At 65.1% G+C, this 53804-nt stretch carries 58 protein-coding genes, 1 tRNA gene and 1 pseudogene; 26 read left to right on the top strand and 34 right to left on the bottom strand.

The features are described from left to right. Positions 1-2 precede the first annotated feature (2 nt). From ACIBW7_RS36980 to ACIBW7_RS36965, 4 genes are all read left to right on the top strand, one after another. Complete coding sequence (locus ACIBW7_RS36980) at positions 3-1301, top strand: serine hydrolase domain-containing protein (protein WP_397054717.1); 1299 nt, start codon at positions 3-5, stop codon at positions 1299-1301. A 17-nt stretch (positions 1302-1318) separates the two neighbouring features. Next, complete coding sequence (locus ACIBW7_RS36975; protein WP_397054715.1) at positions 1319-2599, top strand: FAD-dependent monooxygenase; 1281 nt, start codon at positions 1319-1321, stop codon at positions 2597-2599. Positions 2600-2823: 224 nt separating this feature from the next. Beyond that, on the top strand, positions 2824-3180 hold the full coding sequence (locus tag ACIBW7_RS36970; RefSeq protein WP_397054713.1) for a hypothetical protein: 357 nt from the start codon (positions 2824-2826) through the stop codon (positions 3178-3180). A gap of 651 nt (positions 3181-3831) precedes the next feature. Continuing rightward, complete coding sequence (locus tag ACIBW7_RS36965) at positions 3832-4728, top strand: phosphotransferase family protein (RefSeq protein WP_397054711.1); 897 nt, start codon at positions 3832-3834, stop codon at positions 4726-4728. Positions 4729-4852: 124 nt separating this feature from the next. Here the strand turns inward: ACIBW7_RS36965 and ACIBW7_RS36960 are convergent, their stop codons facing one another. Further along, on the bottom strand, positions 4853-7897 hold the full coding sequence (locus ACIBW7_RS36960) for a BTAD domain-containing putative transcriptional regulator (RefSeq protein ID WP_397054709.1): 3045 nt from the start codon (positions 7895-7897) through the stop codon (positions 4853-4855). 51 nt (positions 7898-7948) lie between these two features. Next, a complete protein-coding gene (locus tag ACIBW7_RS36955; protein WP_084508582.1) occupies positions 7949-8146 on the bottom strand; it encodes a hypothetical protein in 198 nt (65 codons plus the stop codon). 111 nt (positions 8147-8257) lie between these two features. Here ACIBW7_RS36955 and ACIBW7_RS36950 point away from each other — a divergent pair, with 111 nt between their 5' ends. The 3 genes from ACIBW7_RS36950 to ACIBW7_RS36940 all read left to right on the top strand — a co-directional run bounded on the left by ACIBW7_RS36950 (position 8258) and on the right by ACIBW7_RS36940 (position 10978). Next, positions 8258-8653, top strand: a complete 396-nt coding sequence (locus ACIBW7_RS36950; protein ID WP_397054706.1) for an ankyrin repeat domain-containing protein — start codon at positions 8258-8260, stop codon at positions 8651-8653. A gap of 107 nt (positions 8654-8760) precedes the next feature. Further along, complete coding sequence (locus tag ACIBW7_RS36945) at positions 8761-10029, top strand: glycosyltransferase 87 family protein (protein WP_397054704.1); 1269 nt, start codon at positions 8761-8763, stop codon at positions 10027-10029. A gap of 40 nt (positions 10030-10069) precedes the next feature. After that, positions 10070-10978, top strand: coding sequence for an EamA family transporter (locus ACIBW7_RS36940; protein ID WP_397054702.1), 909 nt, complete (start codon positions 10070-10072; stop codon positions 10976-10978). Here ACIBW7_RS36940 and ACIBW7_RS36935 read toward each other — a convergent pair whose 3' ends face one another. Beyond that, entirely contained in the window at positions 10979-11890 is a 912-nt protein-coding gene (locus ACIBW7_RS36935; RefSeq protein ID WP_397054700.1) for a Rieske 2Fe-2S domain-containing protein, read from the bottom strand. A 251-nt stretch (positions 11891-12141) separates the two neighbouring features. Here ACIBW7_RS36935 and ACIBW7_RS36930 point away from each other — a divergent pair, with 251 nt between their 5' ends. From ACIBW7_RS36930 to ACIBW7_RS36920, 3 genes are all read left to right on the top strand, one after another. Continuing rightward, positions 12142-13050 carry an NADP-dependent oxidoreductase gene (locus tag ACIBW7_RS36930; RefSeq protein WP_397054698.1) on the top strand — a complete coding sequence of 303 codons (909 nt, stop codon included), beginning with the start codon at positions 12142-12144 and terminating at the stop codon, positions 13048-13050. Positions 13051-13147: 97 nt separating this feature from the next. After that, positions 13148-13861: a helix-turn-helix domain-containing protein gene (locus tag ACIBW7_RS36925; RefSeq protein ID WP_397054696.1), complete on the top strand. Its 714-nt coding sequence runs from the start codon at positions 13148-13150 to the stop codon at positions 13859-13861. 95 nt (positions 13862-13956) lie between these two features. Beyond that, entirely contained in the window at positions 13957-14322 is a 366-nt protein-coding gene (locus ACIBW7_RS36920) for a hypothetical protein (RefSeq protein ID WP_397054694.1), read from the top strand. 3 nt (positions 14323-14325) lie between these two features. On the opposite strand, the gene ACIBW7_RS36915 is transcribed toward ACIBW7_RS36920, so the two are convergent. Beyond that, positions 14326-14928 carry a TetR/AcrR family transcriptional regulator gene (locus tag ACIBW7_RS36915; RefSeq protein ID WP_397054692.1) on the bottom strand — a complete coding sequence of 201 codons (603 nt, stop codon included), beginning with the start codon at positions 14926-14928 and terminating at the stop codon, positions 14326-14328. Positions 14929-14955: 27 nt separating this feature from the next. Next, positions 14956-15399 (bottom strand): MarR family winged helix-turn-helix transcriptional regulator, encoded by a 444-nt coding sequence (locus ACIBW7_RS36910; RefSeq protein WP_397054690.1) that lies wholly within the window; start codon positions 15397-15399, stop codon positions 14956-14958. Positions 15400-15479: 80 nt separating this feature from the next. Between ACIBW7_RS36910 and ACIBW7_RS36905 the strand changes: the two genes are divergently transcribed. Together ACIBW7_RS36905 and ACIBW7_RS36900 are read left to right on the top strand one after the other, a co-directional pair. Beyond that, a complete protein-coding gene (locus ACIBW7_RS36905; protein ID WP_397054688.1) occupies positions 15480-16640 on the top strand; it encodes an MFS transporter in 1161 nt (386 codons plus the stop codon). 113 nt (positions 16641-16753) lie between these two features. After that, positions 16754-17044 (top strand): hypothetical protein, encoded by a 291-nt coding sequence (locus ACIBW7_RS36900; protein ID WP_174415132.1) that lies wholly within the window; start codon positions 16754-16756, stop codon positions 17042-17044. On the opposite strand, the gene ACIBW7_RS36895 is transcribed toward ACIBW7_RS36900, so the two are convergent. From ACIBW7_RS36895 to ACIBW7_RS36885, 3 genes are read right to left on the bottom strand one after another with little or no spacing between them, the layout of a single operon-like run. Further along, the gene (locus ACIBW7_RS36895) at positions 17041-17583 is read right to left on the bottom strand and encodes a thioredoxin family protein (protein WP_397054686.1); all 543 of its coding nucleotides are present in this window, start codon (positions 17581-17583) and stop codon (positions 17041-17043) included. The genes ACIBW7_RS36900 and ACIBW7_RS36895 overlap by 4 nt on opposite strands. 40 nt (positions 17584-17623) lie before the next feature. Continuing rightward, entirely contained in the window at positions 17624-18565 is a 942-nt protein-coding gene (locus ACIBW7_RS36890) for a threonine/serine dehydratase (RefSeq protein ID WP_397054684.1), read from the bottom strand. A gap of 46 nt (positions 18566-18611) precedes the next feature. Continuing rightward, complete coding sequence (locus ACIBW7_RS36885; protein WP_397054682.1) at positions 18612-19382, bottom strand: dienelactone hydrolase family protein; 771 nt, start codon at positions 19380-19382, stop codon at positions 18612-18614. 133 nt (positions 19383-19515) lie between these two features. On the opposite strand from ACIBW7_RS36885, the gene ACIBW7_RS36880 reads away from it, so the two are divergent. Then, positions 19516-19998, top strand: coding sequence for a hypothetical protein (locus tag ACIBW7_RS36880; RefSeq protein ID WP_397054680.1), 483 nt, complete (start codon positions 19516-19518; stop codon positions 19996-19998). Here ACIBW7_RS36880 and ACIBW7_RS36875 read toward each other — a convergent pair. Together ACIBW7_RS36875 and ACIBW7_RS36870 are read right to left on the bottom strand one after the other, a co-directional pair. Then, positions 19985-20578, bottom strand: a complete 594-nt coding sequence (locus ACIBW7_RS36875) for a dihydrofolate reductase family protein (protein WP_397054678.1) — start codon at positions 20576-20578, stop codon at positions 19985-19987. The genes ACIBW7_RS36880 and ACIBW7_RS36875 overlap by 14 nt on opposite strands. Positions 20579-20641: 63 nt before the next feature. Beyond that, positions 20642-21292, bottom strand: a complete 651-nt coding sequence (locus ACIBW7_RS36870) for a winged helix-turn-helix transcriptional regulator (protein ID WP_397054676.1) — start codon at positions 21290-21292, stop codon at positions 20642-20644. 70 nt (positions 21293-21362) lie between these two features. Between ACIBW7_RS36870 and ACIBW7_RS36865 the strand changes: the two are divergent. Both ACIBW7_RS36865 and ACIBW7_RS36860 read left to right on the top strand, forming a co-directional pair. Continuing rightward, positions 21363-22262: pseudogene (locus ACIBW7_RS36865) on the top strand (alpha/beta fold hydrolase); the annotation flags it as partial. A gap of 31 nt (positions 22263-22293) precedes the next feature. Beyond that, on the top strand, positions 22294-23007 hold the full coding sequence (locus tag ACIBW7_RS36860; RefSeq protein ID WP_397054674.1) for a helix-turn-helix domain-containing protein: 714 nt from the start codon (positions 22294-22296) through the stop codon (positions 23005-23007). A gap of 4 nt (positions 23008-23011) precedes the next feature. Here ACIBW7_RS36860 and ACIBW7_RS36855 read toward each other — a convergent pair whose 3' ends face one another. From ACIBW7_RS36855 to ACIBW7_RS36845, 3 genes are all read right to left on the bottom strand, one after another. Then, entirely contained in the window at positions 23012-23401 is a 390-nt protein-coding gene (locus ACIBW7_RS36855; RefSeq protein ID WP_397054672.1) for a VOC family protein, read from the bottom strand. A 48-nt stretch (positions 23402-23449) separates the two neighbouring features. Further along, positions 23450-23863 carry an arsenate reductase ArsC gene (locus ACIBW7_RS36850; RefSeq protein ID WP_397054670.1) on the bottom strand — a complete coding sequence of 138 codons (414 nt, stop codon included), beginning with the start codon at positions 23861-23863 and terminating at the stop codon, positions 23450-23452. A 320-nt stretch (positions 23864-24183) separates the two neighbouring features. Further along, positions 24184-25089 carry an oxygenase MpaB family protein gene (locus ACIBW7_RS36845; protein WP_397054668.1) on the bottom strand — a complete coding sequence of 302 codons (906 nt, stop codon included), beginning with the start codon at positions 25087-25089 and terminating at the stop codon, positions 24184-24186. Positions 25090-25212: 123 nt separating this feature from the next. On the opposite strand from ACIBW7_RS36845, the gene ACIBW7_RS36840 reads away from it, so the two are divergent. Next, positions 25213-25959: an SIR2 family NAD-dependent protein deacylase gene (locus tag ACIBW7_RS36840; protein ID WP_397054666.1), complete on the top strand. Its 747-nt coding sequence runs from the start codon at positions 25213-25215 to the stop codon at positions 25957-25959. 68 nt (positions 25960-26027) lie between these two features. Here the strand turns inward: ACIBW7_RS36840 and ACIBW7_RS36835 are convergent, their stop codons facing one another. Beyond that, positions 26028-27323 carry a D-arabinono-1,4-lactone oxidase gene (locus ACIBW7_RS36835; protein ID WP_397054664.1) on the bottom strand — a complete coding sequence of 432 codons (1296 nt, stop codon included), beginning with the start codon at positions 27321-27323 and terminating at the stop codon, positions 26028-26030. Positions 27324-27379: 56 nt separating this feature from the next. Next, positions 27380-28054 carry a TetR/AcrR family transcriptional regulator gene (locus ACIBW7_RS36830; protein WP_397054662.1) on the bottom strand — a complete coding sequence of 225 codons (675 nt, stop codon included), beginning with the start codon at positions 28052-28054 and terminating at the stop codon, positions 27380-27382. A gap of 118 nt (positions 28055-28172) precedes the next feature. Between ACIBW7_RS36830 and ACIBW7_RS36825 the strand changes: the two genes are divergently transcribed. Next, positions 28173-29672 carry an MFS transporter gene (locus ACIBW7_RS36825; protein WP_397054660.1) on the top strand — a complete coding sequence of 500 codons (1500 nt, stop codon included), beginning with the start codon at positions 28173-28175 and terminating at the stop codon, positions 29670-29672. Positions 29673-29896: 224 nt separating this feature from the next. Here ACIBW7_RS36825 and ACIBW7_RS36820 read toward each other — a convergent pair whose 3' ends face one another. Further along, positions 29897-31015 carry a lipase family protein gene (locus ACIBW7_RS36820; protein ID WP_397054866.1) on the bottom strand — a complete coding sequence of 373 codons (1119 nt, stop codon included), beginning with the start codon at positions 31013-31015 and terminating at the stop codon, positions 29897-29899. A 361-nt stretch (positions 31016-31376) separates the two neighbouring features. On the opposite strand from ACIBW7_RS36820, the gene crcB (ACIBW7_RS36815) reads away from it, so the two are divergent. The 6 genes from crcB (ACIBW7_RS36815) (at position 31377) to ACIBW7_RS36790 (ending at position 36904) form a co-directional block, all read left to right on the top strand. Beyond that, positions 31377-31805 carry a fluoride efflux transporter CrcB gene (crcB, locus tag ACIBW7_RS36815; protein WP_397054658.1) on the top strand — a complete coding sequence of 143 codons (429 nt, stop codon included), beginning with the start codon at positions 31377-31379 and terminating at the stop codon, positions 31803-31805. Positions 31806-31838: 33 nt separating this feature from the next. Beyond that, positions 31839-32213: a DUF190 domain-containing protein gene (locus ACIBW7_RS36810; protein WP_397054656.1), complete on the top strand. Its 375-nt coding sequence runs from the start codon at positions 31839-31841 to the stop codon at positions 32211-32213. Then, positions 32210-32572, top strand: coding sequence for a fluoride efflux transporter CrcB (gene crcB, locus ACIBW7_RS36805; protein ID WP_397054654.1), 363 nt, complete (start codon positions 32210-32212; stop codon positions 32570-32572). The genes ACIBW7_RS36810 and crcB (ACIBW7_RS36805) overlap by 4 nt, the downstream gene beginning before the upstream one ends. A gap of 47 nt (positions 32573-32619) precedes the next feature. Then, positions 32620-34260: a phosphoglucomutase (alpha-D-glucose-1,6-bisphosphate-dependent) gene (gene pgm, locus ACIBW7_RS36800; RefSeq protein WP_397054652.1), complete on the top strand. Its 1641-nt coding sequence runs from the start codon at positions 32620-32622 to the stop codon at positions 34258-34260. 460 nt (positions 34261-34720) lie between these two features. Beyond that, on the top strand, positions 34721-36046 hold the full coding sequence (locus ACIBW7_RS36795; RefSeq protein ID WP_397054864.1) for an MFS transporter: 1326 nt from the start codon (positions 34721-34723) through the stop codon (positions 36044-36046). A 120-nt stretch (positions 36047-36166) separates the two neighbouring features. Next, complete coding sequence (locus ACIBW7_RS36790; RefSeq protein WP_397054650.1) at positions 36167-36904, top strand: DsbA family protein; 738 nt, start codon at positions 36167-36169, stop codon at positions 36902-36904. 36 nt (positions 36905-36940) lie between these two features. On the opposite strand, the gene ACIBW7_RS36785 is transcribed toward ACIBW7_RS36790, so the two are convergent. The 3 genes from ACIBW7_RS36785 to ACIBW7_RS36775 all read right to left on the bottom strand — a co-directional run bounded on the left by ACIBW7_RS36785 (position 36941) and on the right by ACIBW7_RS36775 (position 42304). Next, the gene (locus ACIBW7_RS36785) at positions 36941-38899 is read right to left on the bottom strand and encodes a nitrate/nitrite transporter (protein ID WP_397054648.1); all 1959 of its coding nucleotides are present in this window, start codon (positions 38897-38899) and stop codon (positions 36941-36943) included. Positions 38900-39305: 406 nt separating this feature from the next. Next, positions 39306-39638, bottom strand: a complete 333-nt coding sequence (locus tag ACIBW7_RS36780) for a transglycosylase family protein (RefSeq protein WP_063046924.1) — start codon at positions 39636-39638, stop codon at positions 39306-39308. 1157 nt (positions 39639-40795) lie between these two features. Further along, entirely contained in the window at positions 40796-42304 is a 1509-nt protein-coding gene (locus tag ACIBW7_RS36775; RefSeq protein ID WP_397054646.1) for a DUF222 domain-containing protein, read from the bottom strand. Positions 42305-42426: 122 nt separating this feature from the next. On the opposite strand from ACIBW7_RS36775, the gene ACIBW7_RS36770 reads away from it, so the two are divergent. Next, positions 42427-42499: transfer RNA gene (locus tag ACIBW7_RS36770), tRNA-Ala, on the top strand. A 96-nt stretch (positions 42500-42595) separates the two neighbouring features. On the opposite strand, the gene ACIBW7_RS36765 is transcribed toward ACIBW7_RS36770, so the two are convergent. From ACIBW7_RS36765 to ACIBW7_RS36705, 13 genes are read right to left on the bottom strand one after another with little or no spacing between them, the layout of a single operon-like run. Next, a complete protein-coding gene (locus ACIBW7_RS36765; RefSeq protein ID WP_397054644.1) occupies positions 42596-43873 on the bottom strand; it encodes a tyrosine-type recombinase/integrase in 1278 nt (425 codons plus the stop codon). A 3-nt stretch (positions 43874-43876) separates the two neighbouring features. Further along, positions 43877-44056, bottom strand: coding sequence for a helix-turn-helix domain-containing protein (locus ACIBW7_RS36760; RefSeq protein WP_397054642.1), 180 nt, complete (start codon positions 44054-44056; stop codon positions 43877-43879). A gap of 12 nt (positions 44057-44068) precedes the next feature. Further along, on the bottom strand, positions 44069-45754 hold the full coding sequence (locus ACIBW7_RS36755; RefSeq protein ID WP_397054640.1) for a replication initiator: 1686 nt from the start codon (positions 45752-45754) through the stop codon (positions 44069-44071). After that, positions 45754-46383: a hypothetical protein gene (locus ACIBW7_RS36750; protein ID WP_397054638.1), complete on the bottom strand. Its 630-nt coding sequence runs from the start codon at positions 46381-46383 to the stop codon at positions 45754-45756. The genes ACIBW7_RS36755 and ACIBW7_RS36750 overlap by 1 nt, the downstream gene beginning before the upstream one ends. Then, on the bottom strand, positions 46383-46634 hold the full coding sequence (locus tag ACIBW7_RS36745; protein ID WP_397054636.1) for a hypothetical protein: 252 nt from the start codon (positions 46632-46634) through the stop codon (positions 46383-46385). The genes ACIBW7_RS36750 and ACIBW7_RS36745 overlap by 1 nt, the downstream gene beginning before the upstream one ends. Next, positions 46631-47308, bottom strand: coding sequence for a DNA methylase (locus tag ACIBW7_RS36740; RefSeq protein ID WP_397054634.1), 678 nt, complete (start codon positions 47306-47308; stop codon positions 46631-46633). Before ACIBW7_RS36740 ends, ACIBW7_RS36745 begins: the two co-directional genes overlap by 4 nt. Next, positions 47305-47526: a hypothetical protein gene (locus ACIBW7_RS36735; protein WP_397054632.1), complete on the bottom strand. Its 222-nt coding sequence runs from the start codon at positions 47524-47526 to the stop codon at positions 47305-47307. Before ACIBW7_RS36735 ends, ACIBW7_RS36740 begins: the two co-directional genes overlap by 4 nt. Beyond that, positions 47523-47849, bottom strand: coding sequence for a hypothetical protein (locus ACIBW7_RS36730; RefSeq protein WP_397054630.1), 327 nt, complete (start codon positions 47847-47849; stop codon positions 47523-47525). Before ACIBW7_RS36730 ends, ACIBW7_RS36735 begins: the two co-directional genes overlap by 4 nt. Then, positions 47846-49153: an FtsK/SpoIIIE domain-containing protein gene (locus ACIBW7_RS36725; RefSeq protein WP_397054628.1), complete on the bottom strand. Its 1308-nt coding sequence runs from the start codon at positions 49151-49153 to the stop codon at positions 47846-47848. Before ACIBW7_RS36725 ends, ACIBW7_RS36730 begins: the two co-directional genes overlap by 4 nt. Then, on the bottom strand, positions 49153-49389 hold the full coding sequence (locus tag ACIBW7_RS36720; RefSeq protein WP_397054626.1) for a hypothetical protein: 237 nt from the start codon (positions 49387-49389) through the stop codon (positions 49153-49155). Before ACIBW7_RS36720 ends, ACIBW7_RS36725 begins: the two co-directional genes overlap by 1 nt. Beyond that, a complete protein-coding gene (locus ACIBW7_RS36715; protein ID WP_397054624.1) occupies positions 49389-49649 on the bottom strand; it encodes a hypothetical protein in 261 nt (86 codons plus the stop codon). The genes ACIBW7_RS36720 and ACIBW7_RS36715 overlap by 1 nt, the downstream gene beginning before the upstream one ends. Then, a complete protein-coding gene (locus ACIBW7_RS36710) occupies positions 49649-50431 on the bottom strand; it encodes a DUF2637 domain-containing protein (protein ID WP_397054622.1) in 783 nt (260 codons plus the stop codon). The genes ACIBW7_RS36715 and ACIBW7_RS36710 overlap by 1 nt, the downstream gene beginning before the upstream one ends. After that, a complete protein-coding gene (locus ACIBW7_RS36705; protein ID WP_397054620.1) occupies positions 50431-50886 on the bottom strand; it encodes a hypothetical protein in 456 nt (151 codons plus the stop codon). Before ACIBW7_RS36705 ends, ACIBW7_RS36710 begins: the two co-directional genes overlap by 1 nt. Positions 50887-51042: 156 nt before the next feature. Here ACIBW7_RS36705 and ACIBW7_RS36700 point away from each other — a divergent pair, with 156 nt between their 5' ends. Together ACIBW7_RS36700 and ACIBW7_RS36695 are read left to right on the top strand one after the other, a co-directional pair. Then, positions 51043-51801, top strand: a complete 759-nt coding sequence (locus ACIBW7_RS36700) for a DUF5919 domain-containing protein (protein WP_397054618.1) — start codon at positions 51043-51045, stop codon at positions 51799-51801. Continuing rightward, positions 51798-52265, top strand: coding sequence for an NUDIX hydrolase (locus tag ACIBW7_RS36695; RefSeq protein ID WP_397054616.1), 468 nt, complete (start codon positions 51798-51800; stop codon positions 52263-52265). Before ACIBW7_RS36700 ends, ACIBW7_RS36695 begins: the two co-directional genes overlap by 4 nt. On the opposite strand, the gene ACIBW7_RS36690 is transcribed toward ACIBW7_RS36695, so the two are convergent. After that, positions 52253-52792 (bottom strand): HD domain-containing protein, encoded by a 540-nt coding sequence (locus tag ACIBW7_RS36690; RefSeq protein WP_397054614.1) that lies wholly within the window; start codon positions 52790-52792, stop codon positions 52253-52255. The genes ACIBW7_RS36695 and ACIBW7_RS36690 overlap by 13 nt on opposite strands. Before the next feature lie 186 nt (positions 52793-52978). Then, on the bottom strand, positions 52979-53804 hold an 826-nt coding region (locus ACIBW7_RS36685), incomplete at its 5' end, for a hypothetical protein (protein ID WP_397054612.1).

The raw sequence follows: 53804 nt of genomic DNA, 5'->3' as shown, positions 1-53804 counted from the left end.
TTATGGGACACAGGACAGGCATCGCCGCGTGTGTTGCGGCTGGGCTGTTGATCGTCACGGGTTGCGGAACGCCGACCGACACCACCGGAACTTCCGCGCAATCGACCGCGTCGGGCGCCGAGCCCGCATACGCCGCCGCTATCCGGCCGGTGATAACCACGCTGATGAAGGACAATGCGATTCCGGGCGCTGTGGTGGTCGTGAAATCACCGAAGCAAGGCGATTGGGCAGCGGCATTCGGTACCCGAGCCATCGACACCCGCGAGCCGATCGAAGTCGACGATTACTTTCGCGTCGGCAGTAATACCAAGACGATGACGTCGACGGTCATCCTGCAGTTGGCGCAGGATGGCAAGCTCTCGCTCGACGACCCCATCGACAAGTATTGGCCCGGCGTGCCGAACGGTGATCGAATCACGATTGCTCAGCTGAACGAAATGCGAAGCGGGCTATACAGTTACACCTTCGACCCGCAGTTCAATGCCGCGCTCGACAACGAGCCGCAGAAGGTATGGACGCCGGAGGAATTGCTGGCCATCGCGTTCGCGCACCCGGTGAACTTCCAACCCGGGGAAAAGTTCGAATACAGCAATACCAACTTCATCCTGCTCGGTCTGGTCATCGAGAAGCTCACGAAAACGACTGCCGCCGAGAGTTTTCAGAAGCGCATCTTCGAACCGCTGAGCCTTACGCACACATCACTGCCCGCGCCCATCGACTCCTCGATTCCGGATCCGCATCCCCAGGGCTATGCCTTCGGCACCAACGTTTCCACCATCGATACGTACGCACTTCCTCCCGCGGAACAGGCCGAGGCCGTCGCGGGCACCCTGAAACCGGGCAACCAGACAAATATCAATGTGTCTTGGGCGTGGACCGCCGGTGGTGCGATCTCGACGGCCGCCGATATGGCGACGTATGTGAAGGCGCTCGTCGGCGGTGGCCTGCTCGATGCGAAGATGCAGCAGACTCGGTTGGACAGCATTCAGCCGATCGATCCCGCCAATCCGGAGCAAGCCGGATACGGCCTCGGCATCGTGCGATTCGGTACCCACCTCATCGGACACGACGGTCAGCTCCCGGGTTTCATGACCTTCATGGGCCATGACCCGGCATCGGATCTCACGATCGTGGTCGCCACGAACCTTGCGACGGTTCCGTCGGGTGAGGGGTCCGCCCTGGTGCTGGTCAAAGGCATGCTGCCGACCTTCTACGGTGCTGATGCCCTGCCGGGGAAGGATGTGGCGACCACCGGCGCGAGTCCGACCAGCACCGCCGCGACAACGACCCCCGGTCGATGACATGAAGGTGATGTCGGATGGATGAGACCGGCGTACTCATCGCGGGCGCAGGCCCGATCGGCCTGACCACGGCGATCGAGCTGCGCCGCAGGGGAGTTTCGTGCCGGATCATCGACCCACTGCTGGAACCACCCCAGTATGCGAAAGCCGTTGGTATCCAACCCCGCACGCTCGAAGTGTTCGAGGGTATGGGCGTACTGCGTCAGGTGCTGGACGCGGCGATCCGATTGCGCGGCCAGATCCTTTACATCAATGGTGCCGAGGTCGCACGGATGGATCTGTCGCTGCCGCCGGAGGTGCCGTTCACCGACGGTGTGCTGGTGTGTATCCCGTTGCCTGGCAGGTCCCGGTACCGCATCTCGATGCTCGTCCCCGACGAACTCGCGAGCGCTCCGGCGGCCGACGGCGACAATATCGCGCACGGGTTCGAATCCGGGCGCATCCCCGAACTGTCGCATCTGCAGGCGGTGCTGGACCGGCTTGGACCCGAGCCGGCCAAAGCGTCCGAACTGCGATGGTCGTCGGTATTCCGGATCAGCCACCGGATCGTCGATTCCTACAGTCGCGGAAGGGCTTTCGTTGCGGGCGATGCCGCGCACATTCATCCGCCGACCGGCGCGCAGGGCATGAACACCGGTATCCAGGACGCGCACAATCTCGCGTGGAAGCTCGCGCTCGCCGTCGAAGGCGATGCGGCCACGGATCTGCTGGCCAGCTACGACGCCGAGCGCAGACCGGTCGGCGAAGAGGTGGTCGGCCGGACGGTTCGCAGTGCCCGCGAGGGCATCGGCGCGGATTCGACCGATCCGGATTATGTGATGCAGCGCGAAGCCCAGTTGTTGATCGAGTACGGCGACAGCCCGATCGTGGATGAGAGCTTCGACGAGGCGACGCCGAGGCCGGGCAGCCGCGCACCCGATGTCGCTGGTCTCACCCGTGACGCCGTGAGCTTCGATGTCCGGCTGTTCTCATTGTTCGGCCGGATCGAGCACACGATCCTGATCTACGCAGACGAAACCGCCACCGCGCCAGACCTTCGCGAGTTCGAGCAACTGGCCGCCGCCGCAAACGTTACAGCGCACGGTCATCTCGATGCCTATCTCATCGCTGCCCCGAAAGCCGATGTCGCCGAGACGATCCTGCCGCTGATCCGCGATACCGGTGGAAAATTCGCGCACAGCTACCGTGCGCGGCACCGCTCGGTTTTTGTCGTCCGTCCGGACGGCTATCTCGGGTTCGCGCGGCGTCCTGCGAGTAGTGCCGAGGTCACCGACTACCTGAAATCGACATTCCGCTGAACACTTCAGATGCGTGGCGGACGGTCGGGCACGAGAAGTTCGCCCAGCTCCAGCAGTACACCGAGTACGACCAAATCACTGTGGGCGTAGGAAAGCTGGAACCCGGTGCGAATAGCGGCGGGCGCGCGGGGAGCCGCCGAGTGCGGCCCGAGGTGCCGAAAGTTACGCGCCGCCGACCCGGCCCGGAAGATAATGCGACGTAGCAGGCATACGAGGAGGAAGCCGTGCGGTACCACGCCGGGCTGGAGGGCGAGGCGACATTGCGAGTCGCCGTCGAGTTCACCGATGCCGCGCGCCGATCGCTCGGCATCACGTGGTCGGTCGCCAACGCATCGGCTGCCCGCAAGAAGCTCGAGTACGCACGGATATTCCTGGTCGCACCAGGCGACGATCCGCAGCGGAGGTACCTGGACCTCGTGGACCGACGGCCGTCGGCGTCGGTGCAGCTACCAGCTGATCTGGCCGACGGCGAGTACGCCATCGAGGTCGACGCCTACGGCAGTGCGAGCTGGGGCGATGGCAGGTTGGACGCCCGCGGACGCAGCGTTTCGTTCACGATCGGCCCGGGCGAGTCAGGCTAGAAGGGCCGTGGGTCGGGTAGCCCGCTGTCGGCGCAGGACGGCGAGGTGATCGGACCGGCCGCCCGTTTTCGCCGCGATCAGGGTTCTGTTTCCACCTCGATCGGCGTAGCCTCGGTGCTGTGCTGTGCTGCGCTGCCAGCGAATGCACCAGATCGATCAGATTGCCTACGGTTACCAGACTGTGCACCTGATCATTTCGCAGTGGGTCGGCCAGTGAATCGCAGCGGAATTGCGGGAGTACTCGCTCGAGATGGGCCAACCCCGCCTCGCTGACCACCTCGCTTCCGAGTTCGTCGTCCGGAATATCAACCGCAACAGCGCGGCGACATCGGCGCCGGAGATCTCCACACCGGAGTCCCGGTGGATGCGGAAACCACATATCCAACAGATCGATCGACTCAGCGCCGAGTTCGTCGATCAGCGACGACTCCGGGCTGATCCGGGTTTCTTCCAGGCCGATCGCGTCCGCGACGGACGTGATGACCACGGCCGTAAGATCTTCGGCTCTCATGCGAAGACTCCGGCCCGTGCACCCAGGCGTGGACCTCGAGCAGACCTCGAGCCCATCCGAACGACCTGGTTGCCGGGCATGCAAGTCAGATTGGTTGTGAATCAATGCAATTCGTCGGATCGAACCGTTACCATGAGGAAATGACCGCGATGCGGCTTGGTAACGGGACGTCGATGCTGCGGGTCGCCTGCGCGGGCGTGGGCATCAATGCCACAGGGGCCCAACTACTTCGAGTGACCGACGAGATCGACTACCGGCTGCCCGGCGGTGTGGTGGCGCGGATCGGGGCACCCGGACAAGAGGGTGCCGCCAAGCGCGCGGTCGATGTCGCTCGATGGCTGGAGTCCGCCGGAATTCCTGTGGCGCAGGCGGTTTCCGATCTTCCGCAGCCGGTGGTGGTGGACGGTCGCGCGGTGACCTTCTGGCACGAGTTGCCGCAGCACCGCGCCGGCACACCCGGCGAAGTGGCCGCGGCGCTGACGAGATTGCACGGGCTGGCGCCCCCGACGGATTTGGAAATCGGACAGGTGGCGCCCTTCGTCGGACTCGATGAACGCATCGAAGCCGCGCACAGCATGAGCGCGGACGACAGATCCTGGCTGCGTAGGCATTTGGCGGAACTGCGGGGTCGCTGGGCTGCGCTGCCGACCGGACGGCCGTGGTCGGTCATCCACGGCGCCGCGTGGAGCGGCAATGTGGTCGTCGCGGAGGACGACAGCGTGATCCTGCTCGATACCGGACTGGTGTCGATCGGACCGCCGGAATGGGATCTGGTGCATGCGGCGATCGAATGCGCGTCGTTCGGCTGGATCACCGATGCGCAGTATGCCGAGTACTGCCAGGCCTACGGCTGCGATGTGATGCGCTGGGACGGCTTCTACCTGCTGCGAGATATCCGGGAGTTCCGGATGGCCACAATGGCCGCGCAGGCGGCCGCCGCGAATTCGGAGTATCAGGAGCAGGCGGATCTCCGCCTGGCCTGTGTGCGCGGCGATATCGGCCCACGGGTGTGGGACAGATGGACGGCGCTGTCATAACGCGCTTGTGACGGAGCGGGCGGACGTCCGGAAGATCGTCCGCCCTATCGGGTTCAGCCCTGTTGGGTCGGTACGACGATGGGCTTGGCCACCTGTGCCCGGCACATGACAAGACAATCGGCGTTCATGTCGCCTGTGACAGCAGGAATTCGATTGCGGCAGTGGGGTGCAAGCCCGCTGTGCTCTCATAAGCAGTGGTGAAGGCTTCAGCACCGAGTGCTTCGCGGGCTCGGTCTGCTGGTGCGACGAGATTGTCGTACCCGCGCCGATCCTCGGTGCCGAGCATGGCGGCCGCCGCACCGAGTAGGTGGGCCGCGGCGGTTGCGTTGGCGTCGCGCATTGCCAATGCGGCATACAGATGCGCGAACATTGCCAAATCGTCCGGTTGTGCCCCGCTCGCAGTGGTCATCGATCCGTTCCGACCGATGATCAGCCCCTTGGTCGCCGTATCGAGCACCCGCCGAGCCCGCACCGGATCGTCGTCGAGAATCGCGATGAGCGCTCGAAAACCAGCACTCCGAGCCCGAATTCGAGTACCGAAGGCGGTGGTGGCGAGACCGGTTTCGGCCCGCTCGAGTTCACGCAGTGCCGCTTTCCGATCCCCGCGACGCAGCAGATACTCCGCACGCGCAAGCCGCACATAAGTCGCGGTGCCTGGCTCTGCGGCCGCCTCGACATGTTGTCCGGCCCGGGCCAGCGCAGCTTCGGCACGGTCGAGTTCGCCGAGTCGGGCCAGCGCGGTGGCCGATTCGGCACAGACGGCCGCGGCATCACCCGCACTGCCGAGCTCTTCGAAGGCCGCGGCGGCACGGGTGAGCGATGTGATCGCCGCGGGCAGATCACCATGGCGCAGCTGGTCGTCCGCGATCGACTGAAGTGTCGTCGACAAACCGAAGCGTTCGCCCACGGACTCGAATTCCTTTTTCGCACTGACCAATTGGTCGATGCTCGTACCGCCGAGCAAGAGCGCAATACCACGCTCCCATCCGACGGGCCCCGGCCATGAAGCCGAAAGGCGCTGCCCCTCGAGGAATGCGGGTGCTACCAGCAGCACCGTGCGAGCAGGCCCGTTGGGCAAACCTGAGCTCCTTGCGATTTCGAGACCGGCCGCCACCGTCCGCATCCCGTCCTCGATCGCCCCGCTCTCATACCGCGACAACCCATCGAGCACACCGCGCAATGCCCGCAGCTCGTCCGGCACCTCGCCCCGAAGCTCCAGCACCGCCCGCATCCAATGCAGCCGTTCGCTGTGGATCCCGCGCAACGTCCAATACCAGAACATCGCCGCGATCAGCCGAATGCCCAACTCGACAGCACCGGTGTCAACCGCGAATCGCAATGCGGCGGCGATATTGTCGCGCTCGGCATCGAGCCGAGCGAGCGCATCGAGCTGCCCGGCGGACCGCAGTTCGGCCTCCGCCGATTCGGCGAGCCGCAGCAAGTACTGCGCCTGCCTGCCTCGAACCGCATCCTCCCGGCCGGACTCCGTCAATCGTTCCAACGCATACGACCGAATGGTCTCGAGCATTCGATACCGCTCGCCGCCGCGTTCGACCAACGACTTGTCCACCAACCCGGTGAGCAACTCGAGATCGCCGACGGTATCGAGGTTCGCACCGGCCGGAAAGACCGCCAGCCACATGACAAGTGCACGTTCGGACTCCGACAGCGGCGCCCAACTCCACTCGATGACCGCGCGCAGTGTCCGATGTCTGGCGTGCGCCGTCCGGCTGCCGCGCCCGAGCAGCGTGAACCGATCATCGAGCTTCGCCGCGATCTGGCCGACCGATAGTGCCCGCAGCCGCGCTGCCGCCAATTCGATGGCCAGCGGCAAACCGTCCAGCCGTCGGCAGATCTCGACCACGGCGAGGGCGGTACCGGCGTCGAGCGCGAAATCTGGACGGACTGCACGCGCTCGTTCCACGAAAAGCCGCACCGCAGGAAAGCTTTCGGCCGCGGCCGCATCAGCGGGCCAGGGCAGCGGGTGAATCTGGTGAATGTGTTCGCCATCGACCGCGAGTGATTCCCGGCTGGTAGCCAGCACCCGCAGCTCCGGACACGCACCGAGCAGCCGGTCGACGAGCTCGGCGACCGCATCGACGAGATGTTCGCAATTGTCCAAGATCAGCAGGACATGTTGTCGCGCAAGATATTCCGCCAGCCGATCCACCGGATCACCCGACGATGGCTCGAGCAGCCCCACCTCACGGACACCGATCGTGGTGAGCACCGCAGACACCACCTGTTCCGGATCGCGCACCGCGGCGAGTTCGACCAGCCAGACGCCACCGGAAACCCGCTCGCCCACCTCGACGGCGAGTCGAGTCTTACCTGCGCCACCCGGTCCGACAATGGTGATCAGCCGGGCGGCCGCGAGCCGCGCCGTCAGATCGGCCACATCATCGTCGCGCCCAACGAAACTCGTGACCTGGGCGCGCAGGTTGGTGCGTCGGCGCGGTGCCGCGGATTCCTGCCGCAGAATCGACAGGTGCAGTTCGCTCAATTCGGGGGACGGATCGATGCCGAGTTCGTCGCCGAGCCGATCCCTGGTGCGTTCGAAGGCGGCCAACGCATCGGCCTGCCGGCCTGCCGCATACAGCGCACGAATCAACAGACCCTGGATGCGCTCGGTCAGCGGATGCGCCTCGGCCAGCGCGCGTACTTCGTCGAGGACATCATTGCCTGCGGCGACCTCCAGTCCGAGCCGGTGTTCGGCCGCGCCGAGCCGCAACTCGTCCAACCGCACCGCCGCGTCGGCCGCGAACCGCAGCTCCAGCAGTTCGGTCAGCGCCGGACCGCGCCACAGGGACTCGGCCTCGCGCAATGCGGACAGATCATCCGATTCCCGCCCGCCCGCGGCCAGGCGTTCGAACCGGACGATATCCACATCGACCGGATCGATGACCAGCCGATAACCGGGCGCGAGTCCCTCGATCCGCGCCGTGCCGACCGCGCGCCGGACTCGGGACACCAAGGCCTGCAACGCATTCACGCCGTTGTCCGGCGGGCGTCCGTCCCAGATCGCATCGGCGAGCGCATCGGCGGGCACGATCCGGCCGGGTTCCATGGCGAGCCGGGCCAGCAATGCGCGCACCTTGACCCCGGCGATCCGAAGCGGTCGGTCCTCGTCATCGCGGACCTCGAAGGGGCCGAGCAGCAGTACACGCACAGCGGTAAGCCTGCCGTATCGGGCAGTTGAGTCGACGTTCTGGTGGATCGGCTAACGACTGTGCGGGAGGATGCCGAGTGTTACGGCCAGTCCGGCCGCGATGCATCCGGCGGCCGCCGCGCTCGTCGGGAAGGAACGGGTGATGGTGGCGATGCCGGCCACGAAAATCAGGCAGGTTGCCGAGGCCAGCAGCGCGGTTCCGCGATCGACACCGGCGGGGCGGTGAAATCGCTTGTGCGTCACTGTCATGTTCAGGGGGTACCCGATCGCCGAGTTATGAAACTGTTATCCACCGCGACAGGCCGAATCATTCCGTGACAACTGCCGTCTCCGGCGCATCGCGAGTGGTAGTACTGGCAGATGGGCAATGACGAGACGGACCCGGACCTGATCGAACTCGCCACCAAGATCTTCGAGCTAGCTCGGCACGGCGATGCCGAGCGGCTCACGGCGTACCTCGATGCCGGTGTCCCGGTGAACCTCACCAACGACAACGGCGACACGCTGCTCATGCTGGCCGCCTACCACGGTCATCAGGACGCCGTCCAGGTGCTGCTCGCGCGTGATGCCGACCCGAATCGAGCCAATGACAAGGGACAGACCCCGCTGGCCGGTGCGGTCTTCAAGGGCGAGACCGAGATCCTGCGCGCCCTGCTCGCCGCCGGTGCGGATCCGGATGCCGGGACACCGTCCGCGCGGGCCGCGGCCGCCATGTTCGGCAAGAACGATCTGCTGGGCTTGTTCGGGGCGTCCTGAGCGTTGACCGATTGCCATGAGCACGAACGCGGATTCGGCTGCGTTCGTGCGGGTCGGTATAGTCGCCGCGGATGAGTAGTGTCACCACCCCAGATAGGTCGAAGCCCGTGAACCGACGATTCGGGCGCGCGGTGTGGCTGGTGCCGGTGCTGCTCGTCGCCTTCGCCACCTGGTGCCTGATGGCGCCGCTGTGGCCCTTCCACCGGATCACCGGTGGGTTCATCGACCTGCAGGTGTACCGGCTCGGCATCGAGGCACTGCGCGACGGCGCGGATATGTACGGCCAGCTGCCGCAGACCACCATCGGCATCGGCCTGCCGTTCATCTACCCGCCGTTCGCCGCACTGGTGCTGAGCCCGTTCGCGCTGCTGCCATGGGATGCCGCGGCCTTCACCTTCTTCATCTCCTCGACACTCGCGCTGGCTGTCACGCTGTATCTGGTCGCGCGGCGGCGCTGGCCCGAGCGTGGCTCGTTGCAACTCGCGCTGCTGGCCACCTCCTGTGCGACACCGCTTGCCATGCTGCTGGAGCCGGTCCGCTCCACGCTGGACTTCGGACAGGTGAACCTGCTGCTGATGGTGCTGGTCGCCGCGGATGCGCTCACCGCGAAGCCGAAATGGCGACGCGGCATGCTGGTCGGCGTTGCCGCCGCGATCAAGCTGACACCGGCCGCATTCGTGCTCTACTTCCTGGTGCGCCGGGATTATCGCGCCGCGGTCACCGCCGCGATCACCGGTGCGGTGGCGACCGCGGTCAGCTTCGCGATCCTGCCCAAGGAATCGGTCAACTACTGGTTCGGCGGGCTCGGCAATGTCTCCGGACTCAGCGGCTCCTCCTTCCATACCAACCAGTCGATCCAGGCCGTGCTCGCCCGATTCGGCGTGGAGAAGCCGCTGTTCACCGTGCTGTGGCTGGTGCTGAGTGCGGCGCTGCTCGCGCTGGTGGTGCCGGCCATGCGGCAGGCCGCCGAAGTGCCCGCACTTGCGCTATCGATCAACGCCGTCTTCACGCTGCTGGTATCGCCGATCTCCTGGTCGCACCACTGGGTGATGATCGCGCCCGCACTGTTCGCGATGGTCTGTTACGCGACCACACTGCCGCGCGGTCGGGCGATCGGCTGGTATGTGGCGATCGTCCTCACCACCGCGGCATTCGTCTACGGGCCGCAGAACTGGCTGCCGGGCGACAATCGCCGCGAATTGGCTTGGACTCCTTGGCAACACCTGTGGGGGAACACCTACGTGTGGTTGAGCGTGTTGCTGGTCGTTGCGTATCTCGTCGCCGGCAAACGGGCGAAGTCGCAAGCGGGCGAACGCGATTCCGCGCCGAAGGATATCGATCTCGTCGATCTGGCAGGTCCTCGCCCGGCAGCCTGACCATTTCTGGGATGCTGGATTTTTGGACGGAGGGCGCCGCGTGGTCGCGATCGATATCGAACGGAATCCGAAGTCGGCGTGGCCGCTGACGCCCCTGCGCGCGGTGCACGCGCGCGGGCTCGGCGGGGTGCCGCCGACGGCATTGGTGCTGATCGGGATTGTCAGCGTGCAGGTCGGCGCGGCGCTGGCCAAACAGCTGTTCACCGCCACCGGGGCCGCGGGTGCGGTCACACTGCGCCTGTTCTTCGCCGGGGTGGTGCTGCTGGTCGTCTGGCGGTCCGCGCTGCGGATCGAGCGGCGGGCGGTACCGGTCGTGCTCGGCTACGGCACCGTGCTCGCCTCCATGAATCTGTGCTTCTACCAGGCCATCGACCGGATTCCGCTCGGTATGGCGGTCACCCTCGAATTCTTGGGGCCGCTCACCGTCGCGCTGGCCGGCTCGCGGCGCTGGACCGATCCGGTGTGGGCCGTGCTCGCCGGTGGCGGCGTACTGCTGCTGACCAAGGCGGGCGGCGATGTCGGCTGGTCGGGTGTGCTGTTCGCGCTGGCCGCGGGCGCCCTGTGGGCGAGCTACATTCTGCTGAGTGCCGCACTCGGTGACCGGACCAGCGGCGGTGGGGGATTGGCCATTGCGATGGCCTTCGGCGGTGTGCTCATGGTCCCGGTCGGTATTGCCGACGCGGGCGCCACGCTGTTCCAGCCCTCGGTCCTCGCTGCCGGTTTCGCGGTCGCGATGCTGTCGTCGGTACTGCCGTATTCCGTGGAACTCGAAGCGCTGCGGCGGATTCCACCGCGCGTCTTCGGCGTGCTGATGAGCCTGGAACCGGCGGCAGCCGCACTCGCCGGACTGATCGTCCTCGGCCAGATCATGCACGCGGCGCAATGGGTGGGCATCATCTGCGTGGTGGCGGCGTCCATCGGAGCAACCCGGACAGCGCGGCGGAAATAGTCAGCAGCTCGCACTACCCGGCGCGAAGATCGGGATTTCGCACCACCACGGCTTGATCACCGGCGGTGTCGCCGGTGCGCCCGCGACGATCCAGTCGCCCTGTACCGATACCTCGCGGCGCGACAGCGGTTCATTTGCCGGACCGGTGGCCACGGATCCGTCGAGGTTGAATTTGCTGCCGTGACAAGGACAGTTGATGGTGCCGCCAGCGATTTCGTCGAGGGCACAGCCCTGATGCGTACAGATCACCGAGAAGCCCTGGTAATTACCGGGATTCGGTTGAGTCACCACCGTGTCGCCGAGGATGAGCCCGGAGCCGACCGGTACGTCGGAGGCACGGGCGAGTGCGTTCTCCGGTGCGCCCTGCTCGACCTGCGGCGCCGGTGCGGGTTGCTCCTGGACCTCTTGCCGGGCGGGTAGCGGTGCGAATGCGCCCGCGACGATCCATTCCCCCTGTACCGAGATGGTGCGCGCGGCGAGCGGCTGGGTGGCCGGTCCGGTTGCGACGGAGCCGTCGAGGTTGAATTTGCTGCCGTGACAAGGGCAATTGATGGTGCCGCCACCGATCGTGTCGACGGCACAGCCCGCATGTGTGCAGATCACCGAAAAAGCTTGGTAATAGCCCGGACTCGGCTGAGTGACAACCGTATCGCCGAGTAGCACGCCGGAGCCGATCGGCACGTCGGAGGTGCGGGTGAGTGCGGTGCCCGGTGCGGGTTCCGGCCCAGCCGGCACCTCGGTCGGGGGCGGCGGCGGTTCGGCGGCAACGGAACCCGATGTCGTCGTCGGTACCGCGGTGGAATTGGAGGTGGCCTGCGTCGATGAGTTTTCGCTCGTAGAACAGGCGGCGACAACTGCCGCGGCCCCTGCTCCGATGACGATTGTTCGACGGTTGACGTGTTCGGCGCTCATCGTGACCTCGGCGTTGTCGGCTCGTTGTTGTAGGTGTTACGAGATAGCCGCCGATTAGGTTCGAGGTCGTTTCGGATTCTTGCCGAGGTTGGCGCTGCCTACCGCCCGGGTGAGACTGGGACCGGGCGGGGCAGCCACCGGCTATTGAACGGAACAGTCCTGAGACGAGAGGTAGGCGTTCGATGAGACTCTCCTGAGAAAACCCGGCGGCGCTACCCGCAACCGCGCGGTCCGACCCGTAGGCTGGGACGATGCGGGCGATTGCGTTCTACGAATTCGGCGGTCCGGACGTACTGCAGATCGTCGACATCCCGATCCCGGAACCGGGCCCGGGGCAGGTCCGAGTCGCGGTGCGGACCACCGCCGTGAATCCGGCGGATTGGAAGATCCGTTCCGGCGCACTGTCTTTCGGTGAACCGGTGTTCCCGCAGTATCCGGGTGGTGAGATCGCGGGGGTGGTCGACGCGATCGGTCCGGATGTCACCGATGTGGCGGTCGGCGACGAGGTACTGGGCTGGGCGGTCGCGGCGTACGCGGAATACACCCTCAGCAATGCCGTCGCGAAGAAACCCGAGGAACTGTCCTGGCCGGACGCCGCATCGCTCCCGGTCGCGGTGTCGGCAGCGGCGAAGTCATTGGCGGCACTGAAAATACAACCGGGCGAAACGCTGCTGATCAATGGTGCGTCCGGTGCGGTGGGGTCGATGGCGGTGCAGCTGGCGGCGGCCGAGGGCGTCACCGTGATCGGCACCGCATCCGCGGCCAATCAGGATATTGTGCGCGAACTCGGCGCCACTGCGACCACCTATGGTGCCGGTCTGGTCGAGCGCGTGCGCGAACTCGCGCCGAATGGCATCGACGCGGTCTTCGACGCCGCCGGACACGGTGTGCTGCCCGCCGCCATCGAATTGCGCGGCGGCACCGACCGGATCGTGACGATCGTCGATCCGGCGGCCCGCGAACTCGGCATCACCTTCCTCGCGGGCAGCGGCGCCCAGCGGCCTACCGAACTGCTCGAGCAGGTCGCCGAACGCGTCGCCAGCGGTGCGTTCCGGCTGCCGGGCGAGGCGCGGACCTTCCTGCTGGAGCGGGCAGCAGCCGCACAGGAGGAGAGCGAAAAGGGGCGTGGGCCAGGCAAGGTCGTCCTCAACGTGAGCTGACCCGGTTCCGGAACGCCTTGTTGCGAACGACAACCGGCGTACCATCTTTTCTTGCCGTGTGCGGATAGGAGCCGCGGCAAGGAGGAGGACGGGCACGATGGCCAGTAGCCCATCGGCTGACGGAGCGAGCCGCGGTGTGCTCGACGCCGGTTTCCAGATACTGGAGGCCATTTCGGCGGCACCGGAGGGCTGTGGACTGTCCCAACTGGCCCGCACCACCGGATTGGCGAAGGCCACCGCATATCGGTTGGCCGAACAGTTGGTGGCGCTCGGTGCCGTGCAGCGGGTGGAGCAGCGGTATTTCGTCGGCGAGCGGATGGCGGAGCTGGGGCGGCATTGGCAGGCCGCGCCGATCCTGCGCCGGGCCGCGCAACGGCCCGCCCGGGTATTGTCCGCAATGACGAATTCGACTGTCGCGGTGTGCATTCTCGACGGGGGCGAGGTTCGTATGGTCTCCGGGGTAAAGGGTGCCGAGTTCTTCGTCAACACCACCGCCGATCCGGAGTTGGTCTATCGCACCGCGCTGGCGCAGGTGCTCTTCGCGGGACGGGCCGACAACTCCGTCCCGCCGCCGACCTATTCGGCCACCGAATGGCAGCGTGTCTGCTCCGGAATCGTCGATGCCGGAATGATTTCCGTCGATCATCACAAGCTGATAGCCGGGATCTGTTGTGCCGCAGCGGCAATCCGCCAGCCGGGTTTGTGCGATGCGGCCGCAATCGGTTGTATCTCACTGTCCCAACAGTTTCCGCCGAATCTGCCCGGGCTGGTCGCACATGCCGCCCGCGAAGTCGAGAAGAATCTTCGCTGATCGGTTCGTTCAGTGGACCGGGCCGTTCTGCACGCTCGGCGCGGGAATCAGGATAGATGGGCTGTCGAACGCTGCGAGTAAGGGCCGATCCACCGATGCAAGACTCATATCTCTGGGGCCACCGCTACGTCTCCTCATCCGTCACCGAGAATGGCCGGCCACGATTGCTGGTCCGCGGCACCCGGATCACCCTGTGGTTCGTCGACGAGACCCGCCGCCTGTCCGCACACGCGGGCGCCAATACCGTGATGTTCGAGGTGGACCCCGACAGCGGCGTACTGAAAACCCGATCCCCGTTCTCCACCGTGCTGTTCTATCCGCCGGAATTCGCTCACCAGGACTCCTGGCTCACCGAATTCCTGCTCCTCGCGCCGACATGGACCACCACCGGCGACGGCACCCTCATTCTCAGCGATGACCGGATCAGGATCGAGCTGCAGCAGACCGCCGACTGTCCCTGATCCCTAGGTCGCCGGGATAAGAAAGCTTTCGACAACTCGACGGACCTTGGGCACCGCATCGACTTCGCCGAGGCGCAGTGCGGTATTGGCGGCACAGAGGACGGCGTCGATTTGGAAGGCGGCGAGATCGCTATCCAGATCGGCGATTTCGCCCGCGTCGACGGCATAACGGAGTTCCCGCGCGATGATCGCCACCCACTCTCGCTGCTCGCGGACCAGCGCATCGCGCACCGGACCGGGACGGCTGTCGAACTCCGCCATATTCGCGACCCGCAAGCAGCCGCCCGCGAACAGCGGTGTCTGCGCGTAGACGATCCAGCATTCGATCAGGGCGCGAAGTCGTTGCACCCCATGCGGTTGCACGCGGGCCGGACGGATGACGGCATCGATGAACATATCGCGGGCGAAATCGAGCGCCGCGAGCTGCAGCGTTTCCTTGGTCTTGAACAGGGTCTGCACACCCGCCTTGCTGAGCCCGGTATCGGTCGCCAACTTGCCGAAACTCAAACCCTCGAGACCGTCGAGGGATGCGGTGTCGACCGCTTGGCGCAGCACGAGCCGGCGACTCCGTGCACCCCGCAGTAGGCGCTTGTCCTCTGTCGTCATAATTAAAGAGTACGTCCGACCGTATGGTTAGACAATCGGCGGCGCCATCGCCTGCAGCAGATCGCGCAGGGTCTGCTGCTGGGCGGCGGTGAGCGAGGTCAGTGGTGACTGCGCGCCGAGCATGTCGAGCGCCTCGGCGCGCCGCCGCTCCCCGGCTGCCGTCAGCACGATCTGCTTGGCGCGCCGGTCGGTCGGATGTGGTTGGCGCCGAACCAGATCCTGCTGTTCGAGGCGGTCCAGCACGAAGGTCGCGTTCGACGGTTCGCACGACATTCTGGTGGCCAATTCGCGCGCGGTAATCGGATCCGATAGCTCGCGCAGGGCGATCACCTGCGACGGCGTCATATTCAACGCCTCGGCGATGCGGCGAACGTGCACATCGAGGCGGTGGGTGAACTGATGCACCAGCTTGCAGACATCGCGATCGATCTCGATATCCACGGCGAGATTCGGTGGCGCCTGCTCCTTCATGTCGCCCAGTCTAGTGCCATGCTTCGAACTGTGATAGTTCTAGTTCAAATCATTTGAATTGTAACTATCTGGAGTGATGTATGCGGCCTGCTGTCCTTGCGCTCATGCTGGTGGTCTTCAGCCTGACCACCGGCGAATTCGTAATCGCCGGAATCCTGCCCGAGGTGGCCGATGGGCTCGCGGTGTCGGTGCCCGCGGCGGGTCTGCTGGTGAGCGCCTATGCGCTCGGCATGATCGTCGGCGGGCCGGTGGTGACCGTGGCGACGGCGCGGCTGCCGCGCAAACCGCTCGTGGTCGGTTTGGTCGCGGTGGCGGTCGTCGCGAATCTGGGTTCGGCTCTCGCACCGAACTATTCGACCGTGCTGTCGGCAAGATTTGCCGCAGGACTCGTGGTGGCAACGTTTTTCGCAGTCGCGATCGCGACGGTCGTCTCGACGGCCGAACCCGGCCGCGAGGCATCGGCGGTGGCGCAGGTGGCGCTCGGCATGAATCTGGGAATTGTCGGCGGCACTCCGATCGGCGCTGCCATCGGCCAATCTTTGGGCTGGCGTGCGACATTCGTGTCGGTCGCGGTGTGCGCGGCCGTCGCGCTGCTGCTCGTGCTGCGTTTCCTGCCGGCGATGCCCGCGCCGTCGAGCGGATCGGTGCGCGGGGAGCTGCGCGTATTCGCCGATCGCCGTGTGCAATTGGCGATCGGGCTCACCGCGCTAGGCAATGTCGGTGTGGTGACGGTCTTTACGTACTGCACCCCGCTGCTCACCGAGGTGAGCGGCTTCGCGGCAGGTGTGGTGCCCGCGCTGCTGCTGGTGTACGGCGCGGGCGCGGTGCTCGGCAATTATCTCGGTGGGCGGCTGGCCGATAGGGCGCTGATGCCATCGCTGGCGGGTCTGCTCGCAGCCCTGGCGGGCACGCTGGCGCTGCTCTGGGGCGTCGCCGAAATTCAATTGGTCACGGTGGCACTGATTTTCGTGCTGGGTGTGCTGGCCTTCGCGATCATTCCCGGTATGCAGACCCGGGTCGTGACCGCGGCGGGGGCGGCACCCACGCTGGCGGTCGCGGTCAATGCCTCCGGATTCCAACTCGCCGCCGCATGCGCGGGCCGCATCGGCGGTTGGGCCATCGATGACGGACCGGGACTGCGTTCGATCTATCCGATAGCCGCTGTCCTCACGGTATCGGGCTCGGCGATGGCGCTGTACATGCTGCGGCGTGATCGCAAACCCGTGTTGGAATCCAGCTGACCGGTATGTCGTTGAATCCGGTTGCTGCACAATCTGTCTCGAGTCGAGCCGCTATTATCTGGCTAGACGCTTACCAGCGTCGCCGATATCAGAAGAGGGGTACGACTGTGAGCATGATTCTCGCCGCGGCACATGACACGTATGGAGCAGTCCTGGCCCAACTCGGCAACCCGACACCCGAGGCGCCGCCCCTCGCGGACAAGATCCTGCAGATGGTGCGCTATTTCACCTGGTTCATCCTGCTGGCAGGCATTACCGCCATCACCTACGCGGGCGGTCGGTTCGCCTGGGAGAAGTGGTCCGGCGGCGGCCTGCAATCGCCGAAGATGGTGGCGGGAGCCATGATCGGCGGTGTCGTCGCGACCAGCGCGGGCACCATCATGAATGCGGTGATCGGGACCTAGGAACGCCATTTGATGGAGCAACCCATGCTCGGCCGATGCGGCTCGGGCACGGGGGCTCCGGTGCGTACCGCCTCGACCGCGGCGTGTAATTCGTTGCCGGTCACCGGTTTACCGTTGCCCGGGGTGGATTCGTCGAAGGCGCCGCGGTAGGCGAGTTCGAGGCGTACGTCGTAGAGGAAGAAGTCCGGCGTGCACGCGGCCCGGAAGGCTCGACCGACCTGCTGTGTTTCGTCGATCAGGTAGGGGAATCTCCAACCGGCGCGATCGGCCTGGGCCCGCAGGTGCTCCGGTGCGTCGTCCGGGTAGGCGTCGGCGTCATTGGTGCAGATCGCCACGGTGGGGATGGTCAGCGTGCCGAGCACCTCGCCGAGCTTCGACTCGAGGTGCCGCACATACGGGCAGTGGTTGCAGGCGAAGATGACCAGTAGCCCGGGCCCGTCCGCATAGTCGGCACGGGTGTGCAGCTGACCGTCGAGGTCGGGCAGGCTGAAATCCGGAGCGGGCGTTCCGATCGGGACCATCAGGGATTGAACCGACATGAGGAGCCTCCATCCGAGTCGATATCGAGCGTAGTGCGCTTTACCGCGCCAGATCCGCCGGATCGGTATTGGCCCCGCACAGGACGACGCAGACCCGCTCACCCGGCTCGGGGCGATACGCATCGGTGGTCAGCGCCGCGACCGCCGTTGCGGCGGCGTGTTCCACCGCGAGTCGGCGGTCCTGCCACAGCGCCAGACGGGCCGCGATGATGTCGGCGTCGGGGACGAGCACCGAGGTCACGTCGTAGTTCTGGGCCGCGTGCAGTGCCAATTCGGTGGCGCGGTGGGCGCCGAGGGAATCGGCGGCGACCGAATCGACCGTCGCGTCGACGATCCGTCCGGCCTGGATCGCATCGTGCAGCGCACGGCAGTGTTCCGGCTCGACCGCGATAGTCCGGACGCCGTAGTGGTCCGCGGCCGTGGCGACCCCGGCGAACAGACCGCCGCCGCCGACCGCGACGACGATGGTGTCCAGTCGGGGAAGCAGGTGGTTGATCTCCACCATCAGGGTGCCCGCTCCGGCCGCGATATAGGGGTTGTCGTAGGCGTGTGAAGGCAAAGCGCCACTGGTATCGGCGAATTCGCGACAGGCAGCGAGTGCGTCGGCGTATTCGGCGCCGACCAGGCGCACATCGGCGCCGTAGCCGCGCAACCGCTCGACCTTCACCAGCGGCGCGGTGGTCGGCAGGAATACCGTCGCCCGCACGTCCTGTTCGCGGGCCGCCCACGCACACGCGAGTCCGGCATTTCCGCCGGATGCGATGGTCACGCCCGCGTCCGGCAATGTTGCGTCGTCCTGGTGCGCCTGGATGAAGTTTCGGGCACCGCGGGCCTTGAACGAGCCGGTGTGCTGCATGAACTCCAGTGCCAGCCACAGCTCGCCGGTCGTCGCTATCGCATCCCCGGGCGCGATGGCGACCGGCCGCACGTGTCCGGTGATCCGATCGGCGGCGGCCTTCACATCGCCGTAGTTCAGTTCCATTTGCGCTCCTGTCCGCGGTCCCGCACTGATCATCTTGCCCTTCTCGTCAGACGCTGAGGAACGCCCGGTGCAGGAGGTCGAGCAGATCGGTGAGGTGGCGGTCGTAGGCCGCCTGATCGAAGACCGGGGTGTCGCGCATGGTGAAGCCGTGGCGGGTATTCGGGTAGACCACCGATGCATAGCGGACGTGCGCCGCGTCGAGGGCCTTTTCCAAACGGGTGATCTGCTCCGGGGGTATCGAATCATCTTGGCTCGCATGGGCGATCAATAATTCGGCAGTAATACTCGCGGCGGAGTGATGCGGACTGTCGGGTTGCTCGTCGACGGCCAGGCGGCCGCCGTGGAAACTGGCGGCGGCCGCGATGCGATTCCCGAATGCGCCCGCCGCGCGCAAGGCGAGTCGACCGCCCATGCAGTATCCGGTTACCGCCACCGGACCCGGTGCCACGAACTCGGCCGCATCCAGCCAATCGAGATAGGTCCGGGTGTCCTGCAATGCCTTTTCTGGAGTGAGCGCCGCCCGCGCCGGGCCCAGTGCGACAAAGAATTTCGCATGCCCTTCCGGATCGGCGGAATCGGGCATCGGGAGCACCGGAGCGGGTCCGGTTCGGTAGAAAATGTTGGGCGCCAACACGATATAGCCGTCGGCCGCGATGGCTTGCATCATTTCGCGCAGCCAGGGCCGCAGGCCGTAGGCGTCCATATTGAACAGCACGCCGGGATGGGCGGCGCCGTCATCGGGTCGGGCCAGGTAGGCGTCGGCATTGCCGTCGGCGGTGCGGACATCGAGGGTGCTGAATGCGACGGGCATCGTCATGGCATATGACGCTATCGGAGATTTTCGATATCGCCGAGTCCTCTTATTTGCGAACAAATTGCCGATTTTCGCGCCATGTAGTCTGCGTCCATCTGGAAGTTGTAGTCATGCTCTGTCGAAGAGAGGTTGACCTGTGAAACTGATCTGGATGACGGCGACGGCGGCACTTGCCGTTGCCGTGGCGGGATGCACCGATGACAAGTCCACGACTGCCGCGTCGAGTTCGTCCGCACCATCGGAAACGAGTTCGGTGAGTGCGACGCCGATCGAAAACGAGGAGCCGGGCGACGGCGTGCGGATTCCGTTGGGGGAGACCAAGAAAGTGCCGATTCCCGCAGATGCCGTGATGGATATCAAGGTGCCTGTCGACTGGGGCGCGGCGAGCGGGAGCCTGCGCTGCGCGGTAACCGACAGCACCGGCCGCAACGAAGACCTCCGTTCCACCAATGCGAAAAAACAGGAAACAATCGGCGGAAAAGAGTGGATGACGCTGTGGACCTTTTCCTCACCCGCCGGCGCCGAGGTCACCGTCGGTTGTAAGGATCGGGAGTCGAAAATCGCCGCGGGCGACGATCACCTGATCCGGGTCGTCCCGCGCGGCATCACTCCGCACTGAATCGCTGTGACACGGGCGCCCACCCCGCATCCCGAGCCTGCGGCACGCCACCGCGATTGTCGACCGTGTAGACGATTTCCACCGATCCGCCGGGCAGTGCACGCGAACTCTCGAGGGTGAGGCCGGTATCGATATCCAGGGCTTCGGTCAGCCGCATCCCGCCACCGACGAAGAAGGGCAGCACGACCAATTCGAGCTTGTCCAATGCGCCGAGTGCGCGGAAGGTTTCGATGGTGCGCGGGCCGCCGATCAAGTGGACATCACCACCGCGATTGGCCGCGCGCAGCTGCTCGAGCAAGCGTGCCGGATCGCTGTCGACAGTGACGTGATCGGGCGTGCCCGCGGAACGCTGCGATGCGAGCACGAACACCTGCAGCGTCGGCCACGGCCAGCGGTCATTGGTCAGCGCGGGCGCGAAGGTGGTGTGCCCCATGAGCGCGGCCTCGCAGGTCGCGACGAATTCCGGAATGCCGTGGCTTTCGCCGGGCACATACGCCGGGTCGACCACCTGTGGCGGCCACCCGTTGGGCGTGGTGATGTAACCATCGGCGCTCATGCACAAGCGGGAACGAATCTGCATACGACGTGCCTCCTCGGCGGTGTGGTCCGGTCTGCTCGATACGACGACGCGGCTGCCGGGAATTCATCGGTTTCCGATCACCAGACCCAGTAGGCGCAAGGCGAGTTCGGTATCGCCCGTGACTTGCACGCGGTCGACCACATCCGCCGGATCGAGTTGGCGCGTGCCGAGGCGCCCCAGGGTGTGCAAGTCGGTCGTGACGGTGGCATCGGCATTGCCGAGTTCGCCGGGGGTCACGGTGGCTCGTCCGTCGTCGATGACGATGACCGCGGCGGAACCGTCGATGTGGAATTGGATCGTCGCCCGCATATCCGCGGGCGGGTCGATCAGTGTCGCGAGGAAGACGAGCGTCCATTCGGCGCGATAGCTCTCCTCGGGACGTCGCGGTTCGTCGAAATGGTGCCGCATGCCCCACATGGCAAGGGGGACAAGCGCTGCCGCGAGTTCCCGACCGGCCGGGGTGAGTTCGTACACCTGCGACGCTGCCGGTGGCGGCAGGGTGTTCCGGCTGATCAGGCCGTCGTCGTCGAGCTGTTTGATGCGCGCGGCGAGCAGGCTGGTGCCGATGCCGTCGAGTGCGTCGGCGAGGTCGGTGTAGCGCTTCGGACCCGCCATGAGTTCGCGGATGATCAGCAGCGTCCAGCGTTCGCCGACGAGGTCGAGGCTGCGGGACAGTCCGCAGTACTGGTTGTAGGTGCGCCGCGCCATCGCCATCCTCTTAGTTTGAAATCATAGTGTACTTACTTCTAAATCTTATGTTAGCTTCGAGTCGGGGCTTGGTCGAACTCAGGAGAGACCCGTGACTACATCGCTGACGAATTCCGCCGAACTCACCGCACTTTCCGCCGATATCCCGACTGACGTGCGCCACCACTTCGTCCAGATCGATGGCCTGCGCATCCACTACGCCGAGGCGGGGGCGGGTGAACCGCTGATCCTGCTGCACGGCTGGCCCCAGCATTGGTGGGAGTGGCGGCACGTGATCGCACCGCTCGCCCAGCGGTATCGGGTGATCTGTCCGGATATCCGCGGCCTCGGGTGGTCCGAAGGATCCGATGACGGCTACAGCTTCGAGCGACTGGCGCGTGATCTCGTCGAATTGCTGGATCGGTTGGCGGTGGATCGGGCGCGGGTCGTCGGACGCGATTGGGGGTTGGTCGTGGGGTATCGCGCCTGCCTGAACTGGCCGGAGCGGTTCGACCAGTTCGTCGCGCTGGCCGGTGTGCATCCGTGGACCATCGATGGGGTGCGGTCCGCGGTATTCACCAGGCCTTGGCACGTCTACGCGCTTGCCGCACTCGGGCGTTCGTCAGCACTGCAAACGGCACTGACAAGGCGGAGTCTGCACGCATGGCGGCACCAGGGACGCTTCAGCGATGTGGAGACCGCGGCCTATTTGTCCCGGATGCGCACACCGAGCGCGCATGCGGCGACCACCGACTTCAATCGCAATGTGGTGCTGCACGAGGTACCGCATTTCGCACGGCATTACCGCATGATGCGCCTGCGGGTGCCGACCCTGCACCTCAACGGTGCCTGCGATCCGCTCTCCGAGGGCGTGCCGGACAGCTATCGCGATTACGCCGACGATATGCGCCTGGAACGGATCCCGGACTGCGGTCACTTCGTGCCGGAGGAGCGGCCGCAGTGGCTGGCCGACCGGCTGCTGACCTTCCTCGACTGAGGCGCGAGACGGCACGGGTAGCCTCGGATTCGTGGCAGCGGTAGTGCCGGGATATCGGGAGCGGCCGTCGCGGCTCCCGGGTGCTGTGGTGTGGACGAATACCAATGTCACCGGGGCCGCGGCCGTACCGGTATTGCCGGACGGATGTATGGACCTGCTGTGGAGCAATGGCAGGTTGCTGGTGGCCGGACCGGACACCCGGGCCTATATGGCCGATGGTGCGACGGGCACTCGATGGGTCGGGATTCGATTCGCACCGGGCGGCGCGCCTGCCCTGCTCGGGGTGGCCGCGCACGAATTGCGCGATAAACGGGTGGAGTTGGCGGATCTGTGGCCCGCGGCGACGGCTCGCCGGCTCGCGGAACAGGTCGGGGCGTCAGCGGATCAGACCGCCGCATTGGAGGCGATCGCAATGCGGCGGGCATACGACACCGAACCGCCCGACCCGGTATTGCGGCGGATCGTCGATGCGCTGGACGCCGGATGGTCGGTCGCGGCGACGGCCGAGGCCGCGGGGCTCGGTGCGCGGGTGTTGCATCGACGCTCGCTCGCGGCCTTCGGCTACGGGCCCAAGACATTGGCGCGAATCCTGCGGCTGCAGCGGGCGCTCGCGGTGGCTCGCAGCGGAGTACCGCTCGCGGACACCGCATTTCGTACCGGATTCGCCGATCAGGCCCACCTCGCGCGCGATGTGCGCGAACTGGCCGGCATGCCGTTGAGCGAGTTGCTCACCCGCTCCCGGTGACGGCTCAATCCGATAGCGCGGCGTACAGATCGACGCTGTTGCCGTCCGGGTCCAGGATCGTCGCGTAGCGCTGGCCCCAGAAGGCGTCCCATGGCTTCAGTTCGCCGCGGTATCCGGCATCGATGAGTTCGCTGTAGACCGCATCGACCTCGGTGGGATCCGCGCACTGGAAGGCCAGCCCGAGTCGGCCCGCGGACGTCGGCGGCTGCCAGTCGGAGTGGAACGACTTGATCACCGCCTCGGTATCCAGCGTCAGGCGCATACCGCCGGGTAAGGGTGCCTCCATATGCCCGTCATCCGTCTCCGGGAACTCGAGACCGAGGCGTCGGTAGAAGGCGAGCGAGGCGGCCATATCGCTGACGACAATGCCGATGACATTGAGTTGTGGAGTCATATCCGCAGCGTATGCCGTACTTCGGCAGTCGTCTTGAACAAATCGGACTCAGCAGGCGGTGGCCGGGATCAGTTCCGCGATGAGGTTTTCCACCAGGATGCGGATCCGGTCGCGGATCGAGCGCACGATGGCGATGTCCTCGCCGGTCGCATCGGGCAGCATCCAATCTCGGTAGCTGATACCGGGGAAGAACGGGCACGCATCACCGCAGCCCATGGTGACGACCACATCGGACATGGCCACCGCGTCCACGGTCAGCAGCTTCGGCGCGTGCGTCGAGATATCGATACCGAGTTCGGCCATGACCGCCACGGCGGCCGGATTGACGACGTCGGCGGGCGTGCTCCCGGCGGAGTGCACATCTATGCGGTCGCCGGCGAGCGCATCGAGGAATCCGGCGGCCATTTGCGACCGGCCCGCATTGTGGACACAGACGAACAGCACGCTGGGCTTGTGAGCCATGTGCGGGAATACCTTTCAGGCTGGTGAATCGGAGCTGTGCCGTGGTTCTGGGCGCAATGTCGGGATTGTCGGGCGGCTGCACCGGGTCTGCGTCGGAGGGTGCGTGATACGTATACCAGGACGGGTGGAATATGTTTCGCGACGAGGGGGGCGACTTTGTCCGCCAAGGCATCTCGAGGCCCGTCGCTCGAGAGTTGTTGCCGCACGCGGGATATCGACCGAGAAGAAACCGGTCGGTCAGGAAATCGGCATTTTGCCTGGATACGGCGCGGCCCGCGGTGCCGGAGGGGCAACCGCGGGCCGTGGACGCGCGCGAGGCGTCACATGGGACGCAGATTGATGACCTTGCGCAGACGCGCGCGATCGCGCGCGAGCCGCCGCGCCTCGTACGCGATCGGGAAGTAGCGCACCCGCTCCGGCAGCAGCGGCACCGTGCGGGCGATGAACCAGCCCAACGCCTTCAGCTTGCGCTCATCGGACTCCGACCACGTCAGGCCGAGCTTGCGCCGTGCTGCCTCCGGGGTGGTGCCGACGGTGACGAAATACTGCAGTCGACCGACCGGTGCGACCATGCGCTTCCAGGCCGGGCGCAATGCACGCGGCAACTGCTCGGGCGGCGCGATCGACTGGATCACCCGCAGGTAGTCGTGCGCGGTACCGGTCTCCTGCAGGTGGTTCTCCACCATATCCGTGAAAAACGTCTCGAATTCGGTGTAGTTCGCCGGAATCTCCTTGGGTGCCACCATGAAATTGCGCATGAGCTGCACCGTTTCCTGGTAGTACGCCTCTTTCTCGGCCGGGGTCAGCGGGCGGCGGGCGAAGTATTCGGCGTTCTCGGTGAAGGCGAAGGTGCCGGTGTGCAGCACCCAGGCCCACGGACCGGAGGCCAGCGCCTTGTGCCGGACACCATCCGGGGTGGTGGTGTTGAGCGAGGCGTGCATCTTGCGCAGGCGATCCGCTTCGGCGATCGCCTCGTCGCCGCCGTAGATCCACATCATCACCGAACCGATGCTGCGCACCGCTCGTCCGAGCGGATCGGTGCGGAAGGTGGAGTGCTCGTCGACCACGGCGGCGATGGTCGGTTCCATGGTCTGCAGCAGAAATGCCGAGCCGGCGGTGAGGGAGAAGGTGATCAGGCCGGTTTCGTCCCACATTCGAGTGCCCGGTGCGAACGGGCGGCGCTCCGGAGCGGTCCGCGAATCGGCATCGAATGCGGCGGCGGTCATTGCGATCTCCTTTGATCAACCATCCAAGAGTTTGAGAGACTTAGTGTAACAATCTCTCACGAACTTGGCTTGTCGACCGCGCGCCCTGGGCACTGATAACGCAGCCCCCTAGGCTGATTAGATGTGACGACCGACTGGCGCAAACGGGACGGGCGGATCGGCGTGCTCACCGGCGCGGGCATCTCCACCGATTCCGGCATTCCCGACTTCCGCGGCCCCCGCGGCGTATGGACGAAAGACCCCATCGCCGAACTGTTGTCGACCTACGACGCCTACCTCGCCGATCCGGAGCTGCGCAAACGCTCATGGCTGGCCCGCCGCGACAATCCGGCCTGGCAGGCCCAACCCAATGCCGCGCACGCCGCACTGGCCGACCTGGAGCGCGCCGGACGCACCATCACGATCATCACCCAGAACATCGACCGGCTGCACCAGCGCGCCGGATCCTCACCCGGCCGGGTGATCGAAATCCACGGCAATATGTTCGAAGTCGTGTGCGTCGGTTGCGAATACCAGACGAGCATGGCCGCCACCCTGGCACGGGTGGCTGCGGGCGAGGCGGATCCGCCGTGTCCGGCCTGTGGCGGCATCCTGAAATCCGCGACCATCATGTTCGGCCAGCAGATGGATCGCCGCACCATGACCAAGGCCGCGCTGACCGCCGAGGCCAGCGATGTCTTCCTGGCCATCGGTTCCTCACTGCAGGTGGAGCCCGCGGCATCGATGTGCGCGATCGCCGTCGACAGCGGCGCGGATCTGGTCATCGTCAATGCCGAACCGACGCCCTATGACAGCATCGCCACCGAGGTCATCCGCGAACCCATCGGCACGGCCTTGCCGCGCCTGGTCGCCGAGATACTCGCCGGCTGAACCCATGCGGCTCGGCCACCACGGGGCGAGTCTTACGAGCGAACACGCAGCGCCGAAGGCACTGCAAATTAGACACAGCCGAGTACCCGCTCGACGTAGGCGTTGGCGAAGCGGCCCTTGGGATCGAAGCGGCGGCGCACTTCGGCGAAGTGATCCCAGTCCGGGTAACGCGGCCGCAGTGTTTCGGCGGTCTGGAAGTGGCGCTTGCCCCAGTGCGGGCGGCCGGCGTACTTGTCGAAAACCGCTTCGCAGGCGCGGAAATACGGTTCGAAGTCCATGCCGCGGTACTGGTGCACGGCGATGTAACAGGTGTCGCGGCCACCGGCGGGGGAGAGAAACGCGTCATCGGGGGCGACCCAGCGCACCTCGATCGGCATCGGCGTATCGAACCGCGTCGAGAGGTCCTTGATCTCGCGGATGGCGGCGACGGAATGTTCGCGCGGGATCGCGTATTCCATCTCGGTGAAGCGAATCAGCCGAGGCGAGGCGAAGACTCGATAGGAGCGGTCGACCTGGCGGCGGTAACTGCCCGCATACGCCGCGCCCCGATGGATCCACGGCACCAGCCGCGGCCGGCGCTTGCCGAGTCGGCACAGCGCGTCGAAGGCGTAGTTGGACATCAGGATGTCGGCGAACCAGTCGGCGGCCCGGCCGCGCGGCTGTTCCGGCAGGTCGACGGGGTTATTGCGTTTGGTCATCGCCAGCGGGCTGTGGCCGAACATGTAGAACTCGAAATGCTGGTTGCCGTCGACATAGGCGTCCAGATCCGCGAGGACCTCCTCGACCGGCACCGGACGCTCGATTCCCTCCAGTACGAACGACGGCACCATCTGCAGGGTGACCGCGCTGACAACGCCGAGCGCCCCGACGCTGACCCGCGCCGCGCGCCAGCCGTCCGGGTCGGACTCCTCGGTCAACTCGACCCGGCTGCCGTCGGCGAGCACCAGTTCGATGGATTGCAGAGCGGCCGAGAGGTTTTGCAGCGTCGCACCGGTGCCGTGGGTGGCGGTGGCGGTCGCGCCCGCGATGGTCTGTACGTCGATATCGCCGAGATTGGGGAACGCCAGGCCGAGTGGATGCAGTGCGTTGCTCGCGGCATTCAGGGTAATGCCCGCCTCGACTCGAACGCGGCCGGTCTCCCGGTCCACGTTGAGGATGCGGTTCAGCTTCGCCAGGTCGAGCAGGATGCCGTCGGTGAGTACGGCATCGGTGAACGAATGACCCGCACCGGCGACGCGTACTGTCTGTCCGGTGGCGGCGGCGCGGCCGATGATCTCGGCCAATTCTTCGGTATTTCGCGGGGCGGCGACGGCGGCTGGCGTGCACTGTTGATCCCCGGCCCAGTTCCCCCACGAGTTGGTCATATGTCCAACTGTAAGGGCTGGCTCAGTTGAGCGCTAGATATGTCCGGTTTTTTGCGCTAGCGCTTGCGGCCCGCGCAGACGAACGACTTGGCCTGTTCTACTTCCTCGTCCGTCAAGGGGGGTGCCGGTAGCGGCCGGCGCGGCGTGTCATCGCTGCGTACGCCGTTGAGTGCGATGGCCATATAGCGTTGCCAGGCATTCGGATTCACCGGCTTGGAGAACTCGGCGAGCGCGTCGACCATATGGATCAGCGCGAAGAAGTCCGAGGGCTCGATATCGGGCTGCAGTGCCCCGGCTTCGCGTGCGCGATCGATGACCGCGGCGATGGTCGGCTTGATCCGGTCGCGCAACTGGGCGAAGCGCTCCATATCCTCCTCGAGTTCGAGCATGACCTCGCTGAAGCCACGATTGGTAGCCAGATGGGTGCAGGCGTACTCGAAGAACTGGACCAGTCCCAGCCAGGGGTCGGGATGCTCGGCCGCGGTCTCCGCGGCGACGGCGAATTCGCCGACATTCTGTTCGAAGACCTCCGCGATCAATTCCTTCTTGTTGGCGAAGCGCCGGTAGACGGTGCCGACGCCGACCCCGGCGCGTTCGGCCACGTCATCGAGGGTGATCTCCAGGCCGTGATCGGCGAAGAGCTGGCGGGCTGCCTCGACGATGCGCTGCTGATTGCGGGCAGCGTCGGCGCGTAGACGCCGAGGTGGAGGCACGGTAGTGGCGGGATTCACAGGCACATCCTAGCAATAAGTGGGGTTAAGTGGAGGAGATGTCTCCGTTATTGTGTTAGCTTAACTCGGTAAGCGGAGGAACCTCCTCCGGATTAAGCCTCGAGGCAAAAGGGGACACATGACTACCACGTTGGACCGTGGGGCACCCGCCCCCGAGAAAACCGACTCGGGCCGCCGCGGCTCGCACGCTCTGCGCTGGTGGGTGCTCGCTGTACTCGGCGTGGCTCAGCTCATGGTTGTGCTCGACGCGACCGTCGTGAATATCGCGCTGCCCGCAGCGCAACAGGACCTCGGTTTCAGCGATGGCGATCGGCAGTGGGTCGTCACCGGTTACGCTCTGGCCTTCGGCAGCCTGTTGCTGCTCGGTGGCCGACTCAGTGACCTGTTCGGCCGACGTAACACCTTCATTATCGGCCTGATCGGATTCGCCGTCGCCTCCGCGGTCGGCGGCGCGGCCACCAGCTTCGAGATGCTGGTCGCGGCCCGCGTCGGACAGGGCGTCTTCGGTGCGCTGCTCGCGCCTGCCGCGCTGTCGCTGCTCACGGTGACGTTCACCGAACCGGGTGAGCGTGCCAAGGCCTTCGGCATCTTCGGCGCGGTCGCCGGAGCGGGTGGCGCCATCGGTCTGCTGCTCGGCGGCATGCTCACCGAATGGGCTTCGTGGCGCTGGGTGATGTTCGTGAACCTCGGCTTTGCGGCGGTCGCGCTGGTCGGCGCGGTGCTGCTGCTGGCCAAGCATGTCGTCGCCGAGCGGCCCAAGCTCGACATTCCGGGCACCGTCGTGGTGACCGCCGCACTGTTCGGCATCGTCTACGGGTTTTCGCACGCCGAGTCGACCAGCTGGGGCAACCCGGTCACCCTCGGTTTCCTGATCGGTGGCGCGGCCCTGCTGGCGGTGTTCGTGTGGATCGAGACCCGGGTCGCGAATCCGCTGTTGCCGCTGCGCATCGTGCTGGACCGCACTCGCGGCGGTTCGTTCCTGACGGTGTTCGTCATGGGCATCGGAATGTTCGCGATCTTCCTGTTCCTGACCTACTACATGCAGCTGAGCATGGGGTACTCGCCGATCAAGACCGGTCTGGCGTTCCTGCCGATGGTGGCGGGCATGGTCGTCTCCTCGACCACGGTGCCCTCGCTGCTGCTGCCGAAGGTCGGTCCGAAGATGGTGGTCGCCGGTGGCTTCCTGGTCGCCGCGGTCGGCATGGCATGGCTGACTCAAATCAGCTTGGACAGCAGCTATGTCGCGAATATCCTGCCCGCCCTGATCCTGATGGGTCTCGGTCTCGGTGGTGCGATGTCGACCGCCTTCCAGGGCGCGACGGCCGGTGTGCACCACGAGGACGCCGGTGTCGCCTCGGCGATGATCAACACCAGCCAGCAGGTCGGCGGTTCGATCGGCACGGCGCTGCTGAGCACTATCGCCGCCGCGGCCGCGACGGACTACCTGTCGTCGCATACGCCGGGTCCGCTGGCCGTGGCACAGGCCCAGATCGAGAGCTACACGACCAGCTTCTGGTGGGCCACCGCGATTTTCGTGGCGGGTGCGGTGATCACCGCATTCCTGATGCCGAATACGGTCCCGGCTCCGTCGGAAGGCGAACCTGTAATCGTGCACTGATCTGTTCCGCTCGAACAGCACAAGCCCGCGTCACTCGAGATGCGGGCTTGTGTCGTGCGGGACTTTCACACGTAACCACAACGGAGCGAGTCTTACGAGCGAGGAGTTCGCGGCCCGTCTCGCGTCCGAGTCGTCGAAGCGCATGCGCCGCAGGCGCGAGTCTCGACGGCTCGGACGCGAGACACCAGGGGGCCGCGAACACGCAGCGCCGCAGGCGCTGCAGATTAGACACAGTTGCTGGGCGCCGGGAGTCCTGCGAACCGGTCGGACAGATAGTTGAATGCCCCTGGCGCACCGGCGAATATCGCCGAAGTGTGGTCGGTGCCCGGAATCAGGTCGAACAGCACCGGCGTGCCCGCCGCGCAATAGCGGCCCACCACCTCGCGGGCCAGCCACGGATCGACCTGCTGATCGTTGGCGCCATGCCATTCGTAGATCGCGGCGTGTGGTACACCGGGATACATCTCCAGGCTGTTCTCGTCCATGACCCGGATCGTGGCGTCGTCGGCGTCGAACATCGAGCCGTTGAAGACATCGTCGAAGTCCTTGTTCGCGCCCGCAGCGATGATTTCGGAGGTGCAGGCATTGGCGACCTGGTTGCGCAGTGCCCAACCCTCGGCATTGAGGAACCGCTCCATCGACAGCTGGGCCGGATATTCGCGCTCCAGACCGATCGTCGCCGCGAATCCGAGGCCGAACAGCGGGTTCGGCTGCGAGCCGGCCTCGCGGGCCAGCTTGCCGAGGTTTACCGGAACCCCGCCCTGCGCGACCCCGACGATCGGCAGCTCCGGCGCATACTCCGGTGCCATGGCCGCCGCGAATCCGGTCGCCATGGCGCCGCCCGAGTATCCGGTCATGCCGACCGGACTAGCCGTGAGATCGGCTGGCGCGAAACGCTTTGCCGCTCGTATCCCGTCCAGGGTGAGCCGACCGCCCAGGCGGGCCGCGCCATAGGCGCTGGTCGGCCCGAGGTGGTCCGGAACGGTGACCGCCCAGCCGCGAGCCAGCAGCAGATTCAGTGCGGGCGCCTCCTGCATGCCGCCGTCGAAGAGGCTGTGCGACGGCGCGCACTGCAGGCCGAGCGAATTGATGAACGGCTGATACGAGACCAGCGGCCGGTTGAGTCCACCGCCCACCGGCAGCAGCAGGGTGGCCACGGCCGCGATGGGGCCGCCCGCCGAATCGGTCGACCGGTACAGCAACTGCCATGCCGTCGCGCCGGGAAAGCCCACCGCGTTCACCGACCGACTGCGGATCACATCGCCGGGCTGGAAGTTGCCCACATCCGGTGGCGCCCAATAGAAACCGTCGGGCTCCGGAATCGGATAGAGCGCCTGCGCCATGGCGGGCGGTGCGTAGCCGAGTCCGGCCAGTACGACCGCCAACGCCGCGATTCCGAGTCGTCGGATCGAAAGTCGGTCGCCACGAATCGATCTGCCGAACAGTTGCTGGCGCCCGCTTTTCGCCTTCTTCCGAGGCGCTTCGGGTATCGCCGATCGTGCCGCCATCATCGCTCCCGACCTGTGTCCGTAGGGGTTAGGTGGGAACTTCGGCCAAACCTTCCAGGCATTCGTACGTTCTCGGTGCCGTCGTGTCAACGAACGACTCTGGTCATGGTGCGTGCCGTCGTCCCGGATGTTCGGGCCCGCCGAGCCGACCATTAGCATTGCGCCGGTGGCATTCGGCTCGGCAGGAGGTCAGCGCATGGGGCAGCGAACCCGCACCCCTGCCGTCGAGCCGTCGGTGCTGGTGGTGATCTCCCTCGGCGGCGGTCTCGGCGCGTTGGCACGCTACGGCATCGGCGTGTGGTGGCCTTCGCAACCGCATCAGGTCCCCTGGTCGACCTTCACGATCAATGTCGTGGGATGCTTTGCGATCGGAATTCTGATGGTTCTGATCACCGAGGTATGGGTAGCCCACAGACTGCTCCGTCCATTTATCGGTATCGGCGTGCTCGGCGGCTTCACCACTTTTTCCACCTACAGCGTCGAGGTTCGTAGACTGCTCGAATCGGGTGCGGCGGTCGAGGCGCTCGGCTATCTCGGGGGGACGGTGGTTGCGGCACTGGGGGCGGTGGTGCTCGGCATGTTTTCGGCGCGGTGGGCTACTGGTACGGCACGACGGACGAGTTGAATAGTGGAGAGCGCGACGGAAGGGGGTCAGGCGATGAAAGATTCACCGACGGGCACTGGTCCGGCGGCGGGACAGTGGCAGTCGGCGGCGCGGCTGACGGTGCTGCTCGACGAGGACGACAAGTGGCGGCACGGGCCCCTGTACCACGAGATCGTGCGGCGCGCCCGCGACACCGGACTGGTCGGCGCCAGTGTGTGGCGCGGCGTGGAGGGTTACGGCTCGTCCTCGCGCATCCACACCAGTCGGATCCTCGATCTGGCCGAACACCTACCCGTGCTGGTGATGATCATCGACGAGGCCGAGCGGTTGCGCGCCTTCGTCGAACAGAATTCCGAGCTACTCGCCGCGGTGAACGTCGCATTGTCCGAGGTCGAGATCTGGCAGCCGAGTCTGGGAGTCGCCCGATGATGGTGGTGCTCGTCCTGGTCGGTGGCATGCTCGGTGCGCCGGCGCGATATCTCATCGACCGTGCGGTTGCCGCGCGATTCGAATCTCTGCTGCCGCTGGGCACATTGACCGTTAACATTGTCGGTTCGGCGTTGCTCGGTGGACTGATCGGCGCCGGCGCGAACAGCTGGCTGTCGGCCGCTGCGGGAACAGGTTTCTGCGGTGCGCTGACCACATTCAGCACCTTCGGCTACGAGACGATCAGGCTCGCGGCCGAAGGCGCCTACGCCTATGCGGTGGGCAATGTGGTGCTCAGCGTCGTGACCAGCTTGACCGCGGTGTTCGTCGCCGCGGCCACGACCCAGTGGTTGTGGACATGATTTTGATGACGAGCCGGGCGCAGCCGACACGGAAGGGAGACCCGAGCATGGCCCATGATCGAGCCGGGCGACCCGCGCGTCCCACCGACCTGGAGGACATCGCGCGTCTGGTGACGGCCTACTACAGCCGCATCCCGGATCCGGCCGAGCCTGCGCAGCAGGTGGCGTTCGGCACCTCGGGGCATCGGGGCTCCAGTCTGGACACCGCGTTCAACGAGGCGCATATCCTGGCCATCACCCAGTCGATCGTGGAATACCGTGCCACGCGGGGGATTACCGGTCCGGTCTATCTGGCCCGCGACACCCACGCATTGTCCGAACCCGCGTGGACCACCGCACTCGAGGTGCTCGCCGCCAATGATGTGACCGCGATGATCGACGCACGTGATCGCTACACCCCGACGCCCGCGCTGAGTCATGCGGTGTTGCGGCACAACCGCGGTGGGGCAAAACATCAGGCCGATGGCATCGTCGTCACGCCGTCGCACAATCCGCCGCGCGACGGCGGCTTCAAATACAACCCGCCCCATGGCGGTCCGGCCGATACCAAGGCCACCGACGCCATCGCCAACCGCGCCAACGAACTGTTGCGCAACGGCTTGGCCGGGGTGCGGCGGACCACGCTGCAGCATGCGCTCCAGAACTGCGTCGAGCGCTACGACTACCTCGACCACTACATCGCGGATCTGCCGAATGTGTTGAACCTGGATGCCATTCGTGGCGCCGGGATCCGGCTCGGCGCCGATCCGATGGGTGGGGCCAGCGTCGACTACTGGGAGGAGATCGGGCAGCGCTACGACCTCGAACTCGAGGTCGTCAACCCGTTCGTCGATCCGACCTGGCGGTTCATGACGCTGGACTCCGACGGCAAGATTCGGATGGATCCGTCCTCGCGCTATGCGATGGCCTCGCTGATCGCCATCAAGGACGACTACGACATTTCCACCGGCAACGACGCCGACGCGGATCGGCACGGCATCGTCACACCCGATGGTGGACTGATGAATCCGAACCACTTCCTCGCGGTCGCCATCGAATATCTGGTCGCGAACCGGATGGGCTGGGATGCGCTCACGAAGATCGGCAAGACGGCGGTGAGTTCGTCGATGATCGACCGGGTGGTCAGCGTGCTCGGGCGCGATGTGTACGAGGTGCCGGTCGGCTTCAAATTCTTCGTGCCCGGATTGTTCAGCGGCAGTCTGGCTTTCGGCGGTGAGGAGAGTGCGGGCGCATCGTTCCTGCGGATGGACGGCACCGTGTGGACCACCGATAAGGACGGTATCCTGCTTGCCCTGCTGGCCACCGAGATCGCCGCGGTCACCGGCCAGAGCCCGTCCGCGCGCTATGTCGAACTCGAGAAGCGCTACGGCAGTCCGGCCTATGCCCGCATCGACGCCGCCGCGACCCCGGAACAGAAAGCACTGCTCGGGAAGTTGACACCGGACATGATCACCACAAAGGAGATCGCCGGTGAGCCGATCACCGCGGTCCTCACCCGAGCCCGCGGCAACGGCGCCCCTCTCGGCGGTCTGAAGGTCACCACCGAAAACGCCTGGTTCGCCGCCCGTCCCTCCGGCACCGAAGACAAGTACAAGATCTACGCGGAGTCCTTCGAGGGCCCCGAACACCTGACCCAGGTCCAAGCGGCCGCGGAAGAAGTGGTTGGGCAGGCGCTGTCCGGTGAGTGATAGATCGACTGCGGGGTCGTCGGAGTCGCTAGGTTCGAGAGCTTCAGCGGGGGAGGCAGCGGCCTCGGGGCCAGTGGGACCGGGGAAGGTGTGGGGGGCGGCGGAGGTTGCGGCGTCTGGTTCGGAGGGGGCAGGGTCGCTAGGTGCTTCGGGGGCGACGGGCAAGGCGTTGGGGGCGGCGGCGTCCGGTTCGGAGGGGACGGGAGCGCTGGGTTCGCGAGTTCGGTCGGGGTTAGCGGGTGCGTCGGATTCGGGAACGCCGGTGGGATTGGCGAAGGCGTCGGAGACGGCAGCGGCGTCGGGTGGGGCGGGGGCGCTGGGTTCGGCAGCGTCGGCGGGGTCAGCGGGAGCGTCGGGGTTGGCGAAGGCGGGGAGATCGGCGGAGACCGCGGGGGCGTCGGGTACCGATGGGGCGTCGGGTACCGATGGGGCGTCGGGTTTGCTCGAGGGGCAGGGCGGGGTGGCTGTCGGATGGAGTGCGGCGGCATCCAGGGCGTTGCCGGTTGAGATCTGGGTATTGGTCGGGGCGTCGTTTGTCATTGCCGTCGGGTTCGGTCTGGTGGCGCCGGTATTGCCGCAGTTCGCGCGGGGGTTCGGGGTTGGGGTTGCCGCGGCTTCGGCGATTGTCAGTGCGTTTGCGTTGATGCGGCTGTTGTTCGCGCCGGTCAGTGGGCGGTTGGTGCAGCGGCTGGGGGAGCGGTCGGTGTATCTCGGGGGCTTGTTGATCGTCGCGGTGTCGACCGGAGCCAGTGCGTTCGCCCAGAGTTATTGGCAGCTGCTGGTTTTGCGGTCGGCGGGCGGAGTCGGGTCGACCATGTTCACGGTGTCGTCGCTGGCATTGGTGATCCGGATGTCCCCGCCCGCGCAGCGCGGGCGGGTGTCCGGGCTGTGGTCGACGAGTTTTCTGATCGGATCCGTGAGCGGGCCGCTGGTCGGTGGTGCGCTCGCCGGACTCGGATTGCGGGCGCCGTTCCTGATCTACGCTGCGGCGCTGCTGCTCGCTACCGCGGTGGTCTATGTGAACCTGCGGCATTCGACCCTGGCCGCACCGGAACAGGTGGGCGGGTTGCGGCTGATGTCGTTCCGGGAGGGACTGGCACGGTCGGAGTATCGGGCGGTACTGCTGTCGAATTTCGCCAACGGCGCGGCGGTATTCGGCGTGCGGATGGCGTTGGTGCCGCTGCTCGTTGTCGAAGTGCTGCATCAGCAACCGGGCATGGCCGGTGTCACGCTGACGGTGTTCGCCGCGGGCAATGTGGCAGTGCTTTTCGCATCCGGCAGGCTCTCGGACCGCTTCGGGCGCAAACCCTTCCTGATCATCGGATCCCTGATCTGTGCGGCCGGAACCGCCGGACTCGGTCTCGCGTCGAACCTGCCCTGGCTGCTGGTGACCTCATTCGTGGCCGGTCTGGGCTCGGGCATGTTCACCCCCGCCCAGCAGGCGGCGGTCGCGGACGTCATCGGACCGAAGGCCCGTGGCGGCCCGGTCCTCGCGGGCTTCCAAATGGCGGCCGATCTCGGCACCGTCATCGGCCCGGTCGCGGTAGGCGCCGTGGCCCAACACTTCTCCTACGGCCTCGCCCTCGCCCTGACCGGCGCACTACTCGCCGTCGCAGCCGTCATCTGGACGCTCGTCCCGGAACCATTGCACCGACGCGTTGTGGAATCGAAAGTGGAAGCCATGGCGGACAGCCCGCCCGCCTACACCTACGGCCCCGATGGCGCCGAGCGCCTCGTCGACGCCCCCACTCCCGACCCTCGAGGCAACAACTACGCCTCCCGCTGATCTGGACGTCTGATCACCAGGTACCCCTGGACGGGTGCTCTCGACATTTGCCTGCATCAATGCATGGTGATCAAGCACCCCGTGCATCAGGTGGCGTGTGGTTGGGGCAAAGTGTTCGGGGTGAGCGAATCGGGATCGAAGTACACGCCGCGGCCGATGTCCAGCGCGACCACCTATGCCCTGGGTGGAGTGGCGCTCGCGCTCATCGTGTTGATCGTGATCCTCGCGTTCCGGTGGGGGCGCGACGACGCCACGATCCGCAATGACGGCTATGGTTCGGTGCACAGCGCGGACGTGCATGCGGTCCTGGACCAGAGCGACGGCACAATTCTCGTCGGTCGTCAGGACGCGGCGAAGACCATCGATGTGTACGAGGATCCGCTGTGCCCGTCCTGTGGCGCGCTGGAGCGGCTCTACGGTCAGGAGATCGCGCAGCAGATGGACGAGGGCAAACTCGCCGTCCGCTACCACCTCGTGACCTTCCTCGACCCGAAGTCGAAGAGCAAGGATTATTCGACCCGCGCGGTCGCCGCGAACGAATGTGTCGCGGATACCGGTTCGGGTCCGGTGTATTCGAAATTCCACGCGCTGCTGTTCACCTCGAAGCAGCCGGACGAAGGCGGCGCGGATCTCAGCAATGACGATCTCGCGAATGTCGCCAAGGAATCGGGCGCCTCGCTGGAGGCGGTGCAGTGCATCAGCTCCGGGGCGAAACTCGACGCGGCGAAGATCCACGCGCAGATGGCACGTGCCGCGCTGACCGATGCCAATGGCGAGGTCGCCACGCCCGCGGTCTTCGACGGTAAGAACAAGGTCGACGTGAACAACCACGAATGGGTTGTCGACCTGACCAAGTGATCGTGCCGGGCGGCGGTACCGCCCGGCACGACGCCGCTAACCTGCGGGTTCCGGCTCCGGCTCTTCCTCCGCGATCGCGGCCAGTTCGCGCTCGACGAGTTCGTCGTGCGCCTTGGCCTCTGCGGCCGCCTTCTTCGGGCTCCAGTGTCCAGCCATCAGGAAGACGAACGGCAGGAACACGACCTGTGCGGCCAGGCAGATCCACCACCAGCGTTCCCACTGCTTCGGCGAATCGGCTTGCGCCTGCTGCACTTCCTTGGCGTGTGCGGCCAGATAGGCCTGATCATCGGCCGGAATCGTGCCGACCGACTGCAACTGCGTACTCGCCTGCACCAGTTTGGGGCCGACGGTCGCCGCCACCGCGAGATCGGCGGCCGGAATCTGCTGCACCGCTTGCAGGCGCGCGATCGCCTGATCCACTGGAATGCCGAACTTCTTCGCGACCTGTCCGACCGCCGCCAGACCCGCGTTCGCATCGGCCGGATTCGTGGTCAGCGTAGTCAGTGTCGCCGAATCGATCGCCTGCAGCGTCGCCAATTCCTGAGGGTAGCGGGTATTGAGGCCGACGGTCGTTTGGATATCGGCCGGTGACGCGCCGGTCAGTTTGGTCAGCGCGGTGACCTGTGCGACCTGATCATTGGGGTTCTGCTGCAGTGCCGCAAGGGTTTCCGTGCCGACCGTCTGGATGGTGGCGAGTTGCTGGGCGTATTTGTGCGCGATCTCCGACAGCCGCGGTCCGTAATTGACCAGCGGACCGGCCGCGTTCACCACGATCAGCAATCCGAACAGCACCACGGTGACGACGCTGCGCAGCGTGCCGCCCCACACCGCGAGACCCACCGCGGTCGCGGCCGGATTACGGGCCTCGACCGTCTCGGTGAAGCTCGCCATCCAGGTGGAGTAGGCGATGCCGGTGCCGACCGCGATCACCACGAAAACCGTTGCGAACGAGTAGTAATCGGTATCGGGCTGATCGGTGTAGCCGATGAACAGGTACATGCCGTCGATGCTGATGAGCGCGCCGACGATCATGAACGGTTTGCGCACCTTCAGTTTGTCCGACACGATTCCGGCCAGCACCAGGGCGATCGCATTGGCGGCCCAGTACCAGTTGCCGAGCGCATTGGCCTTGGCCGGACTGAAGCCGAAGTTCGTCGCCATATACACCGGTAGGAACGACACGATGGTGTAGAAGAAGGCGAGGAACAGGCTGATCGCCAACGCTGAGCCGATGATGTTGGGGCGCAACATCTGTCGCCACACGCCCTGCTCGAGTTCCTTGACATCCAGCCCGCGGGCACGGGCCTCGATCAGCGCACGGTCGCGCAATGTCACCATGATCTGGTCGCGCAGTTGCGGACTCAGCTCGCGCAATCCGATCACCGCGACAACCGCGATGACGAGGCTGATCACACCGCACAGCCGGTAGTGGTACTGCCAGTCCGGATGCGCGTCGAGCGTGCGGGTGGAGATCTGCGTGGTGACCAGGGCGCCGATCACCGGTCCCAGCGTCCAGAAGCCCATCGCCGATGCCCGGTCCAGCTGCGGGGAGAAGTCACGGATCAGTGCCGGTGTGGCCACCAGCACGGCACCCTCGACAATGCTCACCAGGCAGTACACGAACAGGTACTGCTCCTTGGTGGTCGTGGCGGGCACCGCGAACAGGGTCAGCAGCGAGCAGATCACCACGCCGTAGGCGACGATATTCGCCCGGCCCCATCGATCCAGCACGCCGGCGAGCACCGAGGCCACCGCACCGAAGGCGGCGCCGATGATGAAGATCCAGACGAAGTAGGCGAAGGAGAGGTCGAAGTAGCCGATGAGTTCATTGCCAACTGCGCCGGTGACGAACAACTGGTAGTAGAGCGCGATCGAGGCGATGACCACGACGGCCAGATACCAGGAGCGGGCGGGTGTATCGGGATAGTGCGGCAGCTTGCGTTGCCACAGTCCTGTGAGCAGGGTCGGCGGATCTGCGGTCTGGGTCGAGCTCATGGTCGAGATGCCTTTCTAGCCACGGCATTTCGTAAAGACCTGAACCGTGCGTGGATCAGGACGAGTTACCGGGTGGACACAGGGTAGTGAGATGGATCACTCCCCGCAGGTGTTTCGGACCATGAGAACGCTCGATTTGCGGAATTGAAATAGGCGGTACCGATGAGTGGGACTCTCGGTTGACGCCGCGGGCATCTCGAGCTGGGGTGGGAGTTATGAATTCTGCCGCCGCGGAGGGATTTTCGATTCCGATGTGGAGCGTGCGGCCGGCTGAATTGTACGGCGGTTGCTCACTTGGTTGCTGGAAATAATTCCGGCACCGGCGATTTCGTTTGATGTCTTCGGCCGTACGGACGACAACGGGGCCCGTGCTCGATGGCACGGACCCCGTCAGGTCTGTTCGGGCTTACAGGTAAGCGCCGCACACGGGCCAGGCGCCCGGGCCCTGGGTGGCGAGCACATTCTCCGCGACGCGGATCTGCTCCTCGCGGCTGGCACCGCTCGGGCTGCCCGAGCCGCCGTTGGCGGCCCAGGTGCTCTGCGTGAACTGCAGGCCGCCGGAGAAGCCGTTACCGGTGTCGGTGTTCCAGTTGCCGCTGCTCTCGCACTGCGCGACGGCGTCCCAGTTGTGGCCGGAGGCCGATGCGGTGGCGGTGGACAGGCCGAACGGAACTGCGGCGATGGCACCGGCGACGGCGGCGAGACCAAGGGCACGGGTGAGCTTGCGGTTCTGAGTCATGTGGTTTCCTGGCTGCGCCCGCTCGGCCCGGCGGACTTCCGCCGTGTCCCTGCCCCCAGCGATGTCGGGGACCCTCGAAACCGCGGGGCAGGGTTACCGGCGTTCAGCGATTCGAGTTCGAGCCCGTCGCATTGATCCGGGCTGCCGACGACGCTAGCGAAGAATTCGCGACAGATCACGTTGGGGTAACGTCCGAATTGCCTCGACCGCAACTTCGGATTATCGGCATTCGCGCAGTTCGAATGCGGAAAAATATATATATACGATCGCTCGTGATAGTTACGTTATGTGTTCGGGATCACTACGAAATAGTGATCTGGATCGCGTTTGAGCGCTGGATCCTGCGGGGTAAGTCCGGTCGAACCGCCGGTTAGATGCACGTCCTGTGCGGTACGGATGGTGAAATTGTTATCCGCTGGGGTGCTTGTGAATCCTGCTTCCCCTATTCGAGCTTCAACGGATCGCAGCGATGCGGCAGGCACGCCAGGTATTTCGGTGCCGCTTCGTGCCGGGCGTTCCCGGTGTGGCCGACGTCGGTCTGGGCGCGCAGCAGGTCACCAGCCGGGCTTCGGCGGTGCCTCGTATGCCTGAGTGATGTCGAAGGCACATAGCTGTCGCCGACGGCACGCGCGCAATCGGATATATCCGGTCGTAATCGGCGCTATCGGGTCCCGAACGGCAGCGCGGGTCGCAAACGCGGCGGTATGGAATCGTGCACAGCAACGTGTGGGGCGGGCTGTCGAGCGCGGTTGTGGTCACTTACGTGCGTCAACCCCAGCTTTGGTTGGGCATCGGGGAGTCTCTGCGAGTCGCTTGGATCGAGGTATCCGGCCCGCCCTGCGAGTCGCTTGTGGCGCGGACATCTGGGCAGCCTTGCGAGCTGCTCGGGGTGGATCGGGTATCCGGGCCGCCCCGTGAGCCGCTCGAAATGGATCGGCACTCGCCGGCCTCGGTGCCCCACTCGGAGCGGAATGGTCCGGTCAGCCCCACTAGCGGCACTCGGTGGCTCAGGTACCCGGCGAGTCGCTCGAGTGGATCGGGCATCTGGGCGGCCCATGCGCTGCTCGGGGTGGAGCGGCATCCGGACGGCCTTGCGACCCGGTTGGGATGGATCGGTATCGGCAGCCCTGGCGCCCGCTCGGAGCGGAATCGTCCGGTCAGGGGGCGGGGAACCGGGCTGGCTGGGGGTGGTCGTCTGGGATCTCGTCTTCGGGGCGGATTCGCCGGAGTTGGCCGTGGACGACTATGTAGCCGTCGAGCGGGTAGGCGATGTCTTCGGCGGTTGGTCGGTCGGCGGGATGGATGGGGATTGCAGTTTCGGGCGGTTCGGATCTGTGGTGGCCGGTGTAGGGGGCAACGGGGGCGTCGGTGTCGGTGCGCGGAAATAGGTATCGCGCGCCTTCGCGGATCGTGGTGTGGATATCGCCGGTCGGCACGGTCCATTGGAGGCGATCCGGATCTGCGCGCCAGATGCGCCAGGGGAGTCTTTTGTTGTCCGCCAACGTTTTCAGGCGATGGTGCCTCGTGCAGAGTGTGGCCAGATAGGTGCGAATGGTGCGTCCGTCGCGGTCGGGGCGTTGGTGGTCGACGGGGTGATTGTGGTCCAATTCGGATTCGGCGGCGGGCATGACGCATCCGGGAAAGCGGCACATGCCGTCCACCGCCCGCACCTCGCGCTCCAGTCGCGGCGTCGGCCGCCAGTGCATCGCCTCATCGACAACGGCCGCCTCGTCGTCGGCGTTCGAGCGTTCCGGTATGACCTGGAAGCGCGCGTGTTCAGCGAGAATCCGGGCCAGCGCCGCGTCGATCGGCCCGTACCCCGCCAGAAACGCCGGTGCCTCCTGAATCCCGAGCAGCGTGTCCGCCGGAATCCCGATCTGGATCAATGGTCTGCGCGGCTGTTCGATCGGTGTACCGAACTTCGGACAACGTTCACCGCGTCCGCACTGGCATTTCAGCCGTCCGGAACCATCCGCGAGCGCCACCAGAGCGTCCGCCCGCCGCTGCGGCATACTCCGCGGATCCGATGCGCACACCTGAGTACTCATCTCGCGCAGTCGCATCGCCACTGTTTGCGCCCCCGGCGCGGGCAGTAATCCGTCGAATACCGCCATACTGTCTTGCACCGCTCGCAGCCGAACGTCGCGCTCGTCCTGGCGCAGTTCCCGCCGGCGCTGCGTGCCGCCGGGATCCAGCCGCGCCGCCCACCGCCGCGCCGCCTGCCGCAGTCGCACCGGATTGTTTCGTCCCGCCGCCTCGAGCAGTCGCGGCTCCAGCGCGTCCAGCACCTCCCCGGCCACCGCTCGGGTGCTGTCCACGATCACCCGCACCTTGGCCAGATCGATCCGTCCCGCCACGAAAGCCGCCCGGGTTCGCGGCAACGAATCCTCCAGTGCCAGACCGATATCGATCAACGCCCCCGCCGTCCCCTCGTCGACCTGCAATGCCACCGCGGCCTCACTGGCGGCGAACTCGCCGGCCCGCACCCCACCCGGCCCCGGCTCCGCACTCTCGGCCCGATGCCGTCGATACAACTCCCGCACCGCGAACACCTCAGTGGCCTGCGCCACCGCCGCCCGCCCATGCGCCGCCCGCAGGGCCTCGATCAGCCCCTCGTCGGTCATGGCCCCGAAGTCCACGGATGAGAGATCGTCGCCATCGAACATGTGTTCGATTCTACGGTCGAACAACTCCCTCCGCCACCCCCGAATCGAGGCGATTTGGTTGCCGACACGCCAGTGGTGTAACTTCGTTCAGGCAGTCAGGGAAACCCGACGGCAACCCACTCGGGGCTATGGCGCAGCTGGTAGCGCACCACACTGGCAGTGTGGGGGTCAGGGGTTCGAGTCCCCTTAGCTCCACTCAAGACAAAGGCCAGGTCCGGCAGGAATCCGGATCTGGCCTTAATTGTTTTCACATCCTCGCGGCGACCATTTGACGACACGATTGACGACAGTTCAGCTTGCAGAGCCGTCAGCCGACGCACCGAACAACGTGTCCATCGAATCCAACGCGTCTCGCTTCACGGCCTCGATCACCTCCATGTAGATGTCTGTCGTCACCGTAATCGAGCTGTGCCGCAAGATCTTTTGGACCGTCGCTGCTTCCACGCCCATCGTGAACAACAACGTTGCGCACGAATGCCTCAGATCCTGCACTCGCACCTGCGGGACACCAGCCTTCTCACACAGCCGATGGAACATGCGATTCACGTTCCGGGGTTCGATCGGCCGCCCCAGCTTCGTCGTGAACACCAAGCCCGATTCCCGCCACTGGTTACCGGCCGCGAACCGCTCCTCGAGCTGGCGTTTCCGATGCTCACGCAGAACGGTGAGGAGTGGTCGAGGCACCGGAAGCGTGGCCCGCGAACCGTCCGTTTTGACCTCTTCGAGCTTCAGTTCTCCGTCGACGCGATGCAGCCCGTACCTCACCACCAGCCGACCGCCATCCAGGTCGATGTCTTTCCACAGCAGGCCGAGCGCTTCACCGCGGCGTAGACCCATCGCGAGCGCGACCGCCCACAACGCGTGGAGACGATGTTTCTCCGCTGTTTTCAGCATCTGCATGGCCTCCGGTTTGCTGAACGCGCGAACCTTGTAGTCGCCGGCGCCGCGAACCTTCACCGTCCGCGCCACATTCCGACTGATCAACTCCTCATCAACAGCATCTTGAAGGGCCGCCCGCAGGACCCGCAGCACATGCCGAACGGAATGGATCGACAGAGCGGCGCCGCAGCATTCGACCGGACTCTTCGCGCAGCACCGAGGCTTAGCGCGTTTGGTGTCCTTCTCCTGCGCGCAGCACTGGCATTTCGTGCGCAGGCCGTTGATGAACTCCCGGACATGGCGACTGTCCAACGCCTTGAGTTTGCGCTTGCCGAGGCCGGGAACGATGTGCAGCCGGACATCTCCCTCATAGGTCGCGTAGGTGGTCCGTCTGATCTTGGGTTCCGCGACCTCCTCCAACCAGTACGCCATATACTGCCGAACGGTCAGAGTGGTCACATCGACGGGAATTCCCTTGCGCTGCAACTCTTTCAGGCGCGTTCGTTCGGCGTCGGCTTCCTCCCATGTGGCCCCGTAGACGCTGATGCGTTTGCGCTTGCCATCGGGTGTGTCCACGAACAGCTTGAGCTCATATCGACCATCCTTGCGCGACCCAATCGTTCCGGAGCCGTTCGGATTCCGCTTCTTCTCTCTCGGCGAAGATTTCTTGCTACCGCGATCATCGACCATCCGTTATGCCACCTCGTCGATCAGACCAGAGACGTAGGCATCGAACGATTGCCGAACAATTCGGCGGCATCCGCGTACCTTCACCGACTGCACATCCCCGGACCAGATGAGCTGATACACGGTGTATCGGCTCACCATCAACTCATCGGCCACGGCCTGCACCGTCATGAATCTTTCGCTCACTGCCATCCCTCCCTATGCGGCTTGCCGAGTTGCCGAAGTTTCTTGTTGCCCAGGTGGTTCGGCAGCCAGCTGTGCTCGTAGGTATTCCGCGCGCCATGTGGTTCGTTTGGCGATGGCGCCCATGATCAGGTGCTCGCGCAGAGGTCGTTCTTTGTCGCCGGGTTCGACCGGGGTGACCTTCAAATGCGAGGTGTCGGGTTTGTGGATGCCGACCGAGGCGAGCAGTTGCCGAACGAATTCCGCGCGGTCGGCCTTGTGATCCGGGAGGGTCTTACCCGACCAACGCCGGGAGACCAGCACGCGGCGGCCGGGCAGGCCGAGGGTGGCACGGCGGTGTGCTTTGCCCTTGCAGCGGCCGGGCACGGTTTTGTCGCTGGCGCCTTTGGGGACGATGCCGTATTCCAGCCACACCGCGCACCTCGGTGAGCACGGGGTGTGTTGGAGTTCGGTATGCAACCGGTCGTAGTGCACCGCGGTGCGCCGGGAGTCGGTATCGAGGACTTCGTCGATGGATTTGGTGAGGTATTTGGTGACGTAGCCGATGGCCTTGTTGGCTTGGTCACCGGCGATGATGCCTTTGATCTGGCGTGGGTCGACCTGGACACCGAAGCGCACGGTGTGTGCGGGTTCGAGGTCATCAACGGTGTCGAGGACATCGAGGGCCTCATCCCAGCCGAGCAGTGGCCGGCGGGTACGTGGATCCACGAATGTCATGGACTTGGCATCCCAGACCGGCATCTGATCGCCGGTATAGGCGGGCTGGTCGAAGTGCGGCCACCACACTTGGTGATAGGTCGCCGCAGTTACCAGCCGGATCAGTTCACGCGGAATGTTGGTGCGCAGCAGAACATGCAGATGCGGGGCACCACGCTTCTGTGGTTCAACCACCGCGAAGTACTGCACGTCGTAGCCGACCGCGCGACGCAGATTCTGAATCCAGCGGTCGAACAGCGCCGAGAAATGCACGGTGTCACGGGCAGCGGTGATGTAGCCGTAGTCATCGGGGCACCGCGGAGAACCATCCGAGCATGTCTTGCCATCGGCGTCTTTCGCGCCGTCACGATTGATGGCGCCATAGGAGGGCATGGTGAGCGTGACCAGCATCCCGGGCCGATGCTTGCCCGCGTAGGCTTCACCGATCGTGTTGCGGGACACCTTCTTACGCGGCAACGCCGGAATATCCTGGCGACGCCGAGTCGAGCGGGCACGCCGCTTCACCGGTTTCGGGTCCAACGCGGGCAGACGGCCACGCAGTCCGGACTCACGCAACTCCCGGTCCAGGTCCATCACGATTTCGCGGATCGCGGCGGCCAGGTCTTCGTCACCGTCATCTTTGGTGGCCTGATACTGGGTGACGAGATCGGCTCTGGCGGTGAGCAATTCGGTCTGGTAGTCGCTGGGTTCGCTCTTGGGGGCAACCGGTTCGGTGTCGATGTGCCAGCCTTCGCGGCATTGCGTCATCCGCAGGAAGCGGGCCTTCTTCGCGCACGCCGGACACACCGATTCGACGGTCGACTTGCACGGGGATGCCTCATAGGTGACGGTCCCGGTCTTGGGGTCCTCCACCCGCATCGGGATCGGCCGCTTGCACACGTCGTACTGCTCAGCGGCAGCCTGAGCGATCTCGAACAGGTTCGGCATGCCGCGACGCTCGGCGGCGGTCTGGCGGGGTGCGGGCTGATCGGTGGTGTCGTTCATCAGGCAGCGTCCTTGCTCCAGTGACCGCCGTCGATGTGCGGCAAGGTGACGGTTTCGGCGAGCGAATCTGATTGGCGCATCACCAGTTCCACGGTTCCCGCGCCGAAGATGGTTGCGCGGCATTCTTCGGCGCCGAACGCATGGGCCAGGTGTTCGACCCGGTTTTCCCAGTCGTCGGGGCAGTGGCCTTCCAGCATCCGCACCCGCAGCCGATCCACGCTGTCGCCGATATCGGCACTGCGCAACGGGGGAACGAGGGTGTGTTCACCCCGGTCGATGCTCAGATGGCAGGCGATCATCCGGCGAGTCCAGGTCCGCTTGTAGCGCCACCAGGTCAGGAACCGGCGACGTGCCCGCGCGGTGATCCACCGGTGGAAGGTCTGCGGATGCTTCGCCCACCACAGCGCCATCCCCGCGGTGGAGACCCCGACAACAACGGCGCCCACGGGCCAGCCGATAAAGATGCCGGCCGCGACCGCCAACCCCAACGGCAGCGAGATCATCGGGAACAGTACCGCCCACCAGGCGGTCACCGCGATGACCTTGATGAGCAGCCACACCAGTTCCATCAGCGCGCCGGCGATCACGTCGGACGGGTCGGAGCGCTGTTCTTGGGTTTTCGCGGCCATCACAGCAGTCCCCTCACGGGTTGGGTGTCGGGTAGGTCGAAGGCGAGTTGGGTCGGTACCGGTTCCTCACCGATCCAGCGACGCCACATGTCATCGTCTGAATGCCGGTACACGACAGGGGTTTTCGCACCTCGAGGCGTTGTCACTTTGGAGGCGTAGAGGGTGGCGTCGGTGACGTTGCGGGCCTTGGGAAGAGGGCGCACGGTTTCACCGATCAGCACGCCCCACTGCACGGGATTACGAGTGCTCATGCCGCTCGCACCGCCTCGTGAGGGCGCAGATGGTTCATCAGGTGCAGCCCGAGGTGGTGGGTGTACGCGGGCGGAATCGCTTGTGCAAGTTCGTCACCAGTCATCCAGTCGATGCCCATGCAGGCCGGTCCCAGCCAGGAACTGACATCACCGGTGATCGAGATGTGCATGCCAGCGTCGAAGTCACGGCGACGCTTCTTCGTGCTCGTGCGTACCGTATGCGCGGGATGCCACGGAACCGGCGGCAACAACGGAATTCGCGGATCGATCGCGAACTTGCGATGCCGGTAGGTGCGAAGCCCGAACATCGACCCGCACAGCACGATATCGGCGCGCATCGCAGCACCCATCACGTTCTCCACCACCCAGGGCACCGAGCCACCCGCCAACGCGGTGAGAGTCGCGTCCAACAGCCAACCGGAGCCGTTGGTGCCGGCCCGGGAGGCGAGGGTGGTGTGGTCGTGACACGGCGGCGAAGCAGCGATCGCGTCGAACTCGTCACCGCAGGCGGCGAGAAATTCCAGCGCGTCACCCTGGTAGAAGGTGAACGGGTAGCGCGGTTGCGCCTCGATATCGACCCCCATGACCTCGAAACCAGCACGGTGGTAACCCATGCTCGCACCGCCAGCCTTGCAGAACAGATCCAACAGCAGAGGTCGGTCCGTCGTGGTCATGCCGCCCACTCCCAATCGGACTCGTCGTCGCAGTCGATGTCGAGGGCGTCATCCCAGCCGGGAAGGTCTCCGGTTTCGGCGAGCAGGTGCACCGCGACCGTGACCGAGTCCAAGCCGGACCGTTCCAAGTGGCAGCGACGTACCGAGCGCAGGTGAACCACAGCGTCGATGTCGTCGTGGTCGAAACGGTCGATGTCGTTGATTCCGCGAATGGTCATGGCAGAGCCTCGATTTCAGGGACGCCGCACACGATGCAGGTGCGGGAACGGGTGGAGATGCCGAGCAGCCGTTTCGTGGTCTGCCAGGCGTCGGGGAAGGTGTGGCCGTGTTCTTCGCAGCGGGCAGCAGCGAGGCAGCCGTCACAGATGACCTTGTCGCCGTCGTAGAGCCAGCCGACGCCGGCGGAGCGAGTGTTGAGGTAGTTCACGGCCTGATGTATGGAGGTGAAGCAGAGACCTTCCCCGCCGTTTTCGGAGTAGATGTCGCCGCAGTCGTCGCAGTAGATGACCACATGCACCTCGTCAACGAATCCGCGTTTCATGCCGCCACCGGGCCTTGCTCGTCGTCGCCGAGGTCATCGGGATCGAATCCGGAATAGTCGGCTTGGGGAGCAGGGTCGAAGCCGAGATCAGGGGAATAGGCGGCGACCAGGGCGTCGATGTCGTCGTCGTTGAGCCAGTAAGCGCGCACTCGCACGAAACCGGTAGAGCCGTCCTCACCGACGTAGCCGACACCGGGGGTGTGTTCGCTGATTCGGTCGCAGCGTGCACCGCGGTCCTTGGCGCCTTGGCCGTGCACCATTGCGGTTTGGGTCGGTTCGTCCAGGCGTAACCCGATCCGGACCGGGAACAGTTGCCGATTCGGCATCGTCTCCTTGGACGGATCCTGCAATGCGGCAACAACACTGACCGCAGCAGCACGCCCCTGTGATAACAGCAGGCCGGTCAGACGCCGGAATTCCTGCTGCTCCTCACGCTCGGCATACGACGACAGCGACGTGGCCTCATCGATGATGATCAGAATCAACGGTTCGTCAACGCTGGGCACGAGTTTGCGGATACCGGCGGTCCGCATCCGGGTCAGGCGTTCGCGCATCTCGTCGACCGCTTCGCGCAGCATCGTGAGGATGGTGGCGGTGTCGGTGGCGAAGCGGGTGAACAGCCGGTCTTCCCCGCGCCCGAATTCGGCGCCGCCCTTGGGATCAGCCAGGCGCACGTCCACCAGGCCGTCGCGGATCGAGGGTCCGATACCGGCGAGGATCGACCACAGCACCGAGCCCTTGCCCGACCCGGTGGCGCCGGCGAGCAGGATGTGGCTGTAGAGGACCCGCAGTCGCCAGGTGTCGAAGTTCTCGGTGACCCCGACCGGGACCGCCTCCAGGTCCACACCGTTGTGAACCACCTCCGACACCGTTGTCGGCGCGGCGAGGGTGTCGAACACCCGCACCTGGAGACGGACCCAGCTGGGCTCAGGTGACAGCGCTGTCACCCGGGGAACACGCAGATAGGTGGCGAACTGATCGAGGACCTCATCTTTGTTCCAATCCGACAGCGATTGACCACCGAGCATCAGCACGTCCACCACCAGGCCGTGGGTGTCGTAGTCGTAGCCCTCGACATACGGGAACCCGCCCTCGATAGACCCCAACCCCAGAGCCGCGAACATCAGATTGGTTTGCACCGGATCAGCCAAAATACTTACCGCGGTGCGCAATTCATCCGGGGCACCGGCAGCGATATCGGCGGCCGTGACCGGGCGAGGACCCGCACCCTGCGAACGCATCCACATCAAGGCACCCGAGGCGGCCACAACGCCACCGCAGACGACCAGGGACGTCACCGACATCACGCCACCCCCAGCAGTGGAGCGAAGGCCAACGCAACCGAATGCTCGGCCAGCACGTTCGGCAGGACCTCCGACAGGGCGCGAGCATCGACCACGCTGAGGCGCACCTCGACACCGCCCACCAGGAACGACACACCAGCAGTGGACTCAACCGGGCGAAACCGTGGTGCCGGAACGTATTTCACCTCACGCAACCCACCAGCGACCAGACCGTTGACCAGATCGGAAATAGACATCACGCCGCCGCCTTCACCAGATCGACGCGAACGTCAGCGGCTTCTGCGGCGTCGCGGGAATCGGCGATACCGGCGTCGAGCAGATCCCGGAAGGCTTGCGCCTGCTGCGGAGTCAGATGCACCCCGCACGACGAACCGAAATCGACATGAATCTTGCCGTCCCAGTACCGGACCGAGAAGGACACATGATGGACAGCCATCATCACCAGCACGTCATCGTCGTGACCGGTTGTGTGACGCGGGTAGTGCTTTTTGGACATCAGATACCCCCAACAGGGACAGCGATCGGCAGCATGGTCTGTGCCGGTCGCGAGGAACGAATGGGCTGCACCGGAGCCACCGAAGTCAGCGGACGAGCCTCGACCGTGGCAGCCGCAGGTGCGGGAGTAGACGCGTAGTTCGCCGCCGTGCGGGGCGAAACACCCAGCGCCTTACCGATTTCGGTGAAGGACTTCCCTTCAGCCCGCAGAGCGACCGCACGAGCGACCGTCGCCGGATCACGCCGAGGCCGACGCTTCTTCGGAACCGGCACCTGGGCAGGTTCAAGTGCAGGAGTCGGAGCCGCATCGGCCCGTATCTCCTGTTCAGGCTCGACGGCCTGAACAGGCTCCGCTTCCGGGACCGACTGTCGTTGTGCCGCACGGAACAACACGACCAAGCCGTGGGTGTCCACCAGCAGCGAGATAGGTGCGACAGCAGCTACCAGTGCTGATGCCCACCACGGAAGTTCACGACCAGCAGCGACCGCGTGCAGGGAGTTGCCGACCACCGAGACCGCAGCCCCGACCATCAGCACCCACGTGAACCAGCGCCGCTCAGGGCTTTTCGCGAGAACCACCGCGCCGAGCGTGGCCAGGATGATGGTGCCGTCCACGATCACCGGGAACAGCCACGCATCCTTGGCGGGGATATGCGCCAGGACCGCCAGGTCCCGCAGGGTGGCGAAGCTGAGCCGGAAAGCTGCGGCCCCGACACCGGCGATGATGATGACGGCGGACCAGCGCACCACACGCATCCCCACCGACTGATCCGCCGCTTTCATCACGCCGCCTTGGACTGACGCGAAGCGCCCGGATCAGCCGGAGCCTGCTTCGAACCCGAGGTGTCGCCCTTGATACCGGTCGCGCGAATCGACCAACCAATCGACTTGAACTCCCCCGACCCCTGGATCTTCGGCTTGATCTCCAAGCCCTCCAGCTCGATCGGAGTCATGCCCGGCACGATCTCGGCCACCGCCGGAACCGGCTGGACCGGAGACGCGAAGATCACGTCGTAGCTGGCGTTCTTCGCATTCGCCGCATCCGGGTCGGTCACTGTGCCCTTCCACAGCCGGCGACCAGTGCCGTTACCGTCCGCGTCGAGCTCCTGCTTCTGGATCTTCGGCGCGTTCCGATCCCGGTTGAACTCGGTCACCGGCTCGATATCACCGAGCAGGAACAAACCCTTCGGGAACGCCTCACGGAACGCCGGGGCGAACCACACATCCTTCAAAGCCATCGCTCAATCTCCTTCTGTCATACGTCATTTGGTGGATTGAAATCCCTTGCTGACCAGTACTTTCCAGGAAATGGCCTGACGCAAAGACCGCATACATAGACATCTAGGGACGTCTCAGCTACGCTTAACTCGTCCCTACTCGTCCCGGGAGATGTAATGGCGAATGAGCGACTTCGCGAAGCACTGCTTCGAAACGGCGTGGATATCGACCATGTGGCCGTCGCAACCGGCGTCGATCAGAAAACCGTCGAGCGGTGGATTACCAAAGGCCGTGTTCCGTACCCACGGCACCGACACACTGTCGCTTCCTTGGTCAAGGAGACCGAGAACTACCTGTGGCCGGACGCAGTGGCCCCAGATCGCCGTACAGCGATCGCTGAGTCCGAGGTCGTCAAGGTCTATCCCCACCGGAATTCGGTCCCTGCTGACCTCTGGCGCAGGCTCCTCAGCAGCGCAAACGATCGAATCGAAATCCTCGTTCTCGCAGGACTTTTCCTTGCCGAGGACCCGTCGTTTGCGCGAACGATCAAGCAGAAGGCCGCTAACGGTACATCTATTCGACTCCTGTTTGGCGATCCTGCCGCCGAGGAGGCAAAAAAGCGAAGCAGCGAAGAACGCCTTGCTGACGGCACCGTTTCGGCGCGCATCCGAAATGCTCTGTCTCTAGTCGAGCCGCTGGCATCGATCGATGGCGTGGATCTCCAGTACCACGAGACGACGCTGTACAACTCCGTATTTCGGTTCGATGACGAGATGATCGTCAACATGCACGTCTACGGACAACCGGGGGCTTACGCCCCAGCGATGCACCTTCGCCGACTGGCGGGCGGCGATCTGTTCGAAACGTATGTGACCAGCTTTGAACAGGTTTGGGCAGGGTCGAAGCCATCAGGACTACAAGCGGGCGCGGCATGAGGAACGACTACCTCAACGATCCAAATGCCCCGATGGCGAACAGTCTCAAGGTTGCGGTGAGCGCACTCGTTCGAGACGCTGATGGACGAATTCTCATGATCCACCGCACCGACAACGACAAGTACTCGATACCCGGAGGAGGGATGGAAGTCGGGGAGACCGTTGCCGATGCCGTAGCGCGAGAAGTGGCTGAGGAGACCGGCATTCAAGTCCGGCCGATCGGGATAGTCGGCATCTTCTCAGACCCACGTCACGTCATCGCCTACGACGACGGCGAGGTTCGACAAGAATTCTCCATCTGCTTCGGGGCAGAACCGATCGGCGGGACACTCTCGACAAGCTCGGAATCCAAGGCCGTCCGATGGGTACCTCCGGAGGAAATCTCGGAACTCGATATCCACCCGTCGATCAGGGAGAGAATCCATCGGGGCCTGTATCCGGCCGATAAGCCCTATTTCACCTGAAGTCGCAACCGGCTTTCGGTCAGGTCAACTGCCGCACGTAAAGCCGGTTCCGCCTCGCGCAGTGATCGTGAGACCACATCGGTCTCTCCGTATCGGAGATACACATCTGCTAGACGCTCAGTCAGGCCGACATCCGTTCCATCCGGTGTAGTGGTCATGTCGGCCCACCAGAGAGCATCACGCAGCGCCGTTCGCTCGTCCGGCCAATCGAGGACAACACCGCGTGTTCGCGCCTCCACGCAGGCACACGAATGATTTGCAACGAGGCCACACAGCCGGTCGGATGCGCCTATCTGCTGAAGGAACGTCGCACCGTCGACTGGGTGGAACCCGGTGCGGATCAGGTCCGGCGCATATCCCACGTCATGCAGCCAACCTGCGGCAACCAGCAACGCCGGATCATCCACGATACCCGCCGCTAGCGCAGCACGCCGAGCTACACCTTCGACGTGTCGCAATCGGCGCGGCAGCATTTGCAGGTGCTCATGTGCGAGGTCCGTCGCCCAGCTAACGAGGTCTTGCGCCATGGGTCCAAGATAGGCCGCGCAAAACTGATCAGGTCGTCTAACCTCAGAACGTCCACCGAACCTCCGGTTGGCGGGTCTACCGGCGCCAGTCGTGTCCGGACTGAACTAGGTACCCCGTCTTGCATCCATGGGCCCGGGTCGACGCTCGAAACAGGTCAACTCTCCTTGCTCGGCCAATCATTCTGTTCAGTGGCAGGAAGGTAACCAATCAATGTCGAGGACACCGATAGCATCCATATTTATGACGTGTCGATCCAACTCGATTCTGATTCGTTCGACTGCATAATGTTTCCCCAACTTGGGATAGTCGGGTTTCCGCAGAATTTTGACTATATCGTCCAGGCTTGACGGAGCAGCAAGGCTCGTCAAGTAGCGAAAAGAAGTTGCCGTCATGTCCGGCTCAGATAGGGGTCGGGGCGACAGTTGCTGCGGCGTACAGACACACCATTCCCACTCCACATCTCGTAACTCCGGCCATCCCGACGGAAAGGTGAACTGCACGTCCGAGTCCGGAGTGTTCAGCAACCGCCGACAACCCGCTAACTGGCTCGCGGCCGCTGCGATCCACTCCTCGGTCTTCAATGCTTCGTTTAGGGTTACTGCGTCAATTGGCCATTTGACCTCGAATATGATGCCTCTTCGGAGATCAGGATCGATCGCAACAACATCCAAGTCTCCAAGCACTCTACCTGACGGACTCTTTAGTTTGACTCGTTCGACAGCCTTGACGCCCGGAATCCTGCCAATCCATTCCGTTAACGCTTTCGCTCTGGCCCCCTGTCGCTGACCGATGGGGCCGTACCGATTGGGATCAGTCGCTGCTGTACGCAGCATGATCGCGTCCAACACGCGTGGAAACATGAGAAGCGGCAAGATGGTGATGACACTTGCATTCTCGTTGGGAACTAGAAGTGAGGTCCTAATACTGCAACGGCGTTTTGGCGGTCGGTGCTGGTAGTTCTGTTGTGTGGTGTTGGATCGTGTTGTGGCCGAGTTGGATTCGTTGATGTCG

This window comes from Nocardia sp. NPDC049526, assembly GCF_044465765.1.
Classification (GTDB): Bacteria; Actinomycetota; Actinomycetes; order Mycobacteriales; family Mycobacteriaceae; genus Nocardia.
The sequence above is the reverse complement of the archived record's forward strand: the minus strand, read 5'-3'. Positions and strand labels throughout refer to the sequence as shown.

What these genes read in the sequence shown, in the direction of transcription:
- ACIBW7_RS36980 (WP_397054717.1), top strand. Translation starts at nt 3, where the DNA reads ATGGGACACAGGACAGGCATCGCCGCGTGTGTTGCGGCTGGGCTGTTG.
- ACIBW7_RS36975 (WP_397054715.1), top strand. Translation starts at nt 1,319, where the DNA reads ATGGATGAGACCGGCGTACTCATCGCGGGCGCAGGCCCGATCGGCCTG.
- ACIBW7_RS36965 (WP_397054711.1), top strand. Translation starts at nt 3,832, where the DNA reads ATGACCGCGATGCGGCTTGGTAACGGGACGTCGATGCTGCGGGTCGCC.
- ACIBW7_RS36955 (WP_084508582.1), bottom strand. Translation starts at nt 8,146, where the DNA reads ATGACAGTGACGCACAAGCGATTTCACCGCCCCGCCGGTGTCGATCGC.
- ACIBW7_RS36950 (WP_397054706.1), top strand. Translation starts at nt 8,258, where the DNA reads ATGGGCAATGACGAGACGGACCCGGACCTGATCGAACTCGCCACCAAG.
- ACIBW7_RS36935 (WP_397054700.1), bottom strand. Translation starts at nt 11,890, where the DNA reads ATGAGCGCCGAACACGTCAACCGTCGAACAATCGTCATCGGAGCAGGG.
- ACIBW7_RS36930 (WP_397054698.1), top strand. Translation starts at nt 12,142, where the DNA reads ATGCGGGCGATTGCGTTCTACGAATTCGGCGGTCCGGACGTACTGCAG.
- ACIBW7_RS36925 (WP_397054696.1), top strand. Translation starts at nt 13,148, where the DNA reads ATGGCCAGTAGCCCATCGGCTGACGGAGCGAGCCGCGGTGTGCTCGAC.
- ACIBW7_RS36920 (WP_397054694.1), top strand. Translation starts at nt 13,957, where the DNA reads ATGCAAGACTCATATCTCTGGGGCCACCGCTACGTCTCCTCATCCGTC.
- ACIBW7_RS36915 (WP_397054692.1), bottom strand. Translation starts at nt 14,928, where the DNA reads ATGACGACAGAGGACAAGCGCCTACTGCGGGGTGCACGGAGTCGCCGG.
- ACIBW7_RS36910 (WP_397054690.1), bottom strand. Translation starts at nt 15,399, where the DNA reads ATGAAGGAGCAGGCGCCACCGAATCTCGCCGTGGATATCGAGATCGAT.
- ACIBW7_RS36905 (WP_397054688.1), top strand. Translation starts at nt 15,480, where the DNA reads ATGCGGCCTGCTGTCCTTGCGCTCATGCTGGTGGTCTTCAGCCTGACC.
- ACIBW7_RS36900 (WP_174415132.1), top strand. Translation starts at nt 16,754, where the DNA reads ATGATTCTCGCCGCGGCACATGACACGTATGGAGCAGTCCTGGCCCAA.
- ACIBW7_RS36895 (WP_397054686.1), bottom strand. Translation starts at nt 17,583, where the DNA reads ATGTCGGTTCAATCCCTGATGGTCCCGATCGGAACGCCCGCTCCGGAT.
- ACIBW7_RS36890 (WP_397054684.1), bottom strand. Translation starts at nt 18,565, where the DNA reads ATGGAACTGAACTACGGCGATGTGAAGGCCGCCGCCGATCGGATCACC.
- ACIBW7_RS36885 (WP_397054682.1), bottom strand. Translation starts at nt 19,382, where the DNA reads ATGACGATGCCCGTCGCATTCAGCACCCTCGATGTCCGCACCGCCGAC.
- ACIBW7_RS36875 (WP_397054678.1), bottom strand. Translation starts at nt 20,578, where the DNA reads ATGCAGATTCGTTCCCGCTTGTGCATGAGCGCCGATGGTTACATCACC.
- ACIBW7_RS36870 (WP_397054676.1), bottom strand. Translation starts at nt 21,292, where the DNA reads ATGGCGATGGCGCGGCGCACCTACAACCAGTACTGCGGACTGTCCCGC.
- ACIBW7_RS36855 (WP_397054672.1), bottom strand. Translation starts at nt 23,401, where the DNA reads ATGACTCCACAACTCAATGTCATCGGCATTGTCGTCAGCGATATGGCC.
- ACIBW7_RS36850 (WP_397054670.1), bottom strand. Translation starts at nt 23,863, where the DNA reads ATGGCTCACAAGCCCAGCGTGCTGTTCGTCTGTGTCCACAATGCGGGC.
- ACIBW7_RS36845 (WP_397054668.1), bottom strand. Translation starts at nt 25,089, where the DNA reads ATGACCGCCGCCGCATTCGATGCCGATTCGCGGACCGCTCCGGAGCGC.
- ACIBW7_RS36835 (WP_397054664.1), bottom strand. Translation starts at nt 27,323, where the DNA reads ATGACCAACTCGTGGGGGAACTGGGCCGGGGATCAACAGTGCACGCCA.
- ACIBW7_RS36825 (WP_397054660.1), top strand. Translation starts at nt 28,173, where the DNA reads ATGACTACCACGTTGGACCGTGGGGCACCCGCCCCCGAGAAAACCGAC.
- ACIBW7_RS36820 (WP_397054866.1), bottom strand. Translation starts at nt 31,015, where the DNA reads ATGGCGCAGGCGCTCTATCCGATTCCGGAGCCCGACGGTTTCTATTGG.
- crcB (WP_397054658.1), top strand. Translation starts at nt 31,377, where the DNA reads ATGGGGCAGCGAACCCGCACCCCTGCCGTCGAGCCGTCGGTGCTGGTG.
- ACIBW7_RS36810 (WP_397054656.1), top strand. Translation starts at nt 31,839, where the DNA reads ATGAAAGATTCACCGACGGGCACTGGTCCGGCGGCGGGACAGTGGCAG.
- crcB (WP_397054654.1), top strand. Translation starts at nt 32,210, where the DNA reads ATGATGGTGGTGCTCGTCCTGGTCGGTGGCATGCTCGGTGCGCCGGCG.
- pgm (WP_397054652.1), top strand. Translation starts at nt 32,620, where the DNA reads ATGGCCCATGATCGAGCCGGGCGACCCGCGCGTCCCACCGACCTGGAG.
- ACIBW7_RS36785 (WP_397054648.1), bottom strand. Translation starts at nt 38,899, where the DNA reads ATGAGCTCGACCCAGACCGCAGATCCGCCGACCCTGCTCACAGGACTG.
- ACIBW7_RS36780 (WP_063046924.1), bottom strand. Translation starts at nt 39,638, where the DNA reads ATGACTCAGAACCGCAAGCTCACCCGTGCCCTTGGTCTCGCCGCCGTC.
- ACIBW7_RS36775 (WP_397054646.1), bottom strand. Translation starts at nt 42,304, where the DNA reads ATGTTCGATGGCGACGATCTCTCATCCGTGGACTTCGGGGCCATGACC.
- ACIBW7_RS36765 (WP_397054644.1), bottom strand. Translation starts at nt 43,873, where the DNA reads ATGGTCGATGATCGCGGTAGCAAGAAATCTTCGCCGAGAGAGAAGAAG.
- ACIBW7_RS36755 (WP_397054640.1), bottom strand. Translation starts at nt 45,754, where the DNA reads ATGAACGACACCACCGATCAGCCCGCACCCCGCCAGACCGCCGCCGAG.
- ACIBW7_RS36750 (WP_397054638.1), bottom strand. Translation starts at nt 46,383, where the DNA reads ATGGCCGCGAAAACCCAAGAACAGCGCTCCGACCCGTCCGACGTGATC.
- ACIBW7_RS36745 (WP_397054636.1), bottom strand. Translation starts at nt 46,634, where the DNA reads ATGAGCACTCGTAATCCCGTGCAGTGGGGCGTGCTGATCGGTGAAACC.
- ACIBW7_RS36740 (WP_397054634.1), bottom strand. Translation starts at nt 47,308, where the DNA reads ATGACCACGACGGACCGACCTCTGCTGTTGGATCTGTTCTGCAAGGCT.
- ACIBW7_RS36735 (WP_397054632.1), bottom strand. Translation starts at nt 47,526, where the DNA reads ATGACCATTCGCGGAATCAACGACATCGACCGTTTCGACCACGACGAC.
- ACIBW7_RS36730 (WP_397054630.1), bottom strand. Translation starts at nt 47,849, where the DNA reads ATGAAACGCGGATTCGTTGACGAGGTGCATGTGGTCATCTACTGCGAC.
- ACIBW7_RS36725 (WP_397054628.1), bottom strand. Translation starts at nt 49,153, where the DNA reads ATGTCGGTGACGTCCCTGGTCGTCTGCGGTGGCGTTGTGGCCGCCTCG.
- ACIBW7_RS36720 (WP_397054626.1), bottom strand. Translation starts at nt 49,389, where the DNA reads ATGTCTATTTCCGATCTGGTCAACGGTCTGGTCGCTGGTGGGTTGCGT.
- ACIBW7_RS36715 (WP_397054624.1), bottom strand. Translation starts at nt 49,649, where the DNA reads ATGTCCAAAAAGCACTACCCGCGTCACACAACCGGTCACGACGATGAC.
- ACIBW7_RS36710 (WP_397054622.1), bottom strand. Translation starts at nt 50,431, where the DNA reads ATGAAAGCGGCGGATCAGTCGGTGGGGATGCGTGTGGTGCGCTGGTCC.
- ACIBW7_RS36705 (WP_397054620.1), bottom strand. Translation starts at nt 50,886, where the DNA reads ATGGCTTTGAAGGATGTGTGGTTCGCCCCGGCGTTCCGTGAGGCGTTC.
- ACIBW7_RS36700 (WP_397054618.1), top strand. Translation starts at nt 51,043, where the DNA reads ATGGCGAATGAGCGACTTCGCGAAGCACTGCTTCGAAACGGCGTGGAT.
- ACIBW7_RS36695 (WP_397054616.1), top strand. Translation starts at nt 51,798, where the DNA reads ATGAGGAACGACTACCTCAACGATCCAAATGCCCCGATGGCGAACAGT.
- ACIBW7_RS36690 (WP_397054614.1), bottom strand. Translation starts at nt 52,792, where the DNA reads ATGGCGCAAGACCTCGTTAGCTGGGCGACGGACCTCGCACATGAGCAC.